This window comes from Leptospira ellinghausenii (genome assembly GCF_003114815.1).
GTDB lineage: Bacteria > Spirochaetota > Leptospiria > Leptospirales > Leptospiraceae > Leptospira_A > Leptospira_A ellinghausenii.
Window position 1 is genome coordinate 1 of record NZ_BFAZ01000013.1, and the last position, 45883, is coordinate 45883.

55 protein-coding genes are annotated in these 45883 nt (G+C 36.7%); 43 read left to right on the top strand and 12 right to left on the bottom strand.

From position 1 onward, the window contains the following. Positions 1–415: 415 nt before the first annotated feature. From DI076_RS19030 to DI076_RS19070, 9 genes are all read right to left on the bottom strand, one after another. Positions 416–1558: an SIR2 family protein gene (locus DI076_RS19030; RefSeq protein WP_108961429.1), complete on the bottom strand. Its 1143-nt coding sequence runs from the start codon at positions 1556–1558 to the stop codon at positions 416–418. A gap of 314 nt (positions 1559–1872) precedes the next feature. Then, positions 1873–2367, bottom strand: coding sequence for a hypothetical protein (locus DI076_RS19035; protein ID WP_108961430.1), 495 nt, complete (start codon positions 2365–2367; stop codon positions 1873–1875). Next, positions 2333–2935: a type II toxin-antitoxin system antitoxin SocA domain-containing protein gene (locus DI076_RS19040; RefSeq protein WP_108961431.1), complete on the bottom strand. Its 603-nt coding sequence runs from the start codon at positions 2933–2935 to the stop codon at positions 2333–2335. The genes DI076_RS19035 and DI076_RS19040 overlap by 35 nt, the downstream gene beginning before the upstream one ends. Before the next feature lie 134 nt (positions 2936–3069). After that, complete coding sequence (locus tag DI076_RS19045; RefSeq protein WP_108961432.1) at positions 3070–5838, bottom strand: class I SAM-dependent DNA methyltransferase; 2769 nt, start codon at positions 5836–5838, stop codon at positions 3070–3072. 58 nt (positions 5839–5896) lie between these two features. Beyond that, complete coding sequence (locus DI076_RS19050) at positions 5897–6118, bottom strand: hypothetical protein (RefSeq protein WP_108961433.1); 222 nt, start codon at positions 6116–6118, stop codon at positions 5897–5899. Further along, the gene (locus DI076_RS19055; protein ID WP_108961434.1) at positions 6115–7044 is read right to left on the bottom strand and encodes a hypothetical protein; all 930 of its coding nucleotides are present in this window, start codon (positions 7042–7044) and stop codon (positions 6115–6117) included. The genes DI076_RS19050 and DI076_RS19055 overlap by 4 nt, the downstream gene beginning before the upstream one ends. 4 nt (positions 7045–7048) lie before the next feature. Beyond that, positions 7049–7606, bottom strand: a complete 558-nt coding sequence (locus DI076_RS19060; protein ID WP_108961435.1) for a helix-turn-helix domain-containing protein — start codon at positions 7604–7606, stop codon at positions 7049–7051. Positions 7607–7926: 320 nt separating this feature from the next. After that, positions 7927–8469 (bottom strand): DUF3102 domain-containing protein, encoded by a 543-nt coding sequence (locus DI076_RS19065; protein ID WP_108961436.1) that lies wholly within the window; start codon positions 8467–8469, stop codon positions 7927–7929. Beyond that, a complete protein-coding gene (locus DI076_RS19070) occupies positions 8470–9192 on the bottom strand; it encodes a ParA family protein (protein ID WP_108961437.1) in 723 nt (240 codons plus the stop codon). A gap of 353 nt (positions 9193–9545) precedes the next feature. Here DI076_RS19070 and DI076_RS19075 point away from each other — a divergent pair, with 353 nt between their 5' ends. The 5 genes from DI076_RS19075 to DI076_RS19095 all read left to right on the top strand — a co-directional run bounded on the left by DI076_RS19075 (position 9546) and on the right by DI076_RS19095 (position 13054). After that, entirely contained in the window at positions 9546–9944 is a 399-nt protein-coding gene (locus tag DI076_RS19075; RefSeq protein ID WP_108961438.1) for a DUF6941 family protein, read from the top strand. Positions 9945–9956: 12 nt separating this feature from the next. Further along, on the top strand, positions 9957–10532 hold the full coding sequence (locus DI076_RS19080; RefSeq protein ID WP_108961439.1) for a hypothetical protein: 576 nt from the start codon (positions 9957–9959) through the stop codon (positions 10530–10532). Between the two features lie 23 nt (positions 10533–10555). Further along, positions 10556–10855 carry a hypothetical protein gene (locus tag DI076_RS19085; RefSeq protein WP_167396563.1) on the top strand — a complete coding sequence of 100 codons (300 nt, stop codon included), beginning with the start codon at positions 10556–10558 and terminating at the stop codon, positions 10853–10855. A gap of 238 nt (positions 10856–11093) precedes the next feature. Beyond that, positions 11094–11942 (top strand): tellurite resistance TerB family protein, encoded by an 849-nt coding sequence (locus DI076_RS19090; protein ID WP_108961441.1) that lies wholly within the window; start codon positions 11094–11096, stop codon positions 11940–11942. Between the two features lie 389 nt (positions 11943–12331). Further along, positions 12332–13054: a hypothetical protein gene (locus DI076_RS19095; protein ID WP_108961442.1), complete on the top strand. Its 723-nt coding sequence runs from the start codon at positions 12332–12334 to the stop codon at positions 13052–13054. Here DI076_RS19095 and DI076_RS19100 read toward each other — a convergent pair whose 3' ends face one another. Continuing rightward, the gene (locus tag DI076_RS19100; protein ID WP_108961443.1) at positions 13055–13429 is read right to left on the bottom strand and encodes a helix-turn-helix domain-containing protein; all 375 of its coding nucleotides are present in this window, start codon (positions 13427–13429) and stop codon (positions 13055–13057) included. It abuts the gene before it with no gap. Positions 13430–13935: 506 nt separating this feature from the next. Between DI076_RS19100 and DI076_RS19110 the strand changes: the two genes are divergently transcribed. From DI076_RS19110 to DI076_RS19310, 38 genes are all read left to right on the top strand, one after another. Then, the gene (locus DI076_RS19110) at positions 13936–14250 is read left to right on the top strand and encodes a hypothetical protein (RefSeq protein WP_108961445.1); all 315 of its coding nucleotides are present in this window, start codon (positions 13936–13938) and stop codon (positions 14248–14250) included. 311 nt (positions 14251–14561) lie between these two features. Next, the gene (locus tag DI076_RS19120) at positions 14562–14954 is read left to right on the top strand and encodes a hypothetical protein (RefSeq protein WP_108961447.1); all 393 of its coding nucleotides are present in this window, start codon (positions 14562–14564) and stop codon (positions 14952–14954) included. Next, a complete protein-coding gene (bet, locus tag DI076_RS19125; RefSeq protein WP_108961448.1) occupies positions 14951–15898 on the top strand; it encodes a phage recombination protein Bet in 948 nt (315 codons plus the stop codon). The genes DI076_RS19120 and bet overlap by 4 nt, the downstream gene beginning before the upstream one ends. A 174-nt stretch (positions 15899–16072) precedes the next feature. Continuing rightward, positions 16073–17104 (top strand): hypothetical protein, encoded by a 1032-nt coding sequence (locus DI076_RS19130; RefSeq protein ID WP_135358413.1) that lies wholly within the window; start codon positions 16073–16075, stop codon positions 17102–17104. 176 nt (positions 17105–17280) lie between these two features. Beyond that, complete coding sequence (locus DI076_RS19140) at positions 17281–17703, top strand: hypothetical protein (protein WP_108961451.1); 423 nt, start codon at positions 17281–17283, stop codon at positions 17701–17703. Continuing rightward, entirely contained in the window at positions 17690–17941 is a 252-nt protein-coding gene (locus tag DI076_RS19145) for a hypothetical protein (protein ID WP_108961452.1), read from the top strand. Before DI076_RS19140 ends, DI076_RS19145 begins: the two co-directional genes overlap by 14 nt. 5 nt (positions 17942–17946) lie before the next feature. Further along, entirely contained in the window at positions 17947–18669 is a 723-nt protein-coding gene (locus tag DI076_RS19150) for a hypothetical protein (RefSeq protein ID WP_108961453.1), read from the top strand. A 97-nt stretch (positions 18670–18766) separates the two neighbouring features. Further along, complete coding sequence (locus DI076_RS19155) at positions 18767–19063, top strand: hypothetical protein (protein WP_135358414.1); 297 nt, start codon at positions 18767–18769, stop codon at positions 19061–19063. Further along, on the top strand, positions 19060–19701 hold the full coding sequence (locus DI076_RS19160) for a class I SAM-dependent methyltransferase (RefSeq protein WP_108961455.1): 642 nt from the start codon (positions 19060–19062) through the stop codon (positions 19699–19701). Before DI076_RS19155 ends, DI076_RS19160 begins: the two co-directional genes overlap by 4 nt. Next, on the top strand, positions 19698–20099 hold the full coding sequence (locus tag DI076_RS19165) for a hypothetical protein (protein WP_108961456.1): 402 nt from the start codon (positions 19698–19700) through the stop codon (positions 20097–20099). Before DI076_RS19160 ends, DI076_RS19165 begins: the two co-directional genes overlap by 4 nt. Before the next feature lies 1 nt (position 20100). Beyond that, on the top strand, positions 20101–20892 hold the full coding sequence (locus DI076_RS19170; RefSeq protein WP_108961457.1) for a DNA-methyltransferase: 792 nt from the start codon (positions 20101–20103) through the stop codon (positions 20890–20892). A gap of 391 nt (positions 20893–21283) precedes the next feature. Beyond that, positions 21284–21853 carry a terminase small subunit gene (locus DI076_RS19180; protein ID WP_108961459.1) on the top strand — a complete coding sequence of 190 codons (570 nt, stop codon included), beginning with the start codon at positions 21284–21286 and terminating at the stop codon, positions 21851–21853. Then, positions 21850–23241, top strand: a complete 1392-nt coding sequence (locus DI076_RS19185; protein WP_108961460.1) for a phage terminase large subunit — start codon at positions 21850–21852, stop codon at positions 23239–23241. The genes DI076_RS19180 and DI076_RS19185 overlap by 4 nt, the downstream gene beginning before the upstream one ends. 98 nt (positions 23242–23339) lie before the next feature. Next, the gene (locus DI076_RS19190; RefSeq protein WP_108961461.1) at positions 23340–24701 is read left to right on the top strand and encodes a hypothetical protein; all 1362 of its coding nucleotides are present in this window, start codon (positions 23340–23342) and stop codon (positions 24699–24701) included. Next, entirely contained in the window at positions 24698–25927 is a 1230-nt protein-coding gene (locus DI076_RS19195) for a hypothetical protein (protein WP_108961462.1), read from the top strand. The genes DI076_RS19190 and DI076_RS19195 overlap by 4 nt, the downstream gene beginning before the upstream one ends. A gap of 164 nt (positions 25928–26091) precedes the next feature. Next, the gene (locus DI076_RS19200; protein ID WP_108961463.1) at positions 26092–26307 is read left to right on the top strand and encodes a hypothetical protein; all 216 of its coding nucleotides are present in this window, start codon (positions 26092–26094) and stop codon (positions 26305–26307) included. Between the two features lie 2 nt (positions 26308–26309). Continuing rightward, entirely contained in the window at positions 26310–26675 is a 366-nt protein-coding gene (locus DI076_RS19205; protein WP_108961464.1) for a DUF2190 family protein, read from the top strand. Positions 26676–26678: 3 nt separating this feature from the next. Further along, entirely contained in the window at positions 26679–27755 is a 1077-nt protein-coding gene (locus DI076_RS19210) for a hypothetical protein (RefSeq protein WP_108961465.1), read from the top strand. A gap of 15 nt (positions 27756–27770) precedes the next feature. Continuing rightward, positions 27771–28151 (top strand): hypothetical protein, encoded by a 381-nt coding sequence (locus tag DI076_RS19215; RefSeq protein WP_108961466.1) that lies wholly within the window; start codon positions 27771–27773, stop codon positions 28149–28151. Then, positions 28152–29552 (top strand): phage minor capsid protein, encoded by a 1401-nt coding sequence (locus DI076_RS19220; protein ID WP_108961467.1) that lies wholly within the window; start codon positions 28152–28154, stop codon positions 29550–29552. Beyond that, positions 29549–29767 (top strand): DUF4926 domain-containing protein, encoded by a 219-nt coding sequence (locus DI076_RS19225; RefSeq protein WP_108961468.1) that lies wholly within the window; start codon positions 29549–29551, stop codon positions 29765–29767. The genes DI076_RS19220 and DI076_RS19225 overlap by 4 nt, the downstream gene beginning before the upstream one ends. After that, the gene (locus tag DI076_RS19230; protein ID WP_108961469.1) at positions 29764–30117 is read left to right on the top strand and encodes a hypothetical protein; all 354 of its coding nucleotides are present in this window, start codon (positions 29764–29766) and stop codon (positions 30115–30117) included. The genes DI076_RS19225 and DI076_RS19230 overlap by 4 nt, the downstream gene beginning before the upstream one ends. Further along, positions 30114–30644 (top strand): hypothetical protein, encoded by a 531-nt coding sequence (locus DI076_RS19235; protein ID WP_108961470.1) that lies wholly within the window; start codon positions 30114–30116, stop codon positions 30642–30644. The genes DI076_RS19230 and DI076_RS19235 overlap by 4 nt, the downstream gene beginning before the upstream one ends. Then, positions 30641–31129: a hypothetical protein gene (locus DI076_RS19240; RefSeq protein ID WP_108961471.1), complete on the top strand. Its 489-nt coding sequence runs from the start codon at positions 30641–30643 to the stop codon at positions 31127–31129. Before DI076_RS19235 ends, DI076_RS19240 begins: the two co-directional genes overlap by 4 nt. Next, positions 31101–31964 carry a hypothetical protein gene (locus tag DI076_RS19245; protein WP_108961472.1) on the top strand — a complete coding sequence of 288 codons (864 nt, stop codon included), beginning with the start codon at positions 31101–31103 and terminating at the stop codon, positions 31962–31964. The genes DI076_RS19240 and DI076_RS19245 overlap by 29 nt, the downstream gene beginning before the upstream one ends. A gap of 11 nt (positions 31965–31975) precedes the next feature. After that, the gene (locus tag DI076_RS19250) at positions 31976–32182 is read left to right on the top strand and encodes a hypothetical protein (protein ID WP_108961473.1); all 207 of its coding nucleotides are present in this window, start codon (positions 31976–31978) and stop codon (positions 32180–32182) included. A gap of 3 nt (positions 32183–32185) precedes the next feature. Next, a complete protein-coding gene (locus DI076_RS19255) occupies positions 32186–32785 on the top strand; it encodes a hypothetical protein (protein WP_108961474.1) in 600 nt (199 codons plus the stop codon). 196 nt (positions 32786–32981) lie between these two features. Beyond that, positions 32982–36143, top strand: coding sequence for a tape measure protein (locus DI076_RS19260; RefSeq protein ID WP_108961475.1), 3162 nt, complete (start codon positions 32982–32984; stop codon positions 36141–36143). Continuing rightward, a complete protein-coding gene (locus DI076_RS19265) occupies positions 36140–36967 on the top strand; it encodes a phage tail domain-containing protein (RefSeq protein WP_108961476.1) in 828 nt (275 codons plus the stop codon). The genes DI076_RS19260 and DI076_RS19265 overlap by 4 nt, the downstream gene beginning before the upstream one ends. After that, positions 36967–38850, top strand: a complete 1884-nt coding sequence (locus tag DI076_RS19270) for a hypothetical protein (RefSeq protein ID WP_108961477.1) — start codon at positions 36967–36969, stop codon at positions 38848–38850. The genes DI076_RS19265 and DI076_RS19270 overlap by 1 nt, the downstream gene beginning before the upstream one ends. Then, entirely contained in the window at positions 38850–39773 is a 924-nt protein-coding gene (locus DI076_RS19275; RefSeq protein WP_108961478.1) for a hypothetical protein, read from the top strand. The genes DI076_RS19270 and DI076_RS19275 overlap by 1 nt, the downstream gene beginning before the upstream one ends. A gap of 3 nt (positions 39774–39776) precedes the next feature. Next, positions 39777–40058 carry a hypothetical protein gene (locus tag DI076_RS19280; RefSeq protein WP_108961479.1) on the top strand — a complete coding sequence of 94 codons (282 nt, stop codon included), beginning with the start codon at positions 39777–39779 and terminating at the stop codon, positions 40056–40058. After that, entirely contained in the window at positions 40055–41815 is a 1761-nt protein-coding gene (locus DI076_RS19285; protein ID WP_108961480.1) for a hypothetical protein, read from the top strand. Before DI076_RS19280 ends, DI076_RS19285 begins: the two co-directional genes overlap by 4 nt. A 58-nt stretch (positions 41816–41873) precedes the next feature. Beyond that, complete coding sequence (locus DI076_RS20215; RefSeq protein WP_167396565.1) at positions 41874–42017, top strand: hypothetical protein; 144 nt, start codon at positions 41874–41876, stop codon at positions 42015–42017. Between the two features lie 257 nt (positions 42018–42274). After that, on the top strand, positions 42275–42964 hold the full coding sequence (locus tag DI076_RS19295) for a hypothetical protein (RefSeq protein ID WP_108961482.1): 690 nt from the start codon (positions 42275–42277) through the stop codon (positions 42962–42964). Continuing rightward, positions 42949–43575, top strand: a complete 627-nt coding sequence (locus DI076_RS19300) for a hypothetical protein (RefSeq protein WP_108961483.1) — start codon at positions 42949–42951, stop codon at positions 43573–43575. Before DI076_RS19295 ends, DI076_RS19300 begins: the two co-directional genes overlap by 16 nt. A 63-nt stretch (positions 43576–43638) precedes the next feature. Further along, on the top strand, positions 43639–43995 hold the full coding sequence (locus tag DI076_RS19305) for a hypothetical protein (RefSeq protein ID WP_135358415.1): 357 nt from the start codon (positions 43639–43641) through the stop codon (positions 43993–43995). Beyond that, positions 43988–44209, top strand: a complete 222-nt coding sequence (locus DI076_RS19310) for a hypothetical protein (RefSeq protein ID WP_108961485.1) — start codon at positions 43988–43990, stop codon at positions 44207–44209. The genes DI076_RS19305 and DI076_RS19310 overlap by 8 nt, the downstream gene beginning before the upstream one ends. 315 nt (positions 44210–44524) lie before the next feature. On the opposite strand, the gene DI076_RS19320 is transcribed toward DI076_RS19310, so the two are convergent. Then, on the bottom strand, positions 44525–45403 hold the full coding sequence (locus DI076_RS19320) for a hypothetical protein (protein ID WP_108961487.1): 879 nt from the start codon (positions 45401–45403) through the stop codon (positions 44525–44527). A gap of 252 nt (positions 45404–45655) precedes the next feature. Beyond that, positions 45656–45883, bottom strand: a 228-nt coding sequence (locus DI076_RS19325) for an integrase core domain-containing protein (protein ID WP_167396566.1), incomplete at its 5' end; no start/stop codon positions are given.

A 45883-nucleotide genomic window follows, 5' to 3' on the forward strand; every position in this document is an offset into this window, starting at 1 on the left:
CGCTTTGAACGTACGTCTTTCTCTTACTTGTTTTTCCATCTCTAATCTCCATTTTCGGCTCGGAGTATTAGCTTAATTTAGGTCAGTAAAATTGCGTTTTCATCTGAACTGGAATAATGGTTCGCTCATCTTAAATTTTCAAGTCCGCAAAGATTGCTTTTTTTCATTAAAGGTAAGATCATCATAATTATCAGTAATTTAATCTTCAAAATACAATTCGTCCCTAACATTATCAAAGATAATCTTTTCATCGAGATAATTAAACTGATTTAATTTCGCTCTTTTAATCCATTAATTCATGAAGTTCGGATTTTAATTTAATAAGAAGAACTTTACATGGGGAAATTTTGAGTATACCAGGATTGATAAAGCAAATAACGAAGAAATCTATTAATAGAAATGTAAAATATATACATTATTTTCTACTTTTCTTAAACAAGAAATTTACAGACTTCTCATTAAATCCTTCAAACCAAAAGCATTCTTCGGATGAATGGAAAAATGAATACCTTTCAAGCAAAACATTTTTTTCATTTTGATTCTTACGAAAATCAATAACCTTTATTTCTTCTTTTAGCGTATTTAGGAACGGCGTATTCCATAATGATTTATAATTTTCAGCAATCTTAAACAACAATATTCTGATGTATTCATCATGAGAAGGCAAAGAAAAACCGATGACGGATAAACCTAAATTTGCTGCACCTGCTCGACCCAAACCATGCCAAAACTCCATCAAAGGCTTTGCATAGACAAATTTAATAGCTGAGGGAGCAAGTATAAATGGCGCCTCGAATGAAGTATCTTCTATATAAAATTCATCTATTTTCTTAATTCGATAAATGTTCTTCAGATTATCATCAGGAAAACGAGGTCCTTCGACAATTGGACTTGCCTGATATTTATTTGGATCACTAAAAACAGGATGTGTGACTACTCTTCCATCAAAGTCTTCTAATTTATTTTGCATATGTCGAAATTCTCTCTCATCAAACCAGTCCACAGAGCCATGTAGTTTTAGGATAATAATCTCATCTTTACTGGAATCACCAATTGCAAAATCATCTGAAACCTCGGAATACCTCATTGGGAATAATCGAAAAGGGATACCCAAATGTTCCAAAACTCTCTCCAAAATTAAATCATAATTCAATGTCAAAATAATATCATGAGGTCTCAGTTTTTCTACAAATTTATAATATACTTTTGGAAGCGCTTCGGCTGAAGGAGTAAATATTTGAATAATTTTACCGATCGCTCTCCTGATCATTATTTGAGATTCATTACCTTCTTCATTAAAAGTCTTACTACCTCTTAATTTCAAATAATGTTCGATATCCAAGTAAGACATGAATGATTCTAAGTCTAATGAGGTGCGTGTATCTCGTGCATATCTCTTAAACTCGTCTAAATCAGTTTGAAATTTAGTTTTTCTCCCATATTGATTTTCAATGATTTGGACAACTTTTTCAAAAAGATTTCCCGCAAGAGGCAATCCAGCAGGCTGAGAAAAGCCAGCGCCTAAAACAAATATTCTATAGCCAGGATGCTCACTCAATTTTCATAACTTCCTTTATATATTTAAATATTTAAGCAACGAATCATTTCTTGACAAATACATACATTATATATCAATAACTATTCAATTTAGTTAATTTTTAAAGCAAATCTTTAGTTTTTAGTTTATTATCCGAATCCTACCTTAATACGAAAGACCTAACTTATTTTTAATTTCGTTTCAGCCAAATTCAGTAGACGCTATTCTCAGTAATTTAAGAATCTACAGGATGGTTACGTGCGATAATGTATATTATGTCACATTACGGTTGTTAGCTGGTGTGCAGAAAGGCACATCGGTAACACTTTAATAGTTTAACCAAGCTTGCTTCTGCTAGCTATTTCCGGTAAACCATAAACCCCGACAGAATTTAAGCAATTTCTAATATCTATCAGCGTCTTTCTGACAATTTTTTTATTTTTCGATAGCTTAAGAAAAATTTCCCGTAAGTCGTTATTAGGGAGATTTCCCATGTATTCAATTTGTTCATCGGCGAGGAGTTTATTTAACGAGAGTGAAGTTTCAAAAGTTTTATTTGTACAGTCCACCAAACACCTTTTCTTAAAAAAATCGTGCTCTTTTTTTTTCTCAGGATCGAAGATGACGACTGAATGATCTTCTCTACTTTGATTTGAAGAATAATGCTGAGTTTGAGTTGTTGCCCGTATAATGTGATTTATTTCCAAAAAACTACTTGAACCTAAATAGACAAACCACGCGTCCTTAATAGTTTTTCCATCATGATGGCCGTCAAAGTTTTTCCAAATGAAAACATCACCATACTGAAGTTGAGTTGGTTTCGGCTTCACTTAGAACCTTAAAAGTTTTATAGTGTTGATATGCAGGTGAATTTGAGTCAGATTCAGGATCAAAGATATTATCATCAGTGATAATATTCATTTTTTTATTTCCTCGTGCTTCCCATGCCTTTATCCATGGTTCGAGTTTATGAGTTGCTTCTATCAAGTTTTCAACGTTTTTATAATTAGTTGCAAACTCTTTGATTAGTTCATCCATAACCTCGATTTCAAGATCGGAAAAATAATCTAGATCATATTTAACCGACTCAATGTATTTGTTTTTCTTGGACTTGTATGGAAAAATATGCCATGAATCTTCTAATACCTTAAACTCCCCGTTCCCAATGAGATTCTCATCTATACCTATGTATACTTCTTCATGAACTGGTCCTTTTTCCATTGCTAGGAAATTTGCTCTGAAAGGTGGCTCACCAGTTTCTTTCAAAATTTTATAATAAAACAGTGCGAGATACTTCAGCAGGGGTGTTTTGTATAAATTTTTACCAGAAACCTTTTTATGTTCGTTAGCTAAATAAGATATCGAATTTAGTAATTTTTCTTCGCTGTAGGGGATCATAAATTCTAACTTACCTTATATATTAGACATGAGACAAAAACAAGGCCTGTCCGTATAATTAAGACGGTTTTTAGCAAGATTTGTAAATATACATGTAATTTCGTCAAATATTTCTAAGTAAAAATCACATTTTTTTATTTTTTTGACTTTTTCGGCTCTTTTATCTTCGAAGTTAGAGTATTAGAATACATTTCATAGAGCTCAAATAAGAACTCTACTCTCTCAAATTCAGACTGAAATGGCTTCGATCGGTATGCCTTGTCCACGGCTTTGTCCAGTTTATTGTGAGAATCCCGAAGTACTTTAGGCATGGTTAGTGGGTCGTAAAGATCAGCAAGCGAGGACTCAGGGAATTGCGCTCTTGAATCCAAAACAGATTGGGCAAATGATTCGATTTCTATCATTTGTTTGTCAGTGGGATTTTCTGGCCATGGGAAATTGTTATAAACCAACGAATTCGAATAGCTATAATCACTTTTTAATCTACCTGCAACACGTCGCATCCAAGAATTATGCATTTGAGAGGAGAGTATTCCAAAATGATAAAGCTTTGCATCCTCCATTGCGAATACTTTATCCGTAATAATATCATTTTTTGTCATGTATCCCAAGGGAATATACTCTCTATTTTGTGAGCTAACTTTTGGTATCAAAAGAAAGTCAGTAGATGGTTGCCGTTCCTCACCGAATAAAAATGGGAAGCTTGCAAATTCTTTCGTTTTTGGTCTGTTACTTGATAATCGAAAATCTCGCACAAGTTTTAACCTCTCATTCAATACAAGCGATTCTTTTAGTATAGAAGGATTGGCATTTTTTAACCAAAAACAAAATCTTTTTGAATTATTCAGGAATTCTTCCGCGCTCCATAAAGGAAGAATAAATTCTTTAAGCTCTGGTTCTTTAACAATTATTTCAGCCACTTCTTTTTCGCTAAGAATTAAATTCCCTCCATCAAGAAGTGCTGATCCAACTCCTATTTTTGGAACATTGCATATTGGATAGGTTTTAGAAGTGATTATAGTGGGTTTACTATCTACTAGATATTGATTTATTACGTTAACAGGGATTTTTGCTGGTTCAGAATTTAAAGATTCATATGTGTAAAGAAACTTTTTTTTCTCCTCTTGAAAACCAAAACCAATTATCACAACATGAACGGCAGCCTTTCCTTTTGCCTCGCTCGACCAACTAAATGTTTGGTGTGCAAAAAAAATATTCAATTTAAATTTTTGAAACAAATGTCCAAATAAAACGGATGCTTGTTCTCCTTGAATAATCGAATTTGTTGAAACAAAACCTATTTTTACATTTGTCCCGGAATACAATTGGCACACCTTCTCATACCAAGCACTCACATAATCCAGCATCCCGAAGGACTTTACATCTGAAAATATTTTTGCCATATCTTCTTTTTGGCTCTGGTTTTGATATGCAGTTCCTACAAATGGAGGGTTCCCGATTACATAAGTAAGAGTATCTTTGCTTACAACAGAATTCCAGTCTAATTGGAGAGAATTTCCTATTTTAATAACTGGAGACTTTTTTAACGGCAATCTAACATAGTAGTCTCCAAATTCCTTCCCCATTTCCACATTCATTAAATGATCCATAATCCAAATCGCAGTCTTTGCAATTTGGGCAGGAAATTCTTCTAATTCAATTCCATAAAGACAATCGACATCCAAGCTATCTAAAGTGTGAATAGATAACTCTTGACCTAACCCCTTAAGTTTTCTCACCTCTCTAATCAATTTTATCTCTAATCGCCGAAGTTCACGATAAGATAAGATTAAGAAATTTCCACATCCACATGCAGGATCAAGAATCTTGATTTTACGAATTCTATCCAATAAATCTTGAAGTCCTTTAACACTTTTCTTTTTCTTAGTAACTTCAAAATCTTCGATTAATTCATCTAAAAACAAACCATGTATCGTTTTCAGGATGTTTTTTTCGCTAGTATAATGGGCTCCAAGTTCTCTTCTTTTTTCTTTGTTCATAACTGACTGGAAGAGACTTCCGAAGATAGCGGGACTTACGAGTGCCCAATTGAATTCGCAAGCTTGAATTAAAATGTCGCGTAGCTTATGATCGAATTGTGCAAATGGGATAGCTTCCTCAAATAATTGACCATTTACGTAAGGGAATTTTGCAAGGTCTTCATCAAGGTTAGCTTGCCTTTGTTGAGCAGGTGTATTTAATACTTGGAAAAATTGAGCTATCCAAAGCCCTAAATCACTTCCATCTTGTTTAGTTCGTTCTTTCAGGAAGAAAAGAAAATCATCTTTATTCGAAAAAATACCAGTATCATCCGCGAAGAAACAAAACATGAGACGAACAAGCATAAGTTTCAATGGATGATCTGTAAATCCATTACTTTCTAGTTCATCATGTAACTTCCCCATTAACTCCGCTGCTTTGATATTTACTGGGTCTTCGTCTTTGTATTCCCTTTGTTCATAACCGAGTAAAAAATTAAAACGCTGCAGGTGATCGAGAAGATCTGTTATTTTGAATTCTACAGTTTTTGTTTGGTCTGTAAAATTTACCAATCTTAGTTTTTCAAAATCGCAAACACAAATATAACTCGGAAGTTCTTCATCAGGAATACCTCCAGTCAAACAATAGTCCAAAGCTTGTTTGTAAGCTTTATCTAAATCTTCTCCTTTACTTTTTTGCTCAATAAGAATAGTCTTTGGCCAGAAATAGTCTATAAATCCAGTTGTCTGTTTTAGAGTCTTTGCCCTCTCTTCAAAGATTCCAACTCTCTTAGCATTAATCCCCCAAATATTAAAGAAATCTCTCCAGAATATTTGAGACTCTCCCTTTTCATATTTGTCATCTTTGTGGTCATGAATAAATGAAATTGCTCTAGATTTGATTTCGTTAGGTGATAAAGCCATTTAACGAGATTTTTATTATCTTTTTCGCATAATCAACTCATTTTTCTATTCTATTCAACTATAGTTCTTCAACTCTTGAAACAAGACTTTCCTCAATATAAAATCTCAAAATATTACCATGGCATGCAAATTCTATCCAAGAGCCTTCTTTTTCATAATATGCAACTATCTTTTTACAATGCAAACATTGCGGTATGAGTTCAGGGTTTTGGTAAAATAACTCTACATCTGTAGTTGATATAAATTGATCATTGTCGGATTGTCTTTTTAATTTTATCACTTATTTTCCTGAATATCCTTTTTAAGAGCAAAAGCATTTATCAGTTTATTCAAATTGTCATATTCGTTATTAACAATATCGCTTAATAGTGATTCCGAAAAGCTTCTTGTATACCCGATACCCAGGCTTTTTGGATACTTTTCTATTTTTATTCCATCCTCAGATAACTTCCCCAATTGGACAGATGAATTAGTCATTATGGATACGAAGGCAAGCTTTGCAGGAACAGGATCCCAAGCTAAATATGGAAATTCCTTTGATCCATTACCTACATCAAGGATATCTTTTTCGGCAAACGAGTTCTTTAAAATATAAAGATTATGTGTTATTTTTTCATGAATAACTCCACAAAAATTGTTCAGGTTTCCTTTGTTTAAAAATTGTACATAACCTTTCTTGCTATCAGTTGCTACTAAATCACCTTTCTTCAAACTGGTTTCGCCGTATGTTAAGTGATACTCTGGGTTTATTGTATTTAATTTTTCGACCAATGCAGGGATAAATTGATCTATAAATTCTCTTAATTTATGGTTTTCAGATGATAATGAGGATATCGTTGTTTCAAGATTTCTTATTCTATTTTCAAATGATAATTTATTTATACACTCAGTTATTTTGTTAGTTATATTTGTAAAAACCGTTTCAATTATCTTTCTAGAATTATACAATAAAGAATCGGCAAATAATGCTACGAAGCATGCCATCAATATAGGGTGCCACATTCTTGATGAATCACTAAAAAAAATGTGTAAAAAAGAATCAATGCCTTGTGTGCCTAAAGAAGATGACAAAAGTAATTTATATAAAATATCAAAGTTTTTTATTAGAAAAGAAAAAATCAACGTACCTATAAACGGATGCTTAATTCTCGACTCAATCGCGTCTGTGATTTTTGTAGTTACTTTATTTTTAAGTTCGTTTTCCATTAACTTAACCTACCTTATTCCACATTTCCCACATACATTTTCCAGATCCTCTTAAACGAGCAGGATTTCCTGCTTCTGTTATTGTATCATAAGAAGTTTGGGAAATTCGACTTTTACTCCATTTCAAAAATTCATCCCAACGGTTATGTACATTGTACTGTGATTGTACTTTCATTATAGGCTCGTTGGAAATTGCAAAACCTGCCTCTGCACTCTCCCCTACTCTGCTTTTTGTTTTGGAAATATGCTGCGTGGACTTAGAAGCCAAATTTTTTGTAAGAGGAAGTTCTTCTTTTGGTTTCAGTGTTGTTTGGAAAATTGGAATCAGTTTTCTTTTTCGGCCATCGAATCCCGTTTGTTTGATATACCCCAATTTTTTTAGCTTTGATATCATTCGTGAAGCTGAGTCTGGTCTGACCCCAAGTAATTTAGAAAAATGTTCGTTTGATGCGAAGCACTCGCCTACTCTATCAAGGGAAACAATTTCTGCGAGTAAGACTTTTTCTGAGAGATTCAAAGGCAATGCTTCTATCTCAACAGGTATCCATAATCCTGTTCTCATATGATCCTCTTAGGTGGGTATGCCTACGGCCACGTAACTTTAGTTTTGTGTTTTTGGATCATTTTGATTGATCCAGTGTTGCATATCGTGCTGAGACACGAGTCCAGGGCATCTGAACTGGTACACCATTACAGAAAGAGACATAATGAGTCAAGGACTAAATGAGACATAAAAATCTTATGGGGGTTTTACTGGAAGGAGCTTGATGCCGGGCTTCTCAGTTCCCGACATCGGATTCAAGTGCAACACTGAACATGTACTTAGTATCATGACTTCGAATTCGGTACAAGAAAAATTTATCCATAATGATAGATTTTTTATTATTTGAGGGATTGTATTTCGTTTTCAATCTCAACCGCTTTCTGTTTTGCTTTACTTAGTATTTTTTCCTTCTCGATAACCAGAAACTCTTTTAGAATGAATTTTTCTTTTTGGTTTAGTTTTTCACCATGATGAAATCTTTTGTATAGAACTTTTGGATCTTGATTCTCTTTTGGATTAATCTCTTTTTCGTCCTGAGTTCCGTCTGAAAGGAATTTTATAGCTGATTTCAAATCGGCAATCGGTTGCCGATTTAGAAGTTCTCTGTTTTTGAAGATGGAAATATAATTTCTAGCCGATCTTTCCGAGAATGGTAGGTTTTGCTCAATCCATGGGATCCAATTCCCATGACCTAAATCTTCTTTAATTCTTAGAAGTTCTTCACCAAGCACCATTGCATTCTGAAGAACATTTTTCATTCCTCCTAAAACAGATTCATGAAGTTCGATTATTCTTTTTACGGTTTGGTCGGATTTTGAGACCGGTAGATTTTCTCTTTGTGATCCAGGTCGTTTACCAGTTAAAGAATCGAATCTGCCCATTTATTTAATCTCCTCGGCAAGTTGTTCGAAGTAAAAAGAATTTTTCTCTGTCAAAGGTTTCCCTTGGTCCACTGCGCTTGCAATAGATTCACTTTTCGGTATGAAAGTTTTTGCAAAAGATAAATCCAGTTCATCGAGTTTATCCGATTTTTTTTCTGATACCATCGTACGAACCGGAAGGATTTTTATCTTACCATTTTCTAAGGACTCATTGGAGTTAATTACAACTTCCTCAATTTCTTGAAATCCTTGTATGTTCCATCTTGAAAATCCGATAGGACTCAAAACTAAATCTGCGGCATGAATTCCCAAATTTAATTCTAAGCATAAAGCTGGTGGCGTATCAATTATGATGTAATCGAATTTTAGATTCCTTAGGTGCTTCCTAAATCGGCTTATAAGACCAGCATCCCAAGAGAGCCCAACTGCCGTTTTCGAAAGCTTCGGTGTTGCTGGAATAATGAATATGTTTTCTAAGCTTGTTGGTGTAAGGATTGATTCTAAGTGTTTCGCTCCAGTTAGATATTTCGCGATAGAATTCCCTTCAATTAGTTCTACTGATTCATTTCGTAGATAATAGTCTGTCAGGTTATTGTTATGATCTAGATCTATTTTTAGAATCTTAGATTTAGGGTAAAGTTTTGCAATGGCTTGTCCTAAATATATGGAAAGAGTGGTTTTCCCGACACCACCTTTTAGGGACGAAACAGTAATAATTTTCATCTACAACGAATGGAATGACTTAGCCGTTTCAATGACAAGGAAATTCTGTATTTGAGTAATTATAATAATTTCAATAACAAGAGATTTAATTTATTTGAAAAATAAGCTCAATTTCGATTGCAAATTAATCGAAATAGTTTCGGTTCAAATTCAGAAATTGAAAATTTATGAGATTTTCGAAGTCTGTAATTTAAATATTTGTTATTTTTAGGAACCATATAAAGAACAATTATAAGAACATATAGAAGAGTGATATAAAATGCTTTACTTTATGTCTCATTAAGAGTAATTTTTTTTAAAATGATCTATTTTTGCTATTGCATCTATTTTTTTGCTGTCGAAGTTGAGAGAAGATGAGTAATCCGAAAGTTCTCGCCATTATTTTTGCAGATAAAATTATTGAAGAGAAAAATAACAAAAAGGGTATAATCGGTACCTTTGATACAGTATATGCTCCTGCATTCCCTATGGCTCCCTTTCCTTGGGGGGTGTATATTTCTATAACAGGTGTGATAGGTAAGGCTAGTTTTAGTTTAATACTTCAGAAATTAAATGCGGAAGAGCCTCTCTTGAAGTTGGATGGTGATCTAGAAGGTAGAGATCCAGAGGGAATGATAGAAATCCCATTAAATTTTGAAAATGTTCAATTTCATGAACCAGGTGACTATAAATTTTCAGTAATGATAGATAACGTTATTGTTGAGTCTAGAAAACTCAGAGTTAATATAGCTCCTCAGCCGGCTATCCACTAAAGAAGAAAAAATATGGGATCTGTTTTAGAAAAATTCAATATTACTGAAAACAAAAATCGGAATTCAAATGGTTATAGATTGAAAAGTACACCAACTTTGAGTGAGCATTTTCAAAATTCCGACCTTCCAACCAATCTTAATTTAAGACCTTGGCAAGAATTTGAAGAAGCAAAAGGACAAAATCTTGTTTTTGCGTTTATTGTCAGGAAGGAAGATGAAGGTTTAGCTGTTTTAAAAATGAATCCTGGTTATACAAAACGTATCGCTTTTGCAAAGCACGTCACTAAATCAGAGTTTTCATTAAATAAAGAAATCATAAAAAGTGAAGTAACATATATTCCAGGTATTGGAAAATTGAAAAAACCTTTGCAAATCAAATTAGAATTTGAAGATAACCTTTGGTTTATTGAAAATGATTATCTGGGAATTTATGATCATGGGACAAGTAGTTCTGAAGCTTGGCTTAACTTTTCTGAGACATTTCGATATTTATTGGAAGATTTTAAGAATACGCCAGATATGGAGAAGCATGAAAGTTTTAAGGATGCGGAAAGAAAGTTTAGGGAGTATGTAGATTCCCAGCAGTGAGTTCATTTAACACAAAAGAAATGATGAGCTCTCTTGTTCGAAAAGGTTTTGTTGAACAGCCTGCAAGAGATCATCATTTTTACTTTTTCTATTACAAAGGTAAAAAAACTAACATATTTACTAAAATTTCTCATGGAAGCGATTACAAGGAATATAGAGACAGGTTGTTTTCTTCGGTAAAGAAACAATTGAGATTTAAAACAAATGAAGATTTGAAAAAATTTTCTGAATGTACATTTACTGAAGAGCAGTATATAAAGCTACTTCAAGAAGAAGGCTTAATTGAGAATGATGAAAACTCATCTCTAGATCCCTCGCATTAAATTATGTCCCATACATACTATATATTTGTATAGTATTTTGTCCCACCTCACATTTATACTGTTTTTCGTGTTGGAAGATAAACAGATAGAAAATATCCTTCAGGACCTTTTAGTATCAGTAACGTTAAGAGGGGAGGATCCAGAAAAAGCAATTTGTGAAAAAAAAGAGCAACTCAAAGATTATTTTTCAAAATATGAAATAAATCAGAAAATTAGAGATATTTAATCTAGGTATATCATGTCCAAATTCCCACCATACTATGTAGCAATTGCAAGTTTACTCCTATCTGTTTTATTTTATATTTTTGGTCTAAAAGAAGTTTTGTTCATAACCTTACCAGCAGGTATAATATACTTTATCAAAGGTTTGATTTCAGACGGAGCCTTTAAATATCCAGAAAGGCCAATTCCAGTTTCAGGGAACGTTACAAAGACTTTCCCTAAATCGGAAGTCAAAGAAAAGAATACTAAGAAGTCAGAAAATCCGATAGATTTACGATCTCTTTATTTGATCGGTTATAAAGATTCAAAGGATAATAAAACTGTCAGACGTATTACGGTTAAGAAGATTTATGGATCAGATTATTATGGAGATTTATATTTAGATTCATTCTGTCATGAAAGACAAGAGCCTAGAACTTTCGTTGTTTCTAGGATTCAGGAATTAACGGATCTGGAAACTGGTGAAATTATTGGAGATCCAACCTCTTATTTTCAAAATAAAATTAATAATTCTCCGTTAGGAAAAGTAACTAAGTCAATAAATGAATTTTCTGATACAATATTACCCATGATTTATTTAGGTAGATCAGATGGGAAATTGGCGAAATCAGAAAAGTTAGAAATAGTTGATTTTCTTATTTCTAAATCTAATGATTTAGATCGTGATCTTTTACTTAAAGAAATAGGTAAGTTATATTGTTCGACTGAAGATCTTTTAAAAAGTTTGAAAGTTCTAAAACATAAATCGCAAAGTGAAAAAGACGAAATCGTTTCTTTAGCCGATAGAATTGTAAATGCAGATAAAAAGCTAGATCCTTTAGAAATTGGTATATTTGAGAAAATTAAACTGGAACTAAAGAGTTAATTATTTAAAAGAAGTGTATGCTACCTCAAATCTCATCCAAAATCTAACAAGAATAGGTATGCTTGCTCCATCAATATCCTAATTTTGAGTAATGAAATACATCGCCATACTCTCGCTATTTTTTGTAAACTGTATGAAGGATGGAGAGATCACAAGTCCATTCGCAAAAGATAAAGAAACCGATAAGAAAGTCTGTGCAGTAATTTATCTATACTGTGATGAACAATTCAGGCAATGTGTAAATCCTCCGGAGAACCAAGACTTTTGCAGCAGAACCTATCAGAATCGCAACAACACTGTGAGAGGGTGTATTCTTAATTGAGTTCTTGCTTTTGAAATCTAACAAGAAATAGATTTACTGAAAGTAAATAATTCAGAATAATTGCGCTATGAGGTATTTCACTATTCTTGCACTTATTTTTAATTGCGCTGTTTCATCTACTGATGTAAAAAATACAACTGCAGCAACTAAGAAAGAAAGTATTCGAAACTCCTCCGTTTGGGGATCGGAAGAGGATGTAAAGATTCTCGTCGATCTGGAAGGCATAGCTTCTGAATCTATCAAGACATTGGATACTGAGATTAATGAAATACTCGAAAGTAAATTTATAGATCAAAAGAAATTTTATTTAGATATTGATTTATGGAAAACAGTTGTGACACAAAGTTCGACTGAGTTTCAAAGCGATTATGTTATATTATGGTATGATGATCCTAGAAATGAATTTCAAAATTGTTATAAAAAATTTCAAGAATGGGAAAATACAGCTAAAAAACAAAAAGACTATTTTTCTAAAAATTTGTGCACTATTCCGGTGCAAGTGGAGTTTTTTAATGAGGAACTGGGCGATAAGGTTTGCCTTGGAAATTCAAACCTTGAATTGAATTTCTCTTCATTTTCAGTTTCTCCTTTTACAGAATTACAATTCGTTATTCCTGAAACAAAAGTCTATGGTGAAGGATGTAGTAATTTTAAAATCAAACAAGAATCATATAGAGTTGGTTCTGATGAATTAAAAAAAATGGCAAAAGTAATGAGCGATGAATCCATTAAAAAATTTTCTTCTGCTGCAATAGCGAAAAAGAAGAAAATTAATGCTACTTATAAGTAATTATTTTTTACCCAAAAATCTTTTAATCGTAGTAATTAGCACATTGTAATCTTCTTCTTTCAGTTTTTTTATATCTGGAAGGAGATCTCTTATTTCAGGCACCAAATCTAAATCCCTTCCTTGTTTTGCAATTCTTGCAACTTCCGCTAATTCTTTTTTTTGATCTATCTTTTTCGGAAGATCTCCGTTTAAGATCCATTCTTTACGATAACCAAACTTTGCTTCGATGATAATTGCAATAGATTCAGGAACGTCCATTTTCCCGTTTAGCCATTTGCTAACAGTCCCTTGATCTTTACCCAATTCTTCTGCGAACGAAGATTGAGTATAGCCGTCATTTTTGAGCTCGGTTAGGATCTCCCTAATTCTTTCCATTAATACCTTGAAAAAAATATGCAATACGCATAATTTATTTGTTTACAGAAATATGCAAATAGCATAATCTCATTTCGTTACCTAAATCAATTAGGTTCAGGGTTAAATCACATATGATGAGCGAAACTAATCAATCGAATTTAGTAGAGATTCTTACTATGTCTCCTGTGAGGCCTTTTCCAGACGATCCTCTGGCAATTAGCCGCATTTTGGCTTATTTAGGCAAGGACCAGGCCACAATCGCGTATGAAGCAGGTGTAAGTAGGCCTGTAGTCTCCGAATTCATCACAAATAAATGTCATTCTCCCAAAGTAGCTCTGTGGTTTGAGAAGCACGACATCTACCTCGACCGAGATTATCCAGATCCAACGAAATCTCTCAAAACTTTGGAAAGGGTATCTGCATGATTTCGAAAGCAAAAGAAATCCGTGATCTATATTTCAAGGTATACGGTTACAAACTCACGTTAGCTGAGCTTCGCATTTTTCTGAAGAGGGAAGGGGTATATGGACGCTAAGGATACTTCAAGCTTATCCAGTATTCGGCATGAAATTGCGAAACTAGTCAATGAGTATGCATCGCTATCGAATTCAAGCCATCAAGTGGTTTGGAACTCTTTGTACGATCACGCAAAGTATGTTTTGCACAAAGACTATCGATTGCTTTCCAAGAATGAAGGTAGGCCTGCCATCCAAATCGTTGAAGAAGATGGCCGGTTATCTGAACTGCTTGAGATTTCCAGAAAGCTTCTCAATCCAACCAATTTGATGTCCAAGGAAGAATTTTTGAATTCATTGGAGGAAATGAAAACAGGTGCATGATTCATTTTTTGAAATCCTAAAGGAAGAAATTGAGAACTCGAAATCTGAGAAATATCAGTTCGGGAAAACTCAATCTGAACTTCAGACGGAATTCAAAAAAGTGAGACATCTGATAGATTCTACAGCAGTGAATCGTTATGCGAAAAGTTCGACCAGCATGAATCCTTTAGGAGGACTTTGGTCTTAAAACAACAAACCCCCGATTGACTATGCTTGGCGGCTAACAATCGAGGGCCACATCCAGGGGGATGTTAAGGTCAAACTAAACCTTTCATCTCTTCTTTGCAAGTATTTAAAGGAGGAGAGTTTAGATGAATGCAGACAATGAAACTATCATAGTAAGAATTCCGAAAGTCGCTGAACATGGTGGATTTCCAGAATTTCTAACAGAGTATACAATCTCAAACAAATGTCCGAAGTGTGGTGCCAAACGTGCCATTAAACGATGGGAAGATTATTCATACGATGGCAGTAAAAAATTACTGTGCGATCGATGGGATAATGAATGCGGCCATTATGATACCTATGAATCGATCAGGCAAGAGGCCAAGAAAGACGATTTCGATAAACTAACTAGAATGGTGGATGAAGCTAGATTCAACCTTTCTACAAAACTTGGAAGAGAACCTTCCTTGCAAGAGATTACAGACCATTTGGAAGCAGAAGGTTTGATTCCACCAATAAATGAAGGAGTGTATGTATGACGACGGCAATGACAAATTTTTCTGTTACTAAGGAGCAAGTTGAACTTTTGAAATCAACGATTTGCAAAGGTTCGACCGATGATGAGCTCCGCTTATTCATCCAGGTTTGCAATAGAACCCAATTAGATCCTTTTGCAAGACAGGTTTTTGCAGTTAAACGTTGGGATGCCAAAGAACAAAAAGAAGTCATGTCTATTCAAACTTCCATTGATGGTTTCAGATTGATAGCTGAAAGATCAGGAAAATATGAAGGACAGACATTGCCTTTGTTTTGCGGTGATGATGGCAAATGGACTGATATTTGGATTAAAAACGAAGCGCCGATAGCTGCAAAAGTTGGTGTTCATAGAACTGGTTTCAAAGAACCAATCTATGCAATCGCAAAGTATCAATCGTATGTTCAAAAGACCAAAGACGGAAAGCCAAACTCAATGTGGGCAAAAATGCCTGAACTTATGCTTTCAAAATGCGCTGAAGCATTAGCTTTGAGAAAAGCATTTCCACAAGAGTTATCAGGTTTGTACACGGCTGATGAGATGGGAGTTTCTGAAAAAGAATTGAATCCATCGGTGGTAACGACTCAAGAAGATCCAAAGGATACTAAACAGCCAACGCCTGAAAATGGAAGCAATACCCCTTCGAGTGCAACACCTGATTTTGATCCTGTGAAATATAAAACAGACTTACTCGATAAGTTGGTAAAATTAAAAAACAGCACGGTTGCAAACCTTGAAGGTAAGATTAAGAATCTTAACAAATGGAATGGAGAAGTTCATTCCGATAGGGAATTATTTACAGCCGTTGGAAGATTGGATCTTTTTGACGATTGCATAAAAGCAATCCATTCAGATCTAGAAGCACTCAAGCCAAAACAACAACCAGCTCCGGAAGTAAAGAATGTAACTCCACCAGTTACTGCATCAACACAGGAGGATCTCTTTTAAGAAGGGAGAAATCTTATGCAAACTGTAATTACTCAAAACCAAATGAAATCTGTCTCCAATAAGCTTGGAGACATTGATATCGAAAGATTCTCGATTTCTTCCTTTAATGCATTTCGAAGGAACCGTTTCACATGGTATCTTCGATACGTGGCTGACTTTAAATCGAGATGGCCGATGGAAGGTGCATGGAGAGGAAACGCTATAGAATCAGCTGTGATGAGATCCTTGATGGACCCATTGAAAAGCACTCTAACAATGGATAAACTTGTAAGTGATGCAATCAATGTTTACCAGAGAGAAGTGGTATCGCATTTACTAAGAGTTTTTCCAAAAGGACTTGAGAATTTCTCAGATGAGAAAATCGAACAGTTGATGATGGCAATGGACAAAGTCCAGTTTCCTCATGTATTGAAGAGCATAGTTGATGTTTTGTACAAACTCAATGAGGATCAAGATCTTCCTGAATATGTGATTCCTGATAGTGAAGACTATTTGAAATACCTCAAGAAGGTTGAGAAGCAATATGCTTTGATTGAATCCGCTGTTCCTTATGCGGTGGAATACTTTAAGGCAATACCTGGAATTCCAAATTATCAAACGAGATTACTTTATAATGGATTCAATTTAGGACTTCCTGTTTTGGGATTCACTGATTTTGAGTATCCAGAATTTGGTATTGATCTCAAGACATCGGGATCTATTCCAAAAAAATGGGAAGATGTAAGCTTAGATAATAAATGCCAAGCAGCATTCTATTCGGTGCATCAAAAGAAACCATGGAAGATCGTCTATGTAGGTAAATTAAACCAAGATCAAATCAAAGAAAATTTGATCACCAAGCTCCATCAAGAAGGTCTTTCTTCTAAAGAGATCATGGTTAAGTATAAAGAGATAACTGGAACTGGAACAACAGAACCCACTATTACTAAGATTTTGGATGTTACCACAAAACCAACATGGGAAATTCACAAACCTCTCAAAGAGTTTGAACTACCTGAATCTGAAATTTCCGAATTGAATGAGATAAATCGATTCACTGGTTTATCAATTCTTCAATGCCTTAAAGCTTCACGCAGAGATCATTTGTTAGATGATATGAAGTATTTCTGTGTCGGAGATCTTGATCACATGTTTTTGGATAAAGACCAGGCGAGGGAGATTTCAAAGATTTGGGGATTTAGATTACCTTCTGTGGAGGAAGAGTAAGTGAACGAAGAGATGTTTCAATTTGGGATAATTTTGATGTTTCATTCGGTTTTACTGTTTGCCATTGCTTGGGGGAGGCCTCTCCTCCGAGCAGTGAGTTATCAAATTCTGAACATAACAATTAAGCCGAAGCGGTCAGTTGAAGTAGTTAAGTATTTACCTTTAGGTGGAAGAAGATGAACGATTTTTGGTCAAAGATGCCTCTGGATGCACCATTGCTTATCCAGAACAAAAACAGACTTTTTATTTTAGGATTAATATACTTTCGGATCGGATCCAAGGACTCCTGGCAAGGAAGAATCAACCATATTGTGGAGCTCGCTAATGCGAACACACCTTTGAACATGCCACGGTGGACCTATGCGAAAGTTGACTATGCGTTACGATGGCTTCGAAGGGAAGGATGGATCCATGCTTCACGGCCAGCTAGGAATAAGGCACTGGTGTATACAAGATCTCGTCCCGGGGATGTCCTTCCATTTAAAGAAAGTACAGAACCAAAAGTTCAGATCATCAAAGTAGAGCCAAGGGAAGAAGTTATGCATTCAGTTTCCTTCGATGACTGGATGAAGGAGTTGGATACAAATGAGCGCACCTAATGCCCTTAACCCTACGGTTTCATTTGAGGATAATCCTGAAAAATTCATTTTGGAATATTGCTCAAATAAAGAAGGCAGTCTTGAAACAAATATACTCGAGTTTCTTCGGAGACTAACGACAGTTTATAAAGTCAAAATGCCTTCAATGAAACTAGAGAATTTTCCTTCATCATTACACACTCCACAGATGAAGCGAGCAATGGAGTATTTTGCAAAAAACAAAAATAAGGCAGCATAAATTTCATGTCCCAGGCAACACTTACACAAAAAACGGAAGATCAAATTGATCGTGAAGTTGCAGAAAAAACATATACTGTAGTTTCAGCCGATATAAAAACATCTCTCAAATTAAAAGCACAGGTTCTTCAAAACTATGAAATTACTGTGGATACCGGAGAGAAAACTAATACTAATATTTGGAAAATCGTTGATTCAATGAAAAAGCTGATTAACGAAATCCAAGGATGGGAATTACCAACATCAAAAGATCTAGATAGAGATCTAAATTCACATCTTGCGAACCTTGCGCTTCAATTTGAATCAACAGAATTGAGTCTTAGGGAAAACAGAATTAAGGATCGATATAGTCGATTACCTTCCATCGAGAAAATCCAAATAAACTTTATTAAGCAAAAGGATTTTAAGTTAGCCGGAAGAGCAAGGCCAATCTTTGAACTACAGTTCCAATCGAATGATCCAGAGACTCTCTTGCCAATATTGCATAACATGATCATAACACGATCTTGCTTAGATGAAATCTTACAATCATCAGAGTCGAAGGAATTCAAAAAGCTGCGTTCGCTCTGCGAAAAGTTTTTTTCCGAAGCGGATCTTCATTTAAGTAATTTCAATAAGGAAGTTGAGAAAAAGCAAAAGGAAATCAAGGAATCAACCAGGAAAGAGAATTCCCAACTCAGCCTATCTATCGATACCAAAGAAGACGGAGATTTCGAAGATGAAGACTGAGAAGTCAATACTCTCCGCTCCTTCAGAAGCAAAAGAACATAGTGCTCTGGTTCATCTATTGGGGGTAGTATATCCTAACTTAAAATTTAGAGTAGGGATGGAAGCTGGACAACGGAATCCATTATTTGCCAAGAGACAAGGAGTAACATCAGGATGGTCCGACTTTCATTTTCCATACGCTAGAAAAGGAAAGATCGGCCTATGGATTGAATTAAAGAAAGTCGATGAGAAACTTTTCAAGGCAGATGGGATTACTCCGAAAGACAATCGGATTAAGAATCAGATTGAAACTGGTTTCTTTTTAGCATCTCAAAATCATGAATTCCATTTCGCATTTGGTGCGCAGGAAGCTTTCAAGATAATTCAAAATTACTTTTCGGAGGAAAAGCCATGATAGAAATCGCAAATCCTCCTCTTTCAATTACTGCAGAATCTGTTGTGAATAATTATAACTTATTCGCAAGATCAAAGAGTCTTCCGGAATCACTCCATCTTTATCCGAATGGAAAACGATTCTATGGAGAGTGGGATTACGGCCAGAATTTCAAAAACATTTCAGAATACAAAGGTGCCTATTCCATCCAAGATTTAGTTAGGATAAAGGCATGCATTCCAGACATGGGTAATCTACTTCATGTATTTTCAGGATCCATTCCAGCTGGTCCCTATTCTAGACTGGATAATAACTTCGCTGTGATTGGTACACCAGTTCCAGGCCGTGACGTAGTAGGGGATGCATCTGACGCTCACTTATATTTTGATGAAGACTCCTTTGATGTAGTAATGGCCGACCCACCTTGGAGTAAGTATCATAGTGAAGAAATTTATAACTGTAGTTTGGTGGATAAAACCAAAGTGATGAAATCTCTTTTCCGGGTTCTGAAACCTGGTGGAATCGTAATATGGAAAGATTTTTCTAAGCCAATTTGGTCAGGAACTGATTTTGATTATTTAGGGAGAATCTGTATAGATCCTTCTTCCGGCCACGATGATAGAAGTTTCAAATTTTTTAAGAAAAAGGAGATCCTATGAATTTAGCCTTTCGCTCAACTCAAAGAGAATACGATGCCTTTTACTATAGGGAAAAAAGGAAAGGGAAAACGCCAATATCAAAAGAGCTCTATGACCTCGAGAGAATCAATCGAGGAAAATTTAGAAACGATGGTGTTTATGTAGGCATTGAATGGAATCAAAGACTCGGCATTCCAAAATATCTAAGGGAGTTTTATAATACTGAAACGGCAAAACTAGATTTGGAACGTATACAACATCTTACAAAGAATTTACAGTGGCAAGTTGATACTATTCCAATGACAAGAATCAAAAGATTCTATATTCGAAAAAGGATCCGAGATATTAATACTTACTTAGAGAGGGAAGTTGATTCTACAGGAAAGATAAAATCAATTCTCTTCCCAGCGGAAAAATAAAATGGTATACACTAAACAGAGGTTTAGCATTTCTGACACTGTGAATATCCAACTTTATAACGACGATTGCTTTAATGTATTTCCAAAGATCAAAGACCATTCAATTGATTTGATACTTACTGATCTTCCTTATGGAACAACGGATTGTGAATGGGATAAGGTATTACCATTCAAGGAACTTTGGGACCATTATCATAGAGTGATAAAACCCAATGGAGCCATTGTTCTTACAGCTTCACAACCTTTTACTACCGATTTGATAAATAGTAACAGGAAAGAGTTCCGTTACGAGCTCATTTGGTATAAAACGAAGTCGAGTGGATTCCTTAACGCAAGGAAGATGCCGAATAAATCTCATGAAAACATCTGTATTTTTTATCAAAAGCTTCCTACATACAATCCGCAAAAATATGAAGTTTCCAAAAATTTCGCAAAGAAAGGAAAACTTGTAGGAAAAGCAGGGAGCCAGCTCTTTAAGATTCGAGGACCAAAGTCACAAGACTACCAATACATCGATGATGGAACACGTTTTCCCGATTCCGTTTTATGTTTTCCATCTGAAAGTGAGAAAGGAATGCATCCAACCCAGAAACCTCTTTCTCTGATGCGTTTTCTGCTCCTTTCCTATTCCAACGAAGGGGACTTGGTATTGGATAACTGTATGGGATCAGGAACAACAGGAGTAGCATGCGCAGAGCTAAATAGATCTTTTATTGGAATAGAGAAGGACAAAGAAATCTTTCTAAAGGCTAGAAGAAGAATCCTTATGCCTGATACATTCAGCTTAAATTAAATATAATGGAAAACAAATGAAACAGACAGTCGAGATAGAGGTGAAAATCAACGATAGAATCTTCAAAGGGAATGTAAGAAGAAATTCTGGGATTCCCTCTAGAATGTTTTTCTTCATTTGGGAACCAAAGCACAACGAGATGATTCCAAAGAAAATAGCGATGTTATCGATAAAGAAATGTGGGAAGTATTATTTCAAAAGCGCAAAGGACTTCTTGGTACCTATGGAAGAGCAAGCTCTGCTTTATAAATTGTATCGCTATGCGGAAAAGCAGATGGAAATTCTTTAAAGCCAAGAAAATACACACGCTACCTACTAACGATAGCATCAAAATCGAAGTTTCGATTTTGATCCGCTTGACAATCCCACCAATTTGAATTTCAGCTAAACTATGGCTGCAAAACGAAATAAAGCTCCTAAGAAAAAACAACAAAAGAAACAGAAGTTAAAGGACACACTCAACCCTAAACATGATGAATTTGCTTTAGAATACTCACTTAGTCTCAATGCAACCAAGGCCTATAAAAAAGTATATGGGACCAGCAACGATGATACTGCACGGAAGAATGGAAGCCGATTGCTGACAAATGTGGACATCCGTGCGAAGGTTGACAAATTCATCACCGAAAGACTCGCAGGACGTAAAACGGAACTCTCGGGTATCTGGCTTATGGAGATTGAAAACATTGCCACTTCTAAAATTGAAGATTTTTTGGATGAAGATGGTCTACCTGATATCTCAAAGATGAAAGACAACCCTGGTATTATTGCTCAGGTAGAAGATATTCAATCTTCTTCCGTAAATAAGTTCGGAGAGAACAAATCTAGAAACAGAAGAATCAGATCTCACGATAAACTAAAGGCATTGGAAATGCTAGGGAAACATTTGGGAATGTTTCGAGATGAGTCTCCATCGCAGACAATCGTACTGAAATTTGGAAAAGAAGAATCTGAATTATGATCATTGCGGACGAAGTCAGGTGGAATCCAAAACAATTAGAAGGTCTCAAACTACTTGGAGATAGAACAAAGAAATTTATCAAGTTCTATGGTGGATCACGTTCTGGAAAAACCTATCAAATCATTCGAGCCATTCGTATCAGAGCCTTAAAATATCCATGTTCAAAGCACCTAGTTGCTAGATTTTCCTTTGCGAATGCCAAGAAGACTATCTGGTTGCAAACCATGTTACCTGAGTTTAGGAAGGATGAGAAGCTTGGCCTATGCAAAATATTAAAGGAAGTAGGGCAGGTTCACTATAAAAACGGTTCTATCGTTATTCTAGGAGGTTTGGAACCTTCCTCCATAGATTCTGTCCTTGCAGCGGAATATGGTACAATATTCATTACGGAAGCAAATGAGAACCGCTATGAGGTGATAGAAAACCTTGTTTCTCGTTTGAATGATACTTCTAAGGATGCCGAAGGGAATCCGATCAAACTCAAATTCATCATCGATTTGAATCCAACTGTTGAAACTTCATGGACCAACGTATTATTTATGAAAGGTCTGGATCCAATCTCTCGCACACCAAAACCGAATTTCCATGAGTATGCTAGTCTATGGTTTTCCCCTTACGACAATAAGGAAAATTTAGCGAACGGATACATTGAAACGCTAGAAAATCTATCTGCTGCCAAACGAAGAAGGTTTCTTGAGGGAAAGTACTCTTCTTATGAAGGGCTTGTTTTCCCAGTTGATGAAGACATCCATATCGTCGATGATTTTGAGATCCCAGCAGATTGGAAAAGAATTCGAGCCATTGACTTCGGATATACACATCCTTTCGTTTGTTTATGGTTTGCGTATGATAAAGCCAATGACAGAGCTTTTGTTTACCGGGAATGGATCCAATCAAGATGGACTGTTCGTTCCCATTCAGAAAAAATAAAAGAACTATCTATTGGAGATCTTCTACCTGAACAGCGATCCTCCAAAGAAGCTTGGAAATTTGCAGAAAAGAAATATTCGGCAACCGTTTGTGATCACGATGCAGAAGACAGAGCTACTTTAGAAGAGAACGGGATAGGTCCAGTCAAACCTGCTAACAAAGAAGTGCTCGCTGGAATTGATAACGTAATTGATTTGATGGAATGCTCAGAAAACAAAAAGCCGAGAATCTATATTTTCCGTTCTTTAGTTGGATTAAGAGAATCTCTGGATTCATTTCGATGGAAAGATACAACGATGTCAAATAGGGGAAGAGCAAAGGATCGCGAAGTTCTCAAAGAAGATGATGACCCTGCAGATGCTTTCCGTTATGGGCTGTGCGAGTTATTCCCAATCGTTCCTGCAATAGATCTTGGTGGCCTATCACTTAACCTCGGTTCTAGTTGGAATAAAAAATAGCTTGATTTCGTTTTAAGAATAATTGAATTTGATTATGTCTCTACACGGTTTGCCGTAACCTCAGCGGTCTTGTTCTCATACGTTTTAAACAACAAAGTATGAAGAAAGCAAAGCAATCATTAGTTAAACGATTTTTACAAGCTACTGTCGAAGGCATCAAGGATGCTTCGGAAGTATTAACAGGAATGGTTTCTGGTATTGTAAAGAAACGATACGGATATGCAACACCTGAATCGCAGAGAAAGAGATTAAGATCTCTATACAATGCGGAAGGCCACAACGGCCAAACTCTTGCGAAAACCATTATCAATGGATTAACCGCATGGATTGCCGGAAATGGAATTAACGTCACACTCAAGAAAGTAAAGAAAGAGGACAAGTCTCCATTGAGAGATTGCATTCAAGAATTCCTTGAGTTTAACAAACTCTATTCAAACAAACTACAATCATTCGTTCGGAATGGTCTATTCGATGCCGAAGTCCTCCTGGTTTTAGAAAAACAACTTCATCCTATCTTTAAAAAGGAATTCGTTAAAGTCAGATACATTGAAAAGGATCTGTACAATTACAAAGTTGAGTATGCTGATGATGATCCTGACGTTCCAATTAAGGTAAAATGGAAATTGAAGGATGATAAGGAAGAGACTACCTTTGAACAAGGTGAGTTTGTTCTGGTTCAATTCGGTAAGTCACCTAAACTTGGGAATTCTATTTCTAATCTAGAGCGACTTGATGATATCTTGAAAAAGTTTGCTGATTCCAATGATTTGTTTGGAACTCCTGCACCAGTTTTTAAAACAAAAGATTTCAATGAGGCAGTACTTTTTAGGAAAGCCTTGGAAGATCCAAACAGGCCTTCTACGGATGGGAAACCAACACTTTGGGATGCAGGGAATATGATTATTATCCCTGGTGAAGCTGGATTCCTAGAGCCTTCCGGTGCAGGTGCGGAAAGTTTTAAGAAAGAATTTGAACTTAGAGCACAAATGGCATCGGGTAGCACTGGTTACCCAATTCATTTGATGGGTTTTGTTTCCCTCTTCGGTACAAAAGCAGGTGCTGATTCTATTCTTGAGCAGATCAATACACAAACTATGGAAGATCGCCAGATTTGGAAAGAAGCCTTGTACGAACTTATTGTTCTTCAGTCCATCATGATGGGATTCAATATCGATGAGATCCGAAAAGCGGAAATCATCACTGCACTTCCACTCAACACTCAATTCCAATTGATGATGCTCTCGACTTACTATTTACCAATGTATGAGAAAGGACTTCTCGATCTTGAATCCTTTGTCGAAATGATTCCGAACGTAGATCCTGAAGTTGTGAAGGAAAGACTCATCAAAGAGAAAGAAGAGAAACAAGATTTGGATAGGAAGGCTTTGGAAGATTCTGTGAAGAACTTCAAAAACAACATTGGTAAGAAACCGACTGAATTAAAGGAAGTGGCCGCATGAAAACCTACCGCTTACAAAGTTTTTCTGGATCCTCCCTTCCTGATTCTTTTATCAAAGATCATTTAACACTTGCTGAACTTGACAAAATCAAATCTAAGATCACAAAACCATTTTTGAAAGCTTGGACTGTACTTCATGAAGGAGTTGCCAAGGCATTCGATATCGAAACTGGTTCGGATATTGAAATTGAGTATTCCAAAGATGTTGTAAAATCAGCTCCTGCAATAGCTGGTCTTGAATTCTTTGAAGGTCATAACAAAGATAATTCGAAGGATAACCGGCCAGTGATTGGCTATGTAGTAAAGGAAATCCAAATTGAACAAGATGGAAAACTCCAAAAGGTAGCCATCGGTGCATTCGAGGAAGATAAGAAGAGCATCGCGGAAAGAAGCGATATCGTTTCTCCTGAATTCGGTGCTTCCTTTATGGACCACCTTTCAAATGCAGGAAGATTTATCGCAAAACAAATTGGAGATATTTCTGCAATCGCTTTGGGTGACTCATCCAAAGATACTCCAGGATTTCCTGGAGCTACACAAATCGCAGCTTTACAAGCTTTTAAAAATCAAAATTTAGAGGAAAAGAAAATGCCAACAAGAGAAGAAATCTTAACTGTCTTAAATACAGATATTGTTCGCGAATGGATGAATAAAAATCCATCGGTTCACATCGGAATGATCGCTCCTGAAGATCGTTTCATGCCTGATTGGCATGAGGATCCAACGACAAAACGAGGCCATTTCAAAAATGGTGAAAAAACAATTCGTAAGGCATTGAATGATATCCTTGATCAGCGATACAAAGCAGAGGAAAAAATTCAGGTTCTTGAATCGGAAAAAACTGAATTCCAAAAAGAAAAGACTCGAATTGAAGCTATCCCATCAGTGATTTCCTTCATTGAATCGAAAAACTTTCCTGATACTGCAAAGGCAATCCTTACAGAGCAAATTCAAAAATTGGATCTTGAAAAGTACACAAAAGACAGAAGCTCTGCTATCAAAGAATACATTGAGTCCGTGATGGATAAGGAACTTGAAAGTATCTCACGTTGGCAAGGTAAGGAAGTTGCCGAGAAGAAGAAAGCTGAGTGGTTTGCAGATAAACAAAATGATCCAAGCAAACAACAAACGACTACAAAAGAAAAAAAGCCTTCTTATCACAAACCTGGAACAGAGACTGAAGACAAAGATGAAGTAAGTGATTGGTTACCAGAGGAAGAAGGTTAAATCATTAAAAATGATTTGACAATAAAAGTAAAATTAGTCTGGATATGAATGTCTGCTGTTCTGGCAGCTTCATTAATCCAGACCTGGTGTTGTAGCGCACCTAACATCAATTGCTATCAGTTCCCATACGTTCAAAAAAATCTTAAACTTAAAAGAGGTTCAGTATGGGCCATGCTATTTCATCAGCCGACCTAGATTCTGATCACAAACTACGAAATGACAAGCTCTCGAAATTGATCGAGACTCCCACAGCTAAAACTGATGGAGAAGAAGTTGCGAAGGATCCAAATTCTGTTCAAGAAACCGGGGGAGATAAGCCTTCCAATTCCAACGCAAAAGATTCAACCAAGGCCTCAGCTAAAACTGAAGGAGGGAAATAAACATGGCAAAGATGTTTTTAAATGACCTTCCTGCCGATGGTGGAGTTGTCCAAGCGCAAGCCACAGCTGGTTCGAGTGGAGTAGAGAAAGGAACCGTTTCTAAAACTGGCAACGTTGTTTCCTTTGTCTTTGCTTCTGCGAAAGCAAATCGAGTCTACCTTGAGATCAAAAAGGCTAACCGTGTCATCGGCGAAAAATTGAATCCAGCGGACTCATTTGCGAAAGATGATGTTCTCTATTGGAGTTCTACCACTGGTGGACTTACGAAAACTTCAACTGACAACTGGAAAGTCGGTGTGTGCCTAGCTGCATCACCAGCAAACGCCACGCAGGCGGAATTTGCATTCGATGGAATGCTAGGGGTGTAGTGAATGCCTGAGTTACTAGTAAAAGAAGAAAAGGTAAACGAGTTTTTCGATGCACTTGAGTGCATGAGAGATAGAAATGCAGACAAGGAAAAGCAACTCCAAGCCTGTGTGAATGTTAACAAAACGATTGCCCACTTTGTGGAAAGACCAAAGCGAGAAATGAAAAAACAACTTCAAGCTTTCCGGAACTCCAACAAAATGCGTAAGTTACAAGCTTACAATGGTGGAGTAACCTCTGGCGATCTTCCACAAATCATTCAAGATAACATTTCCGTTCTCATGGATTCAGATGTTAGAATCGATGGAGCTCATAAGGCTTTGTTTGATTTCACTCAATCCGTAGAAACACTGGATTATTTTGAAATCGCAACTCTTTCCAATGGAATCAAGTTCAAGAAACTTGCAGAAGGTGAGAAGGTTCCTATCTATGGAATGACTGGAGATTGGTTACAAGTTCCTATCGAAAAAGATGGTGCAGCTTTGGCCTTCTCAGAAGAAGTCATCAAGTGGAGAAAGATCTGGAGAGTAGTAGACAAACTTAAAGAATTCCGATTTGCACACTTCAAAAAAGAAGCTAATGATTTTGGAACTCTCCTAAGTATCGCAGGTCAGCTGGGTGTCTCTGCAGGTTATTTTCAAGCATTCGATTCCGCATCCGGAACAGCTGAAGAAAAGACTATCCGAACATTGAACGCAGGATATGTGAAACTTACTCAAAAACTGAAGGAAAGACCATACGGTGATATGACTCGTCCTGAAGTAGTTCTTGTGGCTTCACCATTGAAATCCGATGTGCTTGATGTTGCATTGAATACATTGATTCAGCCTACAGCTGGTTCAAAACTTCGAATCAACAAACCTATTACAGTTTTGTATTCATGGAATGAAAAACTTCTTCCTGATCCAAACAAAGCATTGATGGTTTTACCTGGCCGAAGGATGCAATGGACTGAACAAGGAACAATGCAAAACTACAATTACGCAGATCCGATGTCTCTTATGTATGCAACAGCATACTACAACTGGCACGGTGAAGGTATTGGTGATTCTGATCAAGTTCTCACTGTTAACCTAGCATAAAGGTTTATTGGAAGGATGATAGATCTAGACTCTGCAAACGCATACAACGAACAAAGAGCTCGAAGCAACTGGGCTTCCTTATCAGATCCAGTAAAGACGGGTCTCTTAATTGATGCTGAGACAGAAATAGAATATCATCCCTCCTACAATATTCCATTATCTGAAAAGTCCTCTTCTAGATACGTAGCCGCTGTGACAGAACTTGCTTTCCATAGATATTCCACGAAGGACTCTCCTGGTCCAAATGTAAAAAGAGTAAAGAATAGTAGATATGAGGAAGAATTCTTCGAATCAAAATCTTCAGCAGATAACAGTTTGGCATGGCCGCCAATTGTTATATCGATACTCACTCCTTGGTTGATTAAGGCCTCCCTTCGGATTCAGACGATACGTTAGATGCCTACCGAAGTAGATGAAGGGAATCCTTGGGAGTATAACTTTTACACAAAGGACTCTCAAATAAAAAATCCCGACAAGGGTGTTCGATTAAAAGAAGAATACACTCTACTTATGCGTTGGATGAAAGGAATCCAAAAATCATTAGAAAAGGAATGGAGAATTGCTTTCAACTCCAGAAAAAAAGATTCAGCTTATTGGGAAGAGAGATCTAAAACTTTTTCCAATCTTTATGAAAGTGTTTTTTCCGAATGGGAATCCCGATGGGAATCTATTTCAAAAAATGCATTCAAGCAAGGAACTTCCTTGGCACATGAAACCTTTGCAAGTTCTCAAGTGATTCGAGATTTCAAAAATGACTCACGACTTTTGAATAAAATGACTCTCCTTGATCGGCCATTTACGGATCCCAAGGTTATAGATTCATTACTTCGCGATACCTTAGGTTACCTTCGTTATGCTTTGGATGGTGCTGAAGAGAAAACAACGAAGATTCTAAGGATTACACAGCAAACTCTCCTGGAAGATGATAAACTTAATCAAAGTATTGCAAAAGGCCTCATTGAAAAAAATACATGGGAAGCGGCAAAAGAAAACCTCCAAAAAGATTTCGAAAAAGCTTTGAAGGATTCTGGAATTTCCGATGGAAAGTTTATCGAAATCAATGGCCGAAACTATCATCTAGATAGCTATGCAGAAACTCTCGCAAGAACTAGAATTAGAGAAGCACAAACCGCTGGAGTTCAACGATATGCGGAAGAGTCTGGCCAGGATTTAGTTCGTGTGTCAGATCATTCTACACTAACAGAGAAATGCGAAAAGTTTGAAGGAAAGATTTTCTCAATTTCCGGGGGAAGTTCAAAATATCCTAAATTGGAAATGTGGACTCCATTTCATCCAAACTGCCTTCATGTCATTACTGTTTATATCGATGTAGTTTCCATTTTTGGATATGATCCATACAATGGTGCAAGAAATAGTTCGAGTGCTCTTAGTGATCTAAGAAGAGAAGAATTAAGAGAGCAAGTAGAGTGGATGGAAAACGAAAGGAAAAAACCACCTGAGTTTGTTCCGGATAGATCGAAAGCGAATATCTCACAACCTAAGCTGAATTATCTTCTTACCGATTCGGGAAAATCTGGTCTTTTTAAAAATGAATTTGGATTTTCTGAAAACAACTTAGGAGAATTGGAAGATTCTATTCGTTCCAGTTTAGAAAAGAAAGTTTCAAAAGTATTAATAACGGAAGATGGTATCAAATATATCGTCGACACTCCAATTCGAAATCCGAATAACGATAATAGGATGTTAACGATAGTCTGGATTAAGGATAATAAGTCTAGTTTGCCGAGATTTATTACTGCAAGACCAGCTAAGAAAAAGAAGGAGGGAAATCAGTGAAATTCAAAGAACTAGATAATGTAATTCTTACAAAAGAAGTCTCCTTCGTAGATGATGGTGATGAAGGAATTCTCGCTGTTGGTACTCGAGGTGTAATTGTACACTTATATCCTAATCCGAATACTGTAGTAGTTGAATTCTTTGATAAGGATAATGAAACCATTTGCGTTGAAGATATATCTGTCAGATTTTTGGAGTTAGATGAATCCAGATGAACTTTTACGAAAACCAACCTGTAGAATTCAAACTTACTCTTTTGGATAATGATGGTTCAGAAATTACCACACCTCCAACGGGAAAGTTATTAGAATTCAATCTACAGGCATACGTAGAAGCTAGCAATAAAGTCATCCCAATGGCATCAAATGGAAATGAATCATCGGCCATTGGAGAAGAAGTTAAAGCAAAATGGCTGATCATTTTTGATGAGAAAAAGATCCCATCGAATGTGAATCTATCGGAAGGATGGAAAATCAAAGTTCCTATGAGTAACCAATTTTACTCAATCCTTGATATCCTGCCCCCTTCAGGTCGGTTCGCTCGGAAGGTGGAAATTTACCTATGAGCTTCACTGTAAAACTTGATTCAAAAAAACATCTGGAAGGTTTGAGTAAGCTTTTTTCTGAATCAAAGAAGGAGATAAAAGATACACTAAACGAATTAGGTGATCTAATTATCGATGATGCAGTCAATATCGAACCGAAGCCATTTTTAGATACAGGATTCTTACAAGGATCTTCCTTCAAACATGTTACGGGAAAGAACGTAGAATTGAATCCATTGGGAGAATCGGTCACTCCTGGAGAAAATCAGAACATGTTACCTATCCCATCAGGAGATATGGAGGAACTACACCTTCGAGTTGGATTCCTTGCAGAGTATGCCATTTACCTTCATGACAATCCAGATGCTACTCCGAGAAAGATCTCTAACAGAATGGATGTAAATGGAAATCGAATTATCAAGAAAGCATCAATGGAAGGAAGAGGACCATTTTGGTTATCTTCAAAATTGGATCGATTTTCGAATTCTGTGTACATTCCTTTCGTTCAACTTCGTTTCAACCAAAGGATGAATGGGAAGCAATTATGAAGTATTACATCGATACCCTTTATGTGATGTTTGAACTTCTTAAAAAGAAGATGCCGAACGATAGAGATAAAATCTATACAGTATTAAGTGCAACTTCGGGACAGGAATACATTTTGGTTCAGTCTAGGAGTAGTTTACCATCACACCTAACAAATGCATCTCTTTCTAAAAAATCTTTCAATGTTCTTGTCCAAGGCTTATCTGAAAATAAGACTAGACAGAAAGCATATCAGATCTATAACACATTAAGAGAGGGATACAACCTTCAAATCGACGTTCCAGCGTCAAAACTTCTGGACCCGGAGATTGCCAGTTCTCCAAACCTTCCAACTGGACTTGTTACCATACGTATAGCGAGCATTAGACCTATAAGCGAGCCGTACGCAATTGGAAACGTAGGACAAGGCTTATATCAATACTCGCTAAACTATAACCTAACAGGACGGTTTACTTTAGATGAGTACAGGATTACTGGTAATCCCTAACACAGGGATCGTAAATATTTTAGGTCAAAAAGATGGACGTGTTGGGCCTTTAAAAGCCTTCTACCGAACATCTATCAAACCACTTCTTCCAGGAACGGTAACGGCAACTGGCGATATTCTTACCTTCAGTGGTCTGGATCCAAGCACAAAGTTCAAAGTTGGACAGTACATTTGTATTGAGACTGCACCAACAAAAACACTTGTGTATGTTGCTGATGTTGATTCCACAACTGTCAAAATGGGTGCACCTGACATCGATAAGGATACAGGAAAACATCCTTCTCTTTCCTTAACCATTGCTACAGCAACCCAATTCAGACCTTGGCACTTAAGAGACTTAGGTGATCTTTCTGAAGAAGGTGTAAAAATTTCTTGGGATGAAAAAGTAGCACCTACAAAATTCGCAGGCCGTGGTGAAACTGATGCAAACCATTTTTCATCAGGTGGAGAGATGAAAATCAGCTTGGCATGTGCAGAAATGGGACTTGAGGAATTGGTGTCGGCCATCGATCAGTCAGCGTTAGCGGATTACGATGTAGATGGAAATATTTCATCTGTTTCATTCGCACGAAGATTAGGATACAACTTCAAAAAGAACGCAGACTCTTTGGATTTATTTGCCTACGGTGAAAATGGTGGAATCTCCACAGATCCAAGAGATCGAGCAAGGATTTGGTTAACAAACTTCCGATCTGCATTCGAGCAACAACGAAACGCGACTTCTCAAACTGTAATTAATTTGGAAGGATTCGTCTACGCAGATGAAAAACGCAAAAAAGATGGGAAACCTGTCTTCATGTCCATCAATCCCGAAGCGGCTGTATTCGATCCATAAGGAGCAAGAAAATGGCAGAAGATAAAATCACTCCAACTACAAATTCAAGAGAGAAAGACCTAAGTAAATACAAAGAGAACGTAGATCTCTCTGATGTTACTGGGAAATACAGAGTAATCGATCGAACAAAGAAAGTGGTGATCAAACTTGGTTTTCCCACTGAAGCAGAAGCATTGGCTTTTGCATTCGATTACTTTGAGAAAAAGAAAAAAGGATAATCAATGTACCGCTTTCGAGTTGAACCGTTCAAAGTCATATTGATTCCAAAGGAAGGAAAATCCATCACACTTGAAACAGTAGATGGAACAGGTATTTTTATGTCTGCCGTCCTTGATCAAGTTACTGAAAAGTTTAAAGCAAACATGGCACCGCATGATGCTTTGAGTTTAGAGTTTCAAAAAATCAAGGAAAAGGCATTAGAGAATTTATCAAAAGAAGAAAAGGAACTTCTCCAAGACTATGTGCAATCTGGAAATCGGATTGCAAAGTTTTACAACGAATACTGTTCCAAAGCTTTGAAAAACTGGGATTTAGATAAAGCAAAAATCTTAGATACAATTCCAAAATACCAACTGAATCAATTTGTCGAACATCTCGTAACAGCGGTATTAGGTGGAAGAACACCAGATCCTATTCCAAGTAACCTTTCCCAAGAGGAACTTGTAAAAAAAAACAAGAGTTGGAAGAAGAAAAAGAACAAGAAGAAACGTTTTGGATCATCTCCAATGAACGATTTCGCAGGTGGGGATTCGACCCAGCAGAAGTTCAAACATGGAATCAATTCAGAAGGAACTGGAAACGGAAGGCGAATGAATACTTAGACATAGAAACTAGAGAGAAACTGACTATCGATAATCTTCATGGATCAGGCGTAGATGGAAAACTCTATTCCGATGGAATGAATGATCTTTATGAACAGAAAGTTTCTCTTGTTCCAGTCTTTAGAATGAAGCCTAAGCAAAAACCACCGATGAAGAGAACACCAGCAAGCATACTTATGGAGTTATTTTAAGTTAGATGAGCGGAGCAGCAACAGTACAAGCAGTTTATTCAGAAATGATTCTGGGAACGAGTCAGTATGAAGCTGCGCTTCATCGGATTTTCGGACTCCACCAAGAGCATGATAAATCTGTTGCTCGAATAGGTGCAATTGGTGATCAAAACTTCACCAAGTTAAGGAAGGCTATCTCTTCAACTTCTCCAACTCTTAACGATATGAAAACTCGCCTTGAGCGATTGAATAATATCTTAGGAAACACTACACTTGGATCCGATCGATTCAAAAAAATTCAGGAAGAAGTAAAGAAAACAGAAGCTATTATTGAGAAAGCTTCAGGAAGAATTGCTCAATCCACTAAAGAGCCGAAAAATGCATTTGAAGATCTCGCAAAGTTAGTTGGTTCCGCTGCATTTGTAGCCGGAACTGCTTCAATGGTCAAAGGAGCTCTCGCAGTTACTGGGGAATTTCAAAAGTACAATTCAGTTTTAAAAATTTCACTTGGTAGCCAAGCAGCTGCGACGAAAGCGATGGGTTTACTTACCGAGTATGCTGCGAAAACTCCTTACCAATTGAATGAAGCAACATCTGGTTACATCAAACTAGTGAACCGTGGCCTCCGACCTACCATGGAAGAGATGGTCAAATTTGGAGATCTCGCTGCATCTCAAGGAAAAAGCTTAGATCAGGTCGTGGAAGCCGCATTGGACGCAATGACGGGTGAAAACGAACGACTCAAAGAGTTTGGTATCAAAGCAAAAGATGCAGGTGACAAAGTTTCTCTCACTTTCAAAGGAGTTACTCAAACAGTAGAAAAATCAGAAGTTGCGATTCAAAATGCAATTTTGGCTTTCGGTGGAATGAATGGTGTCGCTGGTTCCATGGCTGCAGTGGCAGAAACATGGGAAGGACAGATTTCCAATTTATCAGATACAACTGATATGTTAAAGAAAGCAATTGGTGATGATCTGTATGGTGCTGCTTCAACAGGCGTAGGTGGTATCAAAAGTCTCATTGAATGGATTCTGAAATTTCGAAACGAGAATCCAGCTCTCTTCAGAACTATTGTTCAACTAACAGCAGGATTAACGATACTCATCGGTGCAATCTCAGGAGCAGCTGGAATTATGGTTGCAGTTAGGATGGCCATTCCAGTGATCTCAAGTCTTGGTATCACTATGAATCTTGCACTTGGTCCAATTGGATTGATTACAGGTGCAATTATGGCACTTGCCGGTGCGTTCCTTTATATGAAGAATCGAGCAGAGGAGGCTAGAACTGCAGCAGCAAAAGTTGCAGCTGATAAGATCGATGTATCAAACATTGAGACTGCATTAATATCATTAGATGTACTTCGAGTAAAATTTACTACTTCTAAAAATGGCTTAATCAAGAAAGAAGAAGTAGAAGAGGATATTAAGCTCTTACAAAAACTTAAATTAGAAACTAAAGATATTGATGCAATTTTCAATAAACATACAGGTAGAGTAGGATATGTTCGCATAAATAATGAACAAATCGAAAGGACAATTAAATTATTAAAAGAAAAACAACAGGCGGAAGAAACTGCCGATAAAAACAATCCTCCTCGAATCACAGGAATCAAAAACCATACAATCGCTCTTCAAGATTTAGTAAATACAATCGATCTTCTCTCACAAGCTTATAACAAACCTTTGGAATTCAAAGCAGACTTTTCATCGATTGAAGAAGCAAAAGAGGCCACTTCTGTTTTAGAAAAATTTGGTGCTACTGTTTCAGAAATCCCTGGATCAAAAGATGGGAAAGTTCAAGTGTCTTTGGACATCGCATTAAAACCTGGTCAGAAGCTAAATGAAGAAATGCAGAAAGCACTTCAAAAAGCAAAAGGATATTCTGAAGTAAAAGTAAAAGCGGAAGTTCAAACCGTAAATGTCTCAGCAGGTGCCTTCGATCCTTTGGTCAATGCTGCATCAACTGCAAGCGGGAAGATAAAAGATTTTTTTGGAACTCAACTAGGTGCAACCATTAAGGGAGCCCTCTCAATGTTAGGAGACATGGCAAATCAAGCAATTGCACTCCTTCAATCAAAAGCTCAACTTGCAAGTGCCAAAGCGAAAAGTGTCACTGCTTATACTGATTGGATTTCACAATATGCGGATAAACAAGACGCCAAAGAAATGGCGAAATTGGAAGAAAAGATCAATGCAGAATTAGAAGCTCTAGCTGCAAAGAATGATGCAATACTTGCCGAACAAGAAGAGTTTGAAAGACGAAGACAAGAAATCGAGAGAAAGTATGCTGATGAAAAGAACCTTGCGGAAGATGAAAAGTATTTAGCTGAAGTCGCACGTCTACAAGCATCATACGAAAACAAGATCGCAATGCTTGAGCAAGAGTATGGTGATACTGAGCAATTTGAGATCGAACGTCTTGCTTTGATTGAAGAACTCGAACAAATGAAATTAGATCTGGCTGTGCAATTTCAAAATGCATGGCAAGACGAAAAAGAAACGGCACTTGATAACTTAGAGAGTGAAGAAATTGCAAAAGAAGAAGATTGGAAAACTCGCCAATTAGAAATTGAAGCTCAAAAGAAGAAACTCGAAGAAGAACGTGAAACTAGAGAAAAGGAACTAGCAAAAGCAAAAGAAGAACGTGATAAAAAAGCTGCACTTTTGAAATATCGAGCTGAATTAGCAGCTTGGGCTGCTTCCAAAGTTGCTAATATTGCATCTATTAGAATGCAGATGGCTATGGGTGTCATGAATGCAATAGCCGCAGGAGTTTCAATGGCTGCACTTGGAGGACCAGTCGGATGGGTAATGGGTCCAGCTTTGGCGGCCACTCTTTCTGGACTGATTTTGGCAACAGGTGCTACTTCCATGGCTGCCGTCGCATCAGAACCTCCTCCAATGCCTCCACAATTCGAAAGAGGTGGTTTTGTTTCTGGTCTTCGTCACAAAGATGGCGGAGTAAATGCAAATCTCGAAGGTGGTGAATATGTTATGCCTCGAGCAGTTACCGCTAGAAATTTCCAAACATTAGAAGCCATGAGAACTGGTAAGCGAATCGATCAAGATCAGCTTACGGTGAATCAATATTTTACAAATTACTTTTACGAAAAAGATAACTACGATGAGTTCAAACGTAGGATGAACGAAGATATGCGCTTCGGTGTCATGAGTGCGGTACCTGTATGAGTAATTCATTCCAATACATAGTAAAAAATCGTTTCGGAAATATTTTAAGCCTTACTGAAGTGATGAAGGAAACTCTAAAAGTTCCTAACTCATCGTTTGCACCAGAGGGAGACTACGTTGAAAAAGCGGATGAGCATGGAACAGTCTTCCGTGGGAATGGTCGAATCGGAAGAAGAGAGATTACTTTAAAATTCGATCATGTTGAAGAAAGACCTATTGATTATGAATATGCTCTGAATGAAATCGCAGCATTCTTTTCAGAACCTGAAATCGATGGTCCATTCTGGTTAGTAAACACTACCAGAAAGAAGAGAATCAAGATAATGCTCAAAAATTTTGATCCTAAGACAAATGATGGATTGGAAAACGTAATTGGAACAGATAACACTATGTCATTTGTACTTACTGGTGGCCTTTGGGAATTAGCACCTGTAACAGAAGTTTTCATTTTAAGTTCTGGCGAAATCAAAACTATCTCTTTTCCAAGAATTGCTTTCCCTACTCACGTCATAATGGAAATGGAGTCACTCGGACCAAATCCAGATTTTGCTATTGATTTCGGAACGATTGAAAATTCTGAATTTAAAGGACGCCAATCAGTTCGATATCAACAGTCCTCCTTCACCACTGGTGAATCCATTATTCATGATTCTGTCGATGGAATCATTTCATATAAAAGAGAAGGAGTTACATATCAAAACAACCTTATCCTTACAGCTGGAACTCCCGGATTAGTTCTCAAAAGAGGACTTAATGCAATTCGATTCCAAGGACTTGGATCTATAAAATTCAATTTAACTTATAGAACAAGGACGGCCTTCTAATGGGATTCAAAACGATAAGAATCGCTGCTAGAGGGATTGGAATGTTTGCTTCAAAGATATATTCCGAATCTATTCCTTTCCAAACATGGGAAGACTTTATCGATGAGAATAACAGCGGTGATGATAGATTAGATTTTAGAACTGTCTCTGGAACACTTCTTGGATCGATACCTCTCGGAATACAAAACACTAAATTCAGAAACTTAGAATTTGAAGTAGATGAATTCGGATCTAAATCAATAAAATTTGAACTTAATTCTCTTCCTAACTTTCCTTTAGAGAGATTCACTGTAATAAGAATCCGAATCGATGGAATTGATACATTTGGTGGATACGTTTTTAAGTATCCTCGGCAAGGTTCTTCACAAAATCAAAAACTCGAGTTCCAAGGTCTTGGCTTTCGTGAAAGGTTGAAGAAAGTTACTATTCGTCCTACAATTGATAAGCACTTTTACACAATCCAATCAATTACAAAAGCAGGTTTGAACGTTGAAGTTAAACTCAATACCGATGTTCATCCAACGATCAACCCTGGAGATATTTTTTATATAAAGTCTGCTTTAAATTCGAGGAACAATGGAAAATATACTGTGACCTCGATCATGGGAGACACATTGATTGCTCTTCGTCCAGATGGACTTGATCAACCGATTGCTCAAGGAACTGTTACTGTTCTTCCTTCTCAATGGACCACTGCTACCACTCCAGTTTCAGAAGTTCTAAAACAAATCATTTTGGAATATTTACCTCAAGTGAAGGGAATTATTGCTTCCACTGGTGGAATCACTTCAACTCCTACTGTTCCTCTTGGTGGAGGAATAGATCTAGAGGGCATCAGTATTGAAAAAGCATTCGATTTCATTCGAAGCATGCTTGGTGGCCAATGGAACCTTGTAGTTGAGCCTGATGGGAGAATTACTTTGAATCCTAAATCGACTTCGATCATCGATAAGATCTTTTCCTCTTATGACGGCCAAATTTTCGATTTTGAAGAAAACTTGGATAACATTATAAACATCGTAGAAGTAAATCGGAAGAAAGAGAAGGCAGAAGATGGATCCACTCCAATGACTCTTGGTGCCTTAAGAACAAATCAAACTTCCATTGCTAAATATGGACCAATGGAAGAACCAATTGATGTCCCTGCCTATTTTACGGATGAGATCTGCGATAAGCTGGCAATTGCAAAGCTGAATTCAAGATCCGAACCAAAAGAAGAAGGATCCGCAAAAAAAGGGAAATGGAAGTATTGGAAAGTTGGAAATTACTCTATTGTTACAGAAGAAGGTTACTACAAAGAAATTTTGAATGAGATGGATTCCTTGGACGGATTCACATTCCCTTCCGAAGTAAATGGATCGATATCTTCAGCAATTTTTATTACTGGTGCTGGATCACTCAAGTTAGCTTTCGGGAATTCTGCTCATGAGAAAGAAGTTAAGTATTCTCTCAATAAACGAGTCACAAGCCTTAGAACTATTTTTCTATACGTTTATGCAAACAAAGTAGGGACATACTTTAAGTTTGGAATTGGTAAGGATTCATTTAAAGAACATCTCTTCCCTATTACCATAAATCAAACTACAAATCCAGAATTGATCGCACTTCCAGTTTCCAATCTTCCAATAGATCAGATCAATGAATTTGGCTTTCTTTTTGAAAATCCACAAGATGGATCGGAAGTTTATATTGATGAAGTTGCAATTGAATCTTATACATCTTTGCATAAAACACAACCTCTCAAATTAATTAAATATAAATACTACCCGTTTAACAAATACTGCGAGCTGACTTTTGGAGTAAATACTTCAAAACAAGAAAATTGGCTTGCTGCACTCAACGCAAAAATCGAATCACAATCAATGGCGATGAAGGAAAGATAATGGCCAAGACAGCAAATTTAAGATGGGATCCAATCGAAAAGAAATTCCTTTACGAGAATATTGTAGATGAATTGAAAACTGTAGTCGAAATTCCAGAATCAAAAGGAAAATATTTTGGATTTCGTTTGGATGAAGTTCCCGAGAAAAGAACTCCTACTTCAACGTTAAAAATTTTCAGAGACGAAGATGATCAGGAATTTACTGAGGTTCTTGGTCTACCTGGACCACAGCAGTTTTTCTCAAACTATCATGAGCCACCTTGGGATCGCGATGGATTAATCATCATTCCTTCGAGCCAAGTAGGCAAAGTTTTCAGATGTACTTATGAAGGAATGGGAAGCACAAACTCTTTCGAGAACCAACTATACGTACAAGAGATAGTTTTCGAAACGCTTCTTAAGCTGAACGGTTCACGGCCAATGGAAGGAGATCTCAATATGGATCTCCATAAATTGATCAACCTTGGAGCTGGGATATTGCCGACCGATGCAGTCAATAGATCTCAACTCGATACCAAAGTTTCGAAAAGTGGAGATTCCATGTCTGGACCATTGACTATCCCAAATCCATCAGCAGCAGGACATGCCGTGAACTTATCCACACTAAATTCACGTTTCTCTGGAAGAACATTTTGGACTACAATACCTGGATTAGATATCGATCAAGAAGCGATTGTCAATCTACCAGAAACTGGGACATGGATGGTATTTTTTATTTGGTGTGTGCCAGCCAACGGAGCAGGTGCACCTCCTGTTCCTTGGTTTAGCGAAACTGCTTATTGGACAGGTTCAACTTTATTTGGAACAATTACACGTCCGGGAGGAGCAATTGGGATAACAGATGTAACCAATACTTTCCGAATCAAGAAATCCAAATTTCCGCCAGAAGTTGTCTGTGCGGTTTCAGCAACAAAGATTGGTTAAATAATGAATAAGTTTCCATTAATAAAAGATTTCGAATTTAAAGAACGGAATACTTACAAGATGAATTTTGAATCTTCCTTTCTTGAAAATGCTACTATTACTTTAGCTGCGCAAAAATCCAATCGTTTGGATTCAATTACTCAAGCATTGGTTACCATTGTTGAAAATAAAATCACAGCAATACTTCCCGATGACTTAAAGAGGGGAGATTACGAATACGATCTGGAAATTAATCGCAATGGAATTATTATTACTGAATTCAAAGGAAGGGTCTCAATCACATGATAAATAGAATCTTGGAAGTTTATAGAGGCGATACATATCGAGGTGATAGGGGATTAATCTTTGAAGACATCCCAAACTTACATCTTCCGTCTACTACTGTTCAATTTAGTGTCAAAAGAAATCCTGAAGATGAAAAAAGAGTAATTTCTTTTCCGATTACGGCAACGGATCCAGGAAATGATTGGAGTGAGCCAGTAAGGAAACTTGTTGTAAATTTAGAAACTGGTAACACTCAAATATTAGAAGGAGGAATTTACTTTTATGATATTGAGATCAATTATTCTGGAGAAATCATCACCGTAGCGTCTGGCGAATTCATAATTATTCCTGATATCGCAAAAACTGTTCACGTTGTATCTCCTACAACTGAAGCCAGCATCTATTCAAACTTAGCATCAACTTTGGAATCACTAGGTGCCTCTTTAGTAGGAGTTGTTGCTCTATTTTGGGACACCATAACCGGATCTCCGAATGGCACCGTAGAATCAATCTTGAGATTTCTTTGGAATAATAAAATTAACAGGATACCAAGTCCAACTGGAAACCATTTGGTTAGATCTACCTTGGATGGAACTATCATAAATGAGAGTTTAATTTCAGTTTCAAATGAAGGTGATCTTTCCGGAATAAGAGACATTGAAGTTTACAGAGACTTAACCGTACACGGAAAAATTTTAACTCAAGGTAATCTAATTGAAGGAGATGTAATCCAAGTAAAAGACAAAAACATTGAACTTGGAAAACTAGATTCACCAACAAATGATACAGCAGACGGAGGAGGGATTACTCTTCTAGGTGACACCAATAAAACTTTTCAATGGTTAAAATCTAAACTTGCCTGGGTATCCTCAGAATCAATTGAGCTCGTTCCAGGAAAACAATTTTTGATAGATGGAAAAGAATACGTTCTTTTTCAGCTTTCAGAACTAACTGGAAGTATAATTTCAGGAAGGATTCTTACTTCTCTTGGAACTGAATTTGCATTTCTCCCTCCACCGACAGCACCTGTTACAAGCGTAAATGGAAAAGTTGGCGATGTAGATTTAAATGACGATTACTATACGAAAACTGAAATTGACTCAGAACTTTCAAATTATGCCGAATTAGACGGGACTGGGAAAATTCCAGTCTCGCAGATTCCTGTATTTAATCCAACTGTACAAATTGTAAATACTATAGCAGAACGGGATGCCCTAACACCTACTGTAAACCTTCCTGTATATGTTAAAGATGCTACAGGTGACACATCAGTCTTAATTGGAGGTGCATTTTATCTATATGAATTGGATTCTGAGACTTGGCTAAAACTATCGGAAATGGAATCCATGGATATCATTCAGTCTTGGGACAATATAGTTGGCAAGCCAACTTCCTATCCTGCTTCTATGATAGAAGAATCAATTTACAAAAGATTCGTATCTGATTCTGAAAAAAGGATATGGAATAATCAAGTTTTCGAATTTGGAGAACTTTATGGCTCAATTCCCTTTGGGACTATTTTCAATGGCAATCGAACTGTAAAAGTAAAATTAGTCGGGAATCTTACAATCTCATCTCTAAATGGTGGATATGAAGGAAACGTTTATCTAATTGTTTTCACACAGGATGGAACAGGAGGACGAACAATAACACTTCCTTCAAATATAAAAATTCCAACAGGTGAATCCCCAGACCTTGGCGCAAATAAAGTTTCCATCTTAACCATGTATTTTGATGGAGCAAACTATCTTGGATCCTGGAAGAAAGGTTGGTCTTAAATGTTAGCTTCTTTTCTTACCGCAACACAAACGCTAATTGGATATACAAACGTTTTCTATGAATATCAAGGATCTCAAACGTATGCCTGGGTGGAGGTCGTCGCAGAATACGATAGGCATTGGATCAGAGATGGCTGGGGAAACCTTATTTGTTTTGAATGGATTTATTCTTGGGGAACATATCAATGCCAATGCCTTGTAAATGGAGAATGGCGAACTGGACAAATAGATTTCACTCCATGGCCTTGGCTTTCTGTTTCTCCAGATCCAGTATACGCTAGAGAATATCGTCCTCAACCAATTCCTTGGATAAACTCGGGGAATGTAGGATACAAAACATTGTCCGAATGGAATTCTCTGCAGGCAGATGTAACTGCTGGGACAAAAAGAAATTTAGTGGGGACCCCCGTTTATGCTTAGAATAAAAACAAATTCAAAAATAAAACGAGGCATTCAACAATGAATTCTTGGGAATTTCTCAATGCGAATATATGGATAATGATTTTCGTTGCCCTACCTATGATCTTCGTATTGTTATTCTTAACAATCTGGGCAACCATACTTCTTATCAAAACACAAAAGCTATTTGTCAATACCAAATGGGTTCAAGTAAAACCAGAAGATCCAAAGCTTCCTCTAATTGACTATATTGTTCGAGATAAACTTGTATATGGCCAATTACACTTGCTTAGAGACCATTTCTCTGCACACGTTGCATGCGTAATTTCTCTTCACAATGGCGGAAAATTCAATAATGGCCTTTCCGTACAAAAATGGACTTTAACCCATGATTGTGCCGCTGATGGTCATATTACTTTTTACAACAAAGGTTTGAAGTTCAAAGAACAGCTAGTTTCCCAATCGGAATGGATAGTGGAATGTATATCAAAAGATGAATTCTTTTTTTCAGTAGAACACATGGACGAATCCTCCGCATGGCGAAGAGAATTCGTTAGAAATGCAATTCAACATGCTTTTCTTCGCTTAGTTGAGACTGATGAAAATCCAGAGTTAGTGATAGGCTTATTTTTTCGAAATCAAAAGAGCGAAGAAGATTTCAAATTCAGCAAACACATAATCAGAGAATACTCTGATCGCATATCATCAATTTTAAAAACAGGAGCAGATCAATCATGGCAAGAGAATTAGCAGAAAACGAAATTAGACCAGATATACCTTCTTACGTATCGATTACACCTTGGATCACATACGATTCCCAAATGGATAATCTAAGATTTGTCGTCGCAAAAAAGAATGTGGTGCCATCAAATCAATGCCAAGGAACTTCCTATTTAAACTTAGTGAAATGGACCGATTACAAGCTAGGAATAGGAAAATACACCGAATGGACCGAGGGAAGGTATTATAAAGAACTAAGTCGATTCGCAAAAACAAAAAGCCATGTTACGGAGTATAAATTTCATAATATGCTTTTTGAAGATCTTTTCTCAGGAAAGGCATCAATCAAAAGTAAAAAATTCACTCTAAAAAACATCAAAGATCATATCGAAGAATCGAAAGCACCTGTAATCTTTTCGATTGATGTGAGAGAAGCATTCAACCCAAAAGCAAAAGTTGAGATGGGGCATGTGATCATGGCAGTCGGCAAGTGTAACAATGGAATTTCTGTACATGACCCAAGAGGAAAGTTTTTTACAAAATATTCGGATCTGGATGGTAACCAAACTTTTTTCCCAGATTCGACCATCGACAGAATTGGGAGAAAATCTGTCGGAATCTATTGTGTAACCATTTTATAAAGGAGAATTAATATCATGGGAGAATTGTTTACAATGTTTATTGATTATTTTAGGAGCGAGGTCTTGCCACTTTGGGATCCGCTTTTCTTTTTTGTTGTGATCTTAGGAGCAACATTTGTTTTAAAGATCTTTGAAAAGAATGGAGTCTATTTATCCAAATCAAATAAGTTTTGGATTGTATTCATATTTGCAACGATTGCTTCGTTTGTGTATATTTCACTCGGTAGATATTCGGGGAAGCTGGCGGATCCACAATACGCTCTCTTCAGAAATTTCCTAAACTACGTAGCTGCTATTCTGTTCTATCACATCATCATAAAAACGTCGGTGAAATTATTCCAATTTGGCGTAGAGTGGGGTAACAAAAAACTGAATCAGCAAACTGCGAATAAAGAGAAAAGGAGACCTGACCATGGTTGAATTTCTAACTGCGTTTTTGGGAACTTGGAAAAACCAAATTATCGGGATCTTAATTGTGATCCTTTTGGTTCTTTCTTTTTTCACTTACCGTGCTTTTAACAAAAAAATAGGAGAATATCAAAATGAAATCATTCCAATTGAGCAAACTAATACACCTGGTCCTAATCTGTTTGATGATATCTGCTTGTACATCTCAAGTAAACCATGCCCGTAGTATGGTGAATGCCAAATGTTCGGATTTAGGGATCCCGGATACCATCAGAGCAAGAAAAGAGGAAGTCCTCCTTTTTGAAGGGAAAAACTATGTGCCCTTAGCAAGGTATATCCACTCTATTTCCTATTCGAAAAAACTTGCTGGATGCATCTCTGCCTTCGAATGTTCACAAAAACAATCTGACAGGCTCCATGAATGTGACAAACAGAGATCTTTTATAAAAGAATTTGTCTTTGGGAAAAGCCACTGCAGACTTCCCGAAGTAGAATGCTAGATCAAAATCGAAATTTCGATTTTGAATTAGGCTAACATTCGTTAGCCTTTTTTATTCTTTTTGATCCAATCTTTTATTCCCCTTATTTCCTGCAGGGATTTGAATTCTGGCCGCTTTGAATTTATAAAAGATTCAATATACTTTTCGGGACCACCTGCAACTGGAAAGCCTTTTGAATATGTAGATAATTCTCCTGAAATTTGTTGGATTTTCTCTTTGTACCCTTTCTTGACTTCTTCCAGCTCTTCTTCCAGTTTTAGAATTTTACTTTTTCTTTCCCACCAGCTCCTAACTTGTCGATTGAGGTTCGCTATTTTTTCTTCCGAAAGTTCTGGATACTTGCTTTCCGCTTCCGCCTTTAGCGCTTTACGCAAAGCTGTTAAGTCATACTCAATAGTCGCTTTTGACCAACTAGGAATTGCTTCTTTGATAATCTGATGCAAAGGCTTCTTTACTATTATTTCTCCTTTCCGAGATCCGCCAGAACTGATTTCCAATATTGCCTTAACACCCCAACGCTCTTTTATAATACGCTGTCTATCTTCTGGTCTGTATTTGAATGGAGTATCGTTATCGCCATAAATTGCCTCAAAGAGAGTATTCTCATCAGAGAGTAGGTAGAAGGCAGGGATCGTATAGTTCGAAGGTAGCTTCTCTTTTTTGATACCTTCAGTAATTGCTTTCCATCTTCTTCGGCCACGAAGGATAAAATGCTTTCCCGTAATGGAGCTCTTTTCTTTGGAGATTAGAATTGGTTTATCAGCCCAGACTCCATCTCGCCAAATAGATTCTTTGAAATTAATCCATTCTTCTTTTTCTTCATTCGTAACTGGTAATCTTTCGAAGTTCCAAGGATGAGGTTCGAGTTTATCTGGCCTTACTCGAATCATTTCTTCAGATATTTTTATTTTGCTTTCCATTTATGTTGGATAAAAAAATGAATTACTCTCACGGTTCAACTAGAAAGAAATTTTCAAAAAGGGGACATAATAAAATTAAAAAATCACAAGTTCGCAATATTTTAAATGATTCATCCAAACTTCCTTTTTCATACATATTCTCTGGATTCATTTAGTCTATTTTCTTACGTAAGTTTAACATTTTTTTTGGCTTACATTAAGGAATGGTGTTATAGTTCAGTGAAAAACAGAATTTTGAGATTTAAAATTAAGCTAAGCAACAAGCCTTATATTAGCCTTTACCGAGTATTCTTTTCTCTTCAATTTTGCTTCAAGTAGTTTTTCTTTTCTTTCTGCTAAAATCTTTTCCTTGCGACCATAAAACACATCCATAGGTGTTACGTAACCGATTGCAGAATGAAGTCTTAGCGAATTGTATTCTTCAATCCATTTACCAACTTCTTCTCTAATTTGTTCGAATGAATACATTGGTATTTCACG

Coding starts and splice junctions, on each gene's coding strand:
- DI076_RS19040 (WP_108961431.1), bottom strand. CDS start 2,935: ATGATCCCCTACAGCGAAGAAAAATTACTAAATTCGATATCTTATTTA.
- DI076_RS19045 (WP_108961432.1), bottom strand. CDS start 5,838: ATGGCTTTATCACCTAACGAAATCAAATCTAGAGCAATTTCATTTATT.
- DI076_RS19055 (WP_108961434.1), bottom strand. CDS start 7,044: ATGGAAAACGAACTTAAAAATAAAGTAACTACAAAAATCACAGACGCG.
- DI076_RS19060 (WP_108961435.1), bottom strand. CDS start 7,606: ATGAGAACAGGATTATGGATACCTGTTGAGATAGAAGCATTGCCTTTG.
- DI076_RS19065 (WP_108961436.1), bottom strand. CDS start 8,469: ATGGGCAGATTCGATTCTTTAACTGGTAAACGACCTGGATCACAAAGA.
- DI076_RS19070 (WP_108961437.1), bottom strand. CDS start 9,192: ATGAAAATTATTACTGTTTCGTCCCTAAAAGGTGGTGTCGGGAAAACC.
- DI076_RS19075 (WP_108961438.1), top strand. CDS start 9,546: ATGAGTAATCCGAAAGTTCTCGCCATTATTTTTGCAGATAAAATTATT.
- DI076_RS19080 (WP_108961439.1), top strand. CDS start 9,957: ATGGGATCTGTTTTAGAAAAATTCAATATTACTGAAAACAAAAATCGG.
- DI076_RS19085 (WP_167396563.1), top strand. CDS start 10,556: ATGAGCTCTCTTGTTCGAAAAGGTTTTGTTGAACAGCCTGCAAGAGAT.
- DI076_RS19090 (WP_108961441.1), top strand. CDS start 11,094: ATGTCCAAATTCCCACCATACTATGTAGCAATTGCAAGTTTACTCCTA.
- DI076_RS19095 (WP_108961442.1), top strand. CDS start 12,332: ATGAGGTATTTCACTATTCTTGCACTTATTTTTAATTGCGCTGTTTCA.
- DI076_RS19100 (WP_108961443.1), bottom strand. CDS start 13,429: ATGGAAAGAATTAGGGAGATCCTAACCGAGCTCAAAAATGACGGCTAT.
- DI076_RS19110 (WP_108961445.1), top strand. CDS start 13,936: ATGGACGCTAAGGATACTTCAAGCTTATCCAGTATTCGGCATGAAATT.
- DI076_RS19120 (WP_108961447.1), top strand. CDS start 14,562: ATGAATGCAGACAATGAAACTATCATAGTAAGAATTCCGAAAGTCGCT.
- bet (WP_108961448.1), top strand. CDS start 14,951: ATGACGACGGCAATGACAAATTTTTCTGTTACTAAGGAGCAAGTTGAA.
- DI076_RS19130 (WP_135358413.1), top strand. CDS start 16,073: ATGGAAGGTGCATGGAGAGGAAACGCTATAGAATCAGCTGTGATGAGA.
- DI076_RS19140 (WP_108961451.1), top strand. CDS start 17,281: ATGAACGATTTTTGGTCAAAGATGCCTCTGGATGCACCATTGCTTATC.
- DI076_RS19145 (WP_108961452.1), top strand. CDS start 17,690: ATGAGCGCACCTAATGCCCTTAACCCTACGGTTTCATTTGAGGATAAT.
- DI076_RS19150 (WP_108961453.1), top strand. CDS start 17,947: ATGTCCCAGGCAACACTTACACAAAAAACGGAAGATCAAATTGATCGT.
- DI076_RS19155 (WP_135358414.1), top strand. CDS start 18,767: ATGGAAGCTGGACAACGGAATCCATTATTTGCCAAGAGACAAGGAGTA.
- DI076_RS19160 (WP_108961455.1), top strand. CDS start 19,060: ATGATAGAAATCGCAAATCCTCCTCTTTCAATTACTGCAGAATCTGTT.
- DI076_RS19165 (WP_108961456.1), top strand. CDS start 19,698: ATGAATTTAGCCTTTCGCTCAACTCAAAGAGAATACGATGCCTTTTAC.
- DI076_RS19170 (WP_108961457.1), top strand. CDS start 20,101: ATGGTATACACTAAACAGAGGTTTAGCATTTCTGACACTGTGAATATC.
- DI076_RS19180 (WP_108961459.1), top strand. CDS start 21,284: ATGGCTGCAAAACGAAATAAAGCTCCTAAGAAAAAACAACAAAAGAAA.
- DI076_RS19185 (WP_108961460.1), top strand. CDS start 21,850: ATGATCATTGCGGACGAAGTCAGGTGGAATCCAAAACAATTAGAAGGT.
- DI076_RS19190 (WP_108961461.1), top strand. CDS start 23,340: ATGAAGAAAGCAAAGCAATCATTAGTTAAACGATTTTTACAAGCTACT.
- DI076_RS19195 (WP_108961462.1), top strand. CDS start 24,698: ATGAAAACCTACCGCTTACAAAGTTTTTCTGGATCCTCCCTTCCTGAT.
- DI076_RS19200 (WP_108961463.1), top strand. CDS start 26,092: ATGGGCCATGCTATTTCATCAGCCGACCTAGATTCTGATCACAAACTA.
- DI076_RS19205 (WP_108961464.1), top strand. CDS start 26,310: ATGGCAAAGATGTTTTTAAATGACCTTCCTGCCGATGGTGGAGTTGTC.
- DI076_RS19210 (WP_108961465.1), top strand. CDS start 26,679: ATGCCTGAGTTACTAGTAAAAGAAGAAAAGGTAAACGAGTTTTTCGAT.
- DI076_RS19215 (WP_108961466.1), top strand. CDS start 27,771: ATGATAGATCTAGACTCTGCAAACGCATACAACGAACAAAGAGCTCGA.
- DI076_RS19220 (WP_108961467.1), top strand. CDS start 28,152: ATGCCTACCGAAGTAGATGAAGGGAATCCTTGGGAGTATAACTTTTAC.
- DI076_RS19230 (WP_108961469.1), top strand. CDS start 29,764: ATGAACTTTTACGAAAACCAACCTGTAGAATTCAAACTTACTCTTTTG.
- DI076_RS19235 (WP_108961470.1), top strand. CDS start 30,114: ATGAGCTTCACTGTAAAACTTGATTCAAAAAAACATCTGGAAGGTTTG.
- DI076_RS19240 (WP_108961471.1), top strand. CDS start 30,641: ATGAAGTATTACATCGATACCCTTTATGTGATGTTTGAACTTCTTAAA.
- DI076_RS19245 (WP_108961472.1), top strand. CDS start 31,101: ATGAGTACAGGATTACTGGTAATCCCTAACACAGGGATCGTAAATATT.
- DI076_RS19250 (WP_108961473.1), top strand. CDS start 31,976: ATGGCAGAAGATAAAATCACTCCAACTACAAATTCAAGAGAGAAAGAC.
- DI076_RS19255 (WP_108961474.1), top strand. CDS start 32,186: ATGTACCGCTTTCGAGTTGAACCGTTCAAAGTCATATTGATTCCAAAG.
- DI076_RS19260 (WP_108961475.1), top strand. CDS start 32,982: ATGAGCGGAGCAGCAACAGTACAAGCAGTTTATTCAGAAATGATTCTG.
- DI076_RS19265 (WP_108961476.1), top strand. CDS start 36,140: ATGAGTAATTCATTCCAATACATAGTAAAAAATCGTTTCGGAAATATT.
- DI076_RS19270 (WP_108961477.1), top strand. CDS start 36,967: ATGGGATTCAAAACGATAAGAATCGCTGCTAGAGGGATTGGAATGTTT.
- DI076_RS19275 (WP_108961478.1), top strand. CDS start 38,850: ATGGCCAAGACAGCAAATTTAAGATGGGATCCAATCGAAAAGAAATTC.
- DI076_RS19280 (WP_108961479.1), top strand. CDS start 39,777: ATGAATAAGTTTCCATTAATAAAAGATTTCGAATTTAAAGAACGGAAT.
- DI076_RS19285 (WP_108961480.1), top strand. CDS start 40,055: ATGATAAATAGAATCTTGGAAGTTTATAGAGGCGATACATATCGAGGT.
- DI076_RS20215 (WP_167396565.1), top strand. CDS start 41,874: ATGAATATCAAGGATCTCAAACGTATGCCTGGGTGGAGGTCGTCGCAG.
- DI076_RS19295 (WP_108961482.1), top strand. CDS start 42,275: ATGAATTCTTGGGAATTTCTCAATGCGAATATATGGATAATGATTTTC.
- DI076_RS19300 (WP_108961483.1), top strand. CDS start 42,949: ATGGCAAGAGAATTAGCAGAAAACGAAATTAGACCAGATATACCTTCT.
- DI076_RS19310 (WP_108961485.1), top strand. CDS start 43,988: ATGGTTGAATTTCTAACTGCGTTTTTGGGAACTTGGAAAAACCAAATT.
- DI076_RS19320 (WP_108961487.1), bottom strand. CDS start 45,403: ATGGAAAGCAAAATAAAAATATCTGAAGAAATGATTCGAGTAAGGCCA.